Here is a 57,671-nt window from a genome sequence, read left to right as displayed (position 1 = left end):
TTGTGTTTCAGGATTGGTGAATGAGGTATTTTTATTTTGCTCTAAACTAATGTCTTGTTCAGTAACATCTTGTACTGCACTGTTTGCTGTTACTTCGTTACTTTTTATCTGCTGAGCATAAGGTTTTTGCAAAAGAGTATCACTTTGCTGTAACTTCGCAGGCTCTAAATCATTTGGAGCTAAGTTAAAATACCCCCAAGTTAAACCAACACCAGCAATAAACCCAATACCTAGAGTTAACAAACTATTTTTGCTCATCTTAATTCCTTTTAAATTTTATTTATCTATTACATATCACAGCATTGCACTGGTATGTGATTCATTCTCAGGCTCTGGGGTCGATAAAAAGTTTTGGTTCATACTTTGCGCCGGACAGGGACATTCCGGCTTGCCTACAATTTTAGCTGGTACGCCCACAGCAGTAGTATGTGGCGGTACAGCTGTTAAAACCACTGAACCGGCACCAATGCGAGCGCCCTCGCCCACTTCAATATTGCCAAGTACTTTTGCACCTGCGCCAATAAGCACTCCGGCTCTAATTTTAGGATGACGATCACCTTGCTCATTACCTGTACCGCCAAGCGTTACCGATTGAAGTATTGATACATTATCTTCAATGACTGCCGTTTCACCTATAACGATACCTGTTGCGTGGTCAAACATTATCCCTTTACCAACTTTACAAGCAGGGTGTATATCTACGCCAAACACCTCAGAAGTACGGCTTTGAATAAATCGCGCTAACTCTCTACGATTTTGTTGCCACAGGCAATTAGCCAAACGATGCGCTTGAATAGCATGAAAACCTTTTAGGTTTAACATAACGGTAAGATGCGTTTCCGCAGCGGGATCTCTATCTTTAACTGCTTTAATATCCTCAGCTACAAAAGACAGCATACGGTCACATTTTACAAATGCTTGGTCAAACAGCTCTCGGATAGTAAATGCAGAGACCACCGCATCAGCTAATTTATTAGCAACAATAAAACTTAATGCCGAACCTAAACAATCATGATTCAAAATGCATGAATACACATGACTTGCTAATAATGGTTCACGTTTTACTACATCGTTAGCTTCGTCGCGAAGCTGTTGCCAAATTGCATGACGCATAATACTGCACTGCCTTAAGTTGATATAAAATAGCCTTTTCCCAAGTCTAACGGATTTAGCCACAAAGGTGTTAATCCCTTAGTTATTTGTTCTGGTTATTAGGTATAACTGTTTATCAAGTTTCATTATTAAATAATAAAAATGCCCCAAAGCTTTAAGCACTGGGGCATTTTTTATACATTTAAAGAGAGTTTAGAAACCGCTTAAATTATTGAAATACTTTATCGACTTTCATCACTTCAATATTTTTTGCAGGAATTGCTAATTTATAATCAGCAATCACTTTATCTTCAGCCACTAATTCGGCAGGTTTATTAGTGTTATAAATCATTGGCGATGTTTGCTGCGATGCTAAACGTTTTTGCATATCAGCGCCGTCTGCGGTTATAAACACATAGTGAACATTGTCTGTTTGTAGGTTTTCTTTAATAACGCGATTTACATCAGCAAGCGTTAGCGTTTTAAGTTTGTTAGTGACGTAACTTACAAAGCTATCTGTATTGTAAAATTCGCTATCAAGCGCGTAACCTAATTGGCGGTTTTGACTTGCAACCATTTGCGGCACAAAGTTAATTAAAAAGTTACGCGTAGCTTCAAAGTCGTCTTCGCTCATACCATTTTTAATTAGCTTATCTAGTTCAAACAAGGCGGTACGTGTTGCAAAGTGCGCATCGTTATTAGAGCGAAGTGGGCGTAACCACACTTGAAATATTTGCTCTGAGCGCCCTAGGTTTGCATCTGGCTTGGTTTGAAACATACCACGTGGAAAGTATTCAATGTATGCGTAATCGCCATAGTTCATGCCGCGAGTTTCACGAATGCGCTCATATAAAAAACTGTTAGAACTACGGTGCTCACCAAAGTACGAACGCACAAGCCAAAGGGCTGTCCAGTCTTCGTTACTTCTTATTGTATCAATAGGGAAACCAAATGATACCGCAGTCGATTGCGCTGACTTTTCTACAATCGTTGCATGATGACCTTTAAGCGCTGGCGCATCAGGAATACTTAAACGGCTTTGCTCACCTTTTGGTAGCGTTGCAAAGTCGCTCATCATTTTAGCTTTAAGCTTTGCAGGCACAGCCCCAATTAAGCCAACCGTGAGTTTAGATTGCGTAAGCTCGCTGTTATAAAACGCTTTAACATCATCCAGCGTCAACGCTTCTAAATCCGAAATATCACCATAGTTGTAGCTTTCGTAAGGGTGATTTTTGTAAAGCGCACTGTAGAGTACTTCTTTGCCTAGCTCTTCATCGTTAGATGCTTTTAAGCCTGACTTAATACCGTCGATCATTTCTTTTTTAAGGCGCTTAAAGTCGTCATCTCTAAAACCTGGGTTTAGTAATTGATCGCTCACAAGTGTGTACCACTGCGCCGCATTATCTTTATGAATACGTCCTTGGAACGACAGCATTTCTTTATCTATTTGATAGCCAAAGCTACCCGCAAGCGGATAAAGTGCTTTTTGAATATCTTTATAGCTTGTCGCCTCTGAGCCACCTTGTGCAAGCATAGCCGCAGTGAGCGCAGCAACACCTTTTTTACCTTGTGGGTCGGCAGCCGCGCCGGTATTGAATAAAAAGTTAACATCAATTAATGGCGAGCTATTCGTTTTATCAAGTACTTTAAATGCAGGTGCCGCTGGTGCTTGTTCAAGCTTTGCAGTAAGCGCATTTAAATCAACTTCTTGCTCAAAACCTGGGGCTTTATCAAGTGCCGACATAGTTAATGTGGTACGTGCGTTATCGGTAAAGTATTTATTAGCAACGGCTTTAATATCTGCGCTGGTAATGTTATCTGCCGATTTATACAGCTGGTTTATAACCTCAGGATCGCGCTCAAAATGCATGTAGCTGGCAAGGGTTGATGCAATCGCTTGCGACGAATCAAGACCATTAATAAAGCTGTATTTAAGATTCGATTTCAAATCACTCAGCTTTTGTCCATCAACAAGTTCAGTGCGTGCTTGTGCATAAGTTCGGTTAATGGCATCGCGTGCAGTGGCTAAATCATCTGCGTTTTCTACTTTTACAAATACGTGTAATAAACCCGGATCTTTAGTCTCTGGGTTGTAGGTAAACATTTGGCTGGCAATTTGTTTGTCGACCACGAGCTCTTGGTATAAATCTGAATTATTTGAAAAATAAAGCTGTGATATTAAATCAAGTGCTGCTCTGTCTTTTTTAGCAGGCTCCCACGCAGCGCCTTTGTACGACACGAGTAACCAATGCCCTGGTAGCGCTTCATCTTGTTGATGCAAATATTTTGGTGCTTGTTGCACAGGCTCTGCTTTAATATCAGCAACGTAGTTACCTTTTTTCCAGCTGCCCCAATGTTTTTTAACCATTGCCATTGTTGCTTGTGGGTCTACATCGCCCACAATAACAAGTGACACATACTCAGGCTTATAAAACTTAGCAAAAAACTCTTTCCCGTACGCCATTTGATCAGGCATGGCTTCTATGTCTTTAAAAAAGCCCATAGTGGTGTGTTTATACGTGTGCTTATCAAACGCTTCTTCGCGTACAGCGCTTAATAATTTACGAATTGGGCTCGCGTTGTTTTTTAAGTACTCACCTTTTACCGTTTGGGCTTCGGTTCTAAATTGTTCTTCGGTGTAGGTTAAGTTTTGAAAAATATCAGCTTCAAGCTCAAGTACTTTATCAAGATGCTGCTTTGAAAAGTTTAAATGGTAATTTGTGTAATCGTTTGTTGTATAAGCGCGGTTATCAACACCTGAATTTTTTAATATATCTGAGTACACATCTTCAGGGTATTTTTGTGAGCCTTTAAACATCATGTGTTCAAAAAAGTGAGCAAAGCCTGTTTTGCCTTCTTCAACTTCGTTACGCGATCCAACCGATACCGGAATTTGCAGCGACACCACATCAGGGTAATCGGTTTTAACAACCATGACACGTAAGCCATTTTCTAGTTCTTCAATTAAATAATCTTGTGAAAAAACACGATCATCAGCTTTATTTACTTGTTCTTGCTGTGCTGTTGTTTGCGTGCTTTGGTTTTGCTGCATTACGCAACCGGTTAACGCCAGCGATACCGCTAAGCTGGTTGCTAATAATTTAAATTTCATTGTTATCCCTTTTTAAATTGAGCAAATTTGTTGTCAGATGTATTACTAACTCACCCTCGATTATGCCCCAAAGCCAATAAATATAAGAGCCCCAAGGGAATTTATTATGTAAACAACTGTGTCAATTATAAATTATGGGAACAAGCACTATGAATAAACATCATGTTAATTGAAAAACTTTCATTAAATAAATCTATCTAGACGTCTAAATGGCTGCTATATTAAATCCATTAACACGCATTTGGCTGGAATGAGGATTATGGCTTTATCATTAAAAGAGAAAATAGAGGACACCAACCAAGGTGTTTACCTTATTGGTACTACCCCGCCTAAAATTGGCACCGATAAAGCGCAATTAAAAACCATTGCAGAAAAGCTATTAGGTCGCTTACACGAAATTGAATACGACGGCGTGATAATTTACGACATTCAAGACGAAAGCAGCCGAACTAATCAAGCCCGTCCATTTGCATTTAAACAAACCGTTGATCCGCGTGAATACAGCCATTTACTTCGTAATTTATCTGCACAAGATGTAATTACTTATAAAAGTGTGGCGCAGCGTGGCGTAGGCGAATTTAAAGATTGGCTAAGTGAAACTAAAAACGACTACGATTTACAAAATGTAGTTTTAGTAGGTAGCCCGTCATCGATAGGCGATATAAAGCTAAGCCTGCCAGATGCGTATAAAGCATTGGCTGAGCAATCAGATGATTTCTTTTTAGGTGGGGTTACGATTGCTGAACGCCATTCAAGTAAACGAAATGAGCATGAACGATTAATAGAAAAAACAGCACAAGGTTGTCAGTTTTTTATATCGCAAGCTGTTTACGATGCACAAGCTACTATAGAGCTAATTACTAGCTACGCACGTACGTGTAAAGCACAGGGCATTACACCACAACGTATTATATTAACGTTTACCCCGTGCGGCGGCGAAAAAACCTTAGAATTTATGCAATGGTTGGGTATCTCAGTGCCAGAGGCAACTAAATGGCGCATGCTTGATGCAGACAATACATTAAGCGAATCGGTCCGTATTTGCCGCGAAAACCTCGACTTAATACTTAAAAGCTGTGCGCACCTAGACGTGCCACTGGGCTTAAATATTGAAAGCTTAACAAACCGTAAAGAAGAAATTGACGCGTCAATTAACTTATACCGTTTATTAAAAGCCATTATGGAATTAAACCTTGCTGAAAAGCTAATAGCTTAAAGGCTAGGTAAGAGCTAATTAACACCCTTCTTGGCAAGCCTCATGGCTTGCTTTTTTATGGGCAAAGATTAAGTAAAATGCTTTTATTATTCTGCTTTTTTAGCGAGCTTATACGCTTGTTTATTTTTATACATTGCGTGGTCTGCATCATTTAATAGCGCTTCAAAGGGCTGCTTTTGTTTGTTAGTAAAACTATAACCTATGCTGAGCGATAAATCGCAAACGTCTTCTTTGAGTAAAGATTTTGAATACTCAGAGGATATTTTATCCATGATGTAGCTAATTTTGCTTTTATCGCTTAATTGCATTACTGCAACAAACTCATCACCACCTAAACGCCCTACTATGTCGGCATCTCTTAAATGTGTTTTTAGCGTATCTGCCAATATAATTAAGGCTTTGTCGCCCACTTCATGTCCGCAGGTGTCGTTTAATTTTTTAAAGTCGTTTATATCAATAAACAAGCAACATACGTCGAAGCCCAAACGCAGTGCTAAATTAAGCTTTTGCTGAGCTAGTAAGTTAAGTGCTCGGCGATTATAAATATTCGTTAATGAGTCTAACATGGCTATTTCGCGCATTTGTTCATAGCTGTAAACAAGTGCTAGATCGTCTTCAATTAAATCGCGTAGTTGCTCTATGAGCTCAAAGTATTCATCGGTATAGCTAGTTATTTTAGTATCTTTTAAACACAACGTGCCAAATACTTCGCCTTCAGGCCAATGAATAGGTAAACCTAGGTAGGATTCAACACCGTCCTCAACTACTTCTGGTAGTGTGTTCCATGCATCGTTATTGCTTGCATCATTAACATATAAAATATTATTAGTTTCAGCGACGTGCCGACAAAAAAGAGGTGTTTGAGGAGGAAGTATCGGATTGGTTTCAAAGCTTGAGCCACCTTCGTTACTTCTAATAACAACGCGATAGCCTTTGCTTGTTGCCTGAACTATATAACCAGACGGGGCTGAAAAAAGCCCCGTGATAAGGTCGATTGTTTTTTGCCATTTATGCAAAGATATTTGGCCATCAACACCAGAGAATGCCCATTTATCAGTTTCAAACATTAACTTTACCTCGGCTATTTAGTAGCTCCAGTATAGGCAAAAAAGCAAAGTAAAAGCTATTATTTACGACGTCTACTTGGCTCTCTTTTGCCAGTGATGCGTTTTTTATCGCGATCTTTTCGCGACTTGTTAGTATTTTTACGATTATCTTTTGGCTTTTTATTAGGATCTGGCTCGTAACCTTCTAACCACTGCGGCGTTAAACGCGTATCGAGTAGTACTTCAATTTCTTCTAGCAGCCATTGCTCATCAAGACTTACCAGCGACATAGCAAGTCCTTGCTCACCAGCACGACCTGTACGGCCTATACGGTGCACGTAATCTTCGGCAATGTAAGGTAGTTCAAAGTTAATTACGTATCTAAGTGTAGAAATATCTAAACCACGCGCAGCGACATCGGTTGCAACAAGTACGCGTGTAATACCTTCTTTAAAGTTTTGCAATGCACGGTCACGTGCGCCTTGCGATTTATCGCCATGGATTGATTCGGTTTTTAACCCATCTTTACACATTTCTTTAGCGAGCTTATCAGCCATTTGTTTTGTGCGAGTAAAAATAAGCACTTGGCGCCAGTTTTTCATGCCAATCATGTGCGATACAAGTTCGCGCTTACGGTCTTCATCAACAGCGTAAATAACTTGCTCTACTTCAACCGCAGCTGAGTTACGTTTATCAACTTCAATTAGTTCTGGGTTTTTTAGTAGTTTCTTACTGAGTTCAAACACGCTGTCATCAAACGTAGCCGAAAAGAGTAAAGTTTGGCGATCGCCCGGGATATGTCGCAATATACGTTTAATTTCATCAATAAAGCCCATATCAAGCATGCGGTCAGCTTCGTCAAACACTAAAGAGTCTACGCTTGAAAGTACCACGCTGCCTTTAACTATATGATCAAGCAAACGCCCTGGTGTCGCCACTATAACTTGTGCTGTTTTAAGTGCTTTAATTTGAGGGCTAATACTTGCACCACCATAGGCTAAAGCACCATTGATGTTAGTGCCTTGTGCATACTTTTCAAAGCTGGCAAATACTTGCTGAGCAAGCTCTCGTGTTGGCGTTAAAATTACAACGCGGGCAAGGCCTTGCTCATCTTTTTTAGGGGTATTTAAAAGCTTATGTAATAGAGGTAAAACAAAGGCGGCGGTTTTACCCGTACCTGTTTGCGCGCTGCCCATTACATCACTTCCGGCTAAAATAGGCGGAATAGTTTTAATCTGAATTGCGGTAGGTTGAGTGTAATTATTTTGCTCAATCGCTGTTAATAATAACGGGTCGAGATTAAGTGAGGAGAACGTAGTGGCAGACATAGGCTTAGCTTTAAAATAACAAAGAGCGCTATTGTACGCATATTACTGTACTGCGTAAATTAACCAGTCCAGAAAAGTATTTAATCCCTCGGCTAATCTAGCTGTACTCTTAAAACCAATAAAAAAGGTGCTAAATAACAGTGTATTTAGCGCCTTTTAATAATTTAATTTAGCTTTAAGCGGGTTTTAACGTCGCTTTACGTTCGTTGTAAAACGCGATTAAATCGTCAACTGTTGCTTGGCAATATTCACGAATACCCGAAACCACCATGTGCTTTTCACCAAAACCGACTTTTTCGCCGTTTTCGAGTAAATTAAAACGCAAAGTAATTTTGCCGCGTTTGCCTGCATACTCAAAACTTGGTTCAGCAAATTCAAGCGTAGGTGCTTGAATATCAATGTTATCGAGATTAATAATCATCGATTCGTAAATAACCATAGGGCGCGCAGGGTTTATCATTACCTCTTGTTTACCCATTAATGGAATAATTACATGTGGAAACGCAGCACCTGAAAACTCAACATAATTTTTTATTAAGCTATTTGTAAGTGTTGGGCATTGGCTGGTTTTACCGTCGCGCTTTACCTTTAAGATAACTTTGTCGCCATTGGTTACATCAAACTCATCTGCTCCCTCAGGAAAATGAAGTTTGGTGTTTTCGTCAACCATTCCGGCAAAGGTAAACTCCATTCGCTCACTTATGCCATAGCGATCTAACACTAAAGAAAAAAGTAAGTCTCCTGGCGCGCAAAACTTTTTAGCATCTTTGTCATGAAGTGGATTGTAGTCATCGGCAACACATTTTGCGAAACGACAACCTTGCTCACGAGAGATAGAAACGTAATCAACATGTTGCTGAAAATAAGGACTTAACATAGTTTTTTCACTGCTTAAACTGCTTATAACCTATCTATACTACCAGAAAAAAAATATTGAGAGGTCGAATCTGTTAGATTAATGGCTAAATAAAACAGAGCAATAAAAAAACAATGACCTTTTATTTATTAGCACTATCAATTATATGTGTTTTCCCGTACTGCAAAATATCAATAATGCGGCAACCCCTTTGGCACTACTTAATGGCTTTAAGTGTTGTAAGTGCGTATTTTCAAGGTTATGTAAATTTATATGCTCTGCTCAGCATTGGGCTTTACGTTGTTTTATACTACTGTGTGCTAAATGCAAAGCGGGCAATAATACGCGCTAAGTACTGTTTTTATAACTTTCTCACTTGCATTAGCACTTCATTGGGTGCCTGGTTTTAATAACCTCCCTATTGTTATAGATGAGTGTATTACAAGCGATGCGATTGCTTTTACCCTTTATGCAAATTTTGATAAAGCTATGGCGGGGTTATTTCTTTGTGCTTACTTTTWTTCGAATAAAAAAGCCTTAAAAGCAGACTCTAATAAAGTAAGTCGATTAAACGTTAAACAGCCCATTTTTATAATTATTGCTACGGTTTTAGCTTCGCTCACTATAGCTTTAATGCTTGGACTTGTAAGCTTTAACCCAAAAGTGCCCAACTTTTGGTTAGCCTTTATTGCTATTAATCTTTTATTTACCTGTGTAGCTGAGGAGGCTTTATTTAGAGGTTTATTACAAACCAAACTTAGCCAAATAATCACATCTAATCGCCTAGCGCTACTTGCCCCAATAATGACAGCAGCAGTGTTTGCTTTGGCGCATTTTGCTGGAGGCATTAACTATGTATTGGTTTCATTTATTGCAGGCTTAGGATACGGCTATATTTTTTATAAAACGCAGCGCTTAGAGTGGGCCATTATATGCCATTGGATAGTTAATGTTTTTCACTTCTTTTTATTTACTTACCCTATACTCAGTAAAATCTAAATACATTTACAAATGCTAACAATTTACCCGTTAGCAAACATTGCCAGCGTTTGATTTTGTTAGTAATTTACTACTTTATACCAACCTGCATAAATCTTTGAACAATTTAACGAATTAAATTTCACTATAACGTCGTTAAAAATTTTTTATTTAGAGCAACTAGATACAAAAATTTTTGCCTAGTTTTAGCGTGATTTTCTTAACGTTAAATAGCCCGCATATATAAGCAGATTGGTATTAAATAAATTAAAGGACTAATAAATATGCTACGTTTTATAATGGCAATAACAGTGCTGGCCACAATAACTGGTTGTTCAGGAATGACTTATCATACAGATATAGACAACGGTGTTTTATCTCAAGAAATTGGCACCTACGTTAATAAAAGAGATTTACAGCAATTTTATAGCGACCAAGAAGCACACGAAAGTGGCGCAACACTTTTAGGCCGAATAAAAGGTGAAAGCTGTGATGGCGACGGTATGGGCAACAATAATGTAAGCTACAATCGATCTAAATCAAACGCGATTGATTTACTTAAAGCTGATGCTATGCGCAGAGGCGGGAATGCTTTTACTATCAATTCCTGTAGTGAAACCTCTGTATCGTACTGCGACTTATCTGTTTTATGCACCGGACAGGCCTACGACTATTAATAAATTATATATTAAGCGCAAAGCTCAGTAGCACACGCTTTCCAGACTCGATTTTAGATACGCTGTGTTCGTACTTATCGGGTCTGAACAAATACACGCGATTAAATAAATTTATAATGCATTTTGAGCATTTAAATACCCCACCCGCTTTAGGTTTCTCTAATACAAAATTGAGCTTGTAATAGCGCCCTTGCTGCACAGGGTCAATATGGTTCATTACGCTATGATTGGTTGGGTAAGTAACAAGGTTTATCGAAAATGTATTACTGCTAAAAATGGCTTTGTTTTTAACGGTTGCAATCATACTGCCTCCTATGAGTTTATATGTCCTATTGTATCATTGGGCTAAGTACTAATACTTTAGTTAAGCAATATCAAAATACGATGTCATATAGCTAAACAGCCTGAAACAAAAAAGCCGAACTTATTTTACTAAGCTCGGCTTTTAAAAGTACATTGTTTAGCAATTATGCACTTGGGTATTCGCGGTACGCACGCTCTATATTTTTAGCCTGTTTTTTAGAAATACCTAAATGAGCAAGCGCTACACGTAAACGAGCACGTGATAAGTCAGAGCCTAATATTTCCATTGCATCAAGCACTGACGTACTTGATGTTTTGCCTGTAATTGCGACAAAAATTGGCTCTAAAAAGTCTTTAATTTTAAGCTCGTGGAATGTAGCCACTTCTTTTGAAATTGCAAAAATAGCGGGCTTATCAAAGCTACGTAAGCCTTCTAGCTGCCATACAAAAAATTGTAGTGCTTGGCGTATTACGTTTTCGTCTGCTTTACCAGCTGTCAATAGCGCAGGATCGTAAGTTGGAATACCACCTACAAAATGTCCAGCAAGCTCAACCATATCCGACAGCGTATTAATACGCGTTTTAGCCTCAGGTAATACTTTAGCTAACATTTCACCGTTAAACTTCCAATCAACAAAGCGCTGAATTAACTGCTCGTCGGTTAGATTTTCGCGGATCCACATGCCGTTTAACCAGCTTAATTTATCCACGTCGAATACTGGGCCACCAAGCGATACGCGCTTCATGTCAAAGTTTTCAATCATTTCATTAAGTGTGAACTTTTCACGCTCATCTGGCATTGACCAACCCATACGACCTAAGTAGTTAAGCACGGCTTCTGGTAGGTAACCCATTTCTTTATAGTAGTTAATAGATGTTGGGTTTTTGCGCTTAGATAGCTTTGATTTATCTGGGTTACGTAGTAATGGTAAATGTCCAAGTACCGGCGCTTCCCAACCAAAGTCTTCATACAGTTTTAATAACTTAGGTGCTGAGTTAATCCACTCTTCACCACGGAAAATATGACTAATTTGCATATGGTGGTCATCAACTACGTTCGCTAAAAAGTACGTTGGGAAACCATCCGCTTTTAAAAGAACTTGCATGTCTACGTTTTCCCACGGGATCTCAATTTCATCTCGTAGGTAGTCGTTAAACTTAAATGTGCCTTCGCTTGGGATTTTCATACGTATAACGTAAGGTTTGCCTGCTGCTAAGTTTGCTTTAATTTCTTCATCTGTATGGTTTAAACCACGGCCGTCATATTTAGGGCGTAGGCCTTCTGCCATTTGCTCTTCACGCATTTGATCAAGCTCTTCGCTTGTTGCAAAGCAGTAAAACGCTTTGCCATCGTCAACTAACTGATGCGCGTATTTTTTATATAAATCGCTACGCTCAGATTGACGGTAAGGACCAAATTCGCCACCCACATCAGGACCATGATCCCACTCAAGCCCTAACCAGCGTAAGCTATCCATAATCGCAAGTTCAGACTCTGGCGTGCTACGTACTTGGTCTGTATCTTCTATACGAAGTACAAATTCACCGCCTTGTTGTTTAGCAAAACAGTAATTAAATAAGGCGATATAAGCGGTGCCAAGATGCGGGTCACCAGTTGGCGACGGGGCAACACGGGTGCGAATTGTCATGGTAAATTCTCTTTAAATAAGTGAGATAATAAAAGTGGTTTATGCAGCTACTTTGTTTAAGTAAGCAATAATATCGTTTGATTCATACAGCCATTGTACTTGGCCATTTTTCTCTATACGCAGGCAAGGCACTTTAACTTTGCCGCCTTGCTCTAGTAGCTCTTGGCGATATTGCTCATTGTCTTTTGCATCACGCGTTTCTATGTTTAAGCCTTCGCGCTTAATGGCGCGACGTACTTTTACACAAAACGGGCATGCTTTAAATTGATACAGTTTAAATTGTGAGGTTTGCTGATCAAGCTGCGCTTGCACATCGCTTGCACGCTTTTTACTGCGAGGAGTAAATACAAAATTAAAAAATAAAATTATAGAACCTAGTAACCAACGAACTAATTTCATGCTTAGCACTCTATTTACAACAATTTAAGGAGCCAGATTTTAGCACAAATTTATAATCAAAAAAGCGTAATACTATTATCAATAGTCAGTTCGTTAATTACAGTTCAATCAGACTTCAGAGTAAGCCTATATAAATGATAATTATCAAAGTAATACTAAGTCGTCGCGATGCAATACTTCTGCGCCACTATCGTAATCAAGTAACTTACCTATTTGGCTAGAATGCGCACCCTTTATTTTATTTACTTCGGTACTACTAAAGCGCGTTAAGCCCCGTGCAATCACTTGATTTTTATTATCTATTAAATCAATTAAATCACCGCGTTCAAAACGTCCAAATGCATTAGTAACGCCTTTAGCGAGTAAGCTAGCACCTTTATTTTGAAGGGCGCCAATAGCACCTGCATCAATGACAATTTGGCCAGTACTTTTAGGCCCAGCTAGTAACCATTTTTTACGGCCATCTTTTGGAGCGGTGAGTTTTAAAAAACGCGTGCCTGGTAACTCGTCACTCATGCATTTTAAAATAACGTTTTTACCTGCGCCTTTAGCAATAATAACTTCAACGCCTGCACGCCTTGCGATGTCGGCTGCTTGTAATTTGGTTGCCATACCGCCAGTACCTAAGTTTGTACCACTGCCACCAGCAAGTTGGCGCAGCTCATCGTTTATATGTGTTACTTCACCAATGAGGGTGGCATCGGCGTTTGTGCGCGGATCGCTGGTAAATAAGCCTTCTTGATCGGTAAGTAGCAGTAACTTATTAGCATTAGCCAAAATAGCAACAAGTGCCGATAAGTTATCGTTGTCGCCTACTTTTATTTCGCTGGTAGCGACTGCGTCATTTTCGTTAATGATGGGTACAACGTCGTAATTTAATAATGCATTGAGTGTATCGCGGGCATTAAGGTAGCGCCCTCTGTCGTCTACATCAGCGCGAGTAAGCAGCATTTGACCTACATTTACCCCATATAAAGCAAACAAGCTCTGCCAAATATGAATAAGTTGACCTTGTCCAATTGCAGCAAGCATTTGTTTATCAATTAAGCTTCTGCCACAGGGTTTTAATAGTTGTTCGCGCCCAGCAGCTACCGCGCCGCTCGATACTAAAACAACCTGGTGGCCTTGCTTTTTAAGCTCGCAGCATTGGCGTACTAATTCAACCATATGTGCTTTGTCTAGCTTATCGGTGCCGCCAGTTAGTACGCTTGTACCAAGCTTTACAACTATTACCTGTTCCCTTTGCATGTGCTTTTTACTATTGATTAATTAAAGATGAATTAATTTATACCAGCTCGGTATTTTTGAACAAGTTAAAAATTTTCATGCTAGGATCTGATTTTATTAAATTAAGTAAATTACTCTTTATGCCTGCCAGTTTATGTTTAATTATTGCCACCTTTTTATGGGGCAGCTCTTTTATAGCGCTCAAATACGCCATTGCTATTTACGACCCTGCATTAGTGATATTTTTACGCATGCTCACCACGTTAGTTTTGTCGCTTTGTTTATGGCGCTACGTTATTCGGTTTGAGTATTTAAAAGGTGACTGGAAGTATTTAGTGGGTATGTCGCTTGCTGAGCCTTGCTTGTACTTTTTATTTGAAGGCCATGCAATGGAATACACATCAGCCTCGCAGGCCGGTGTTATTGTCTCTTGCTTGCCTATTATTATTGCGTTGCTTGCCTTTGTATTACTTAAAGAGCATATAAGCAAAGCTATTGTTGTCGGTTTTACGCTGTGTATTGGCGGCAGTATTTTACTTACGCTTCTTTCACCCAGTACCGACCAAGCACCTAATCCGTTACTGGGTAACTTTTTAGAGCTTATGGCGATGGTGTGCGCTGCATTTTATACCGTAAGTATTAAACATTTAGCTAATCGCTACTCACCCCTGACTTTAATTGCGTTGCAAGGTATTAGCGGCAGCTTGTTTTTTGCGCCATTTTTATTTTTTATCGACCTACCAAGCGAAAACCAACACGACTTAACTGCGCTTATGAGCATTTTGTATTTAGGTTCGTGTGTAACCCTTGGCGGCTATGGCATGTACAACTATGCAATTAGCAAGGTATCGGTATTAACCGCTGCTGCGTACTCTAATTTAATTCCTATTTTTACACTTATTTTGTCAGCTATTATTTTGGGCGAAGTGCTCAACGTTTGGCAATGGTTGAGTATATTTGTGGTATTTATTGGCGTAATGATAAGCCAGCGTCATCAAGAACTTGTGGTGGATATACCGCTTAGCGAATCAGGCGAAGACATTTGCGCAGATACAAGCAATCTTAAATGAGTACCCGAGGCAAGCGAATCAAAAGGGTAGCAGGTAAGCAAGTACAGCCCAGGTGTTTGTAAAAATGAGTTTTGGGATTGATGAATAACCTCAATCCCCGTTACCTTATAATTTTGAATCACCCCACTTTGCAGTTGCAAAGTAAACGCCTCCCCCACTTTTGCGTTTTGTAAAAATGCAAAGTGGGTGTCGTTATGCCCAGCTATTAGCGCGCCTTTTTCGTTTCCAAATTTTTTCCCGCCAAGCTCCCCTGCGGGTAAGAATTGGCTAGGCGCAAACGCTAAATTACGACCACTCGCTCCAGCCAATACACTTAATGTTTTATTATGGCTTGGCCAATCAAGCTTTGCGGTCACGTAGCTGTCGGCGTAATACCACGGCTTTACTTTAGTGCTGGGTGATTTAAGCGCCTCTTGCCATGCTTGCTCAATTAATACTTGAGCAAGCCACGCTTTTGCCTGCATATAAGCGCCGTGCCCAAATAATCCAAGCCCAGCTATTAGTAAGCCCGCGCTTAGCCACTTTTTCATTTACGTGCCCTGCTTAATTTAAATGATCGGTTTATTTTAAGGGCGCCAAATCCCAATAATAAAATACAGCCTAGTAATATATGTAACCTACTTTGCCCATCGGTTTGCGGTAAGCGCATTGCCATACCTTGCGGTACTGCATTAGTAGCTTGCGCCGTTTGCTCTGCCACTTCTTTTATTTGAGTTTGTTCAATCGCTATAAAAGCAGTAAACGGACTAAGTAATTGATGAGTAAGCGCAAGCTCCTGTACTTCATCTTTAACTACACTTTGCTCGTTGTATAAAAGTAATGACTTGATTTTTTGGCGCGCCCACAGTTTTGCTATACCTTGAGCGCTTGAACTATTTTGTGTACTTAATTTAATACTTAAAGGCCCTTGTGCTGTTTGCCCAGAAAGTACCACATTTTTAGCATTATTAAGCTTTATAGCGACCATGATAGGCTCGCCAAAATATAAATCAGGTAGTGGTGATGGCCAAAAATCTAAGTTGTTACCGCTTTCATCGCTTAGTGCCAAATTAGTAATAGCCGGATGTGCTAGCTTATCAAACAACTGCTGCATTTTAGGTTGCACCTCGCTTGTGCTGCCTATAAACGTGAATGAGCCTTTACCTATATCTGCCGCTCGGCGCATAAAAAAGCTGTTAGGTGCGCTGCCAATACCCACTGTAAATAAGCGGCTATCGCCTAACTTACTTTGAATATTTTTAAATAATGCGTCCTCATTGCTTACGCTGCCATCAGTTAAAAATACAACTTGGCGTACAAAACCATCAAACTCGCTGCCATCAAGTACGGCATTAAGCGCACCTTGTATTTCAGTGCCGCCGTCAGCTTCTAGGCTATAAATAAATCGCTCTGCACGGCGTAAATTAAAGTCACTGGCTATAAGTGGTTTATCGCTCATTGGAGTTACTATGTTGTCAAAACCAATAATGTTAAAGCTGTCGTCGCTATCGAGTAATGAAAGTGCATAAAACAACGCTTTTTTAGCTTGCTCCATAGATTGCCCATGCATAGAGCCTGACGTATCAACGACAAATACCATTTCGCGAGGTAAGCGCTGCGTTTGTGTAAAGTGATCCCCTGGTGGCATTAGCATAGCAAGCCCGTATCGGTCACCATTTTCAAACTGCTGAGTAAAAAATGCGGCTTGAGCTTGCTCTTTTTGCAGCGGTTTAAACTCAAGTACAAAGTCGCGATTAACTGCATTTGTCTCATTTAACGCTATTTTATATTGCCCAAATGCTGTGTTTTGTACATCAACATTATGAAATTTAGAATTGATATCCACCAGTTCTAAGCCTACGTCTATATCAATGTTTAAGCTAAATTGGCTGCTTGGTACGCTATCATTTTGAGTACTGCTTTTAATACTGTAAACAGGACTTAACCATCCCGTTGGAAGCGGATTAACGTGCGCTTGATTTTGAGTATTAACCTCAACCTCACCACTAATCGCGTGATAACGCGGTGTAATGGTAGTAGGAAATCTAATAGCAAATGTACCACTGCTGTAGTCAATTATTTCTTGATACTCAAGCTCAATTACTACTTGCTCACCGGGGCCAATATTAGCCACATTCGTAATAAACATATTCGCACGTTGTTGGCGAACTAAAGCCGCTTGCTTACCTGCTTTTTTAGCCTCCTCGTATTTTTTTTCGGCCTCCACTTTTTTATCAATTTGGCCTTTAATGACTCGCTCACCAATGTGCATGGTCATGGCATGCACGGCGCTTTCATCAGGCAATGGAAAAACGTAGCGCGCATTAACTGCAAACGGGTTTTCGTTTTGATAGGTTTGCGTTACTACAACATGGTTGATCAGACCGGTTAAGGTCATATTGGCGTCGCTTTTTAATATTATAGCTGGGCCTGCTGGCGCACCACTGCTATCAAAAAGCTCTAACTTGGGTGATTGTGCCTGGCTTTTAAAACTTGCTAACAGCACAATCACTATGAATATAAAAATGCTTACTTTAGTAAGCATTTTGGTTGGTTTACTCAACATAAAATCACTCCATCGAACGCTTTGTTTTACTTAGATTCAGTTAGATTTAGTTACTCGCCGTTTGGCCATTTACTGGACTCATTGAGCGAGTGGTAAGCGTTACGCGTCTATCAAAAAAGTTATCTTCCACCGTGTTGCTGTTAGCCAATGTTTGCTGCTCGCCAAATGCCTGCGTGCTTAAACGTTTGTGGCTCACACCGTGTTTTATTAAATAGCTTTGCACGGCATTTACACGCGCTTTAGAAAGTAAAAGGTTGGCTTGCTCATCGCCGCGTTGATCGGCAAAGCCACTTAAATCAAGTGCGAGTTGTGGTTGGTTGTTTAACAAGGTAACCAGTTGGTCTAACTGCAGTGCAAAATGCGGGGCAATAACACTTGAACCTGTTTTAAATTGCACTGTCATGGCTAGTAAGTTATTAATTTGAACTTGAGTTAACTGCTCATTTTGATTGGCAAGCACTTCTAGCTGCTGCTCTAACATATTGTTGTGGTTAAGCACGTGTTGGTAATCGCTGGTTTTTTCTTTCATTACTGTAATGGCACGCTCTTGCTCTGCAATTTTGTTATCAGCTACTTTTGAATCGCCTATTAAACCACCGGCAAATGCCCCAATAAATGCACCTATTGGCCCGCCCACTACGCCGCCAATAATAGCGCCTGCACCTAAACCAATAGCCGTTTCTTTATGGGCTTCTTTTGATGGCGTGTTAGATGTTGAGGCAATTGCTGGAGTACAAAAACTAGCAACGAGTGTTAATGCGATTAATGTCTTCTTCATGATTTGATCCTTAAACTTACTTTTTAATTTGTGATGTTTTGTTTTGATGGGTGTATTAAAACAAGCTCAAGTGGCAGCAAAGGGGAGCAAAAATGGCAAACTGCTGAGCAATTGTGGCAAAAAAATGGCAATTGCCTTTTTAAGCGTACTTAGCTTAAAAACTTCGTTATAGTGCACAACAGAAGCAATAGGATAATGATTAAGATGAAAAAAATAGCCATCGTTGAAGATGAACCCGCAATCCGCGAAAACTACATAGAAATGCTGAGCGCACAGGGCTATCAAGTAAGGGGCTTTGCCGACCGTGCCAGCGCTGAAGCTGAATTTAAAAATGCCCTGCCCGATTTAGCCATTGTTGATATTGGCCTAGGCCATGAAATAGATGGTGGTTTTTTACTGTGCCAAACATTGCGATCGCTTTCTAAAACGCTGCCTATTATTTTTTTAACCGCCCGCGATAGCGAAATAGATACCGTATGCGGCCTACGCATGGGTGCCGACGACTACCTAACAAAAGACATAAGCTTGGCTCACTTGGCTGCGCGTATTGGGGCGCTGTTTCGTAGAATGGAAGCACTTGAACAACCCGCTGATGCAAACGCACTCATAACACGCGGGCAGTTAACGCTCGACACGCAACGTATGCAGGTATTTTGGCAGCAACAATTAGTTGATTTAACCGTAACCGAATTTTGGATGCTGCATTCACTCGCCCAGCGACCAGGCCATGTTAAAAGCCGTAACGAATTAATGAGCGATGCAAAAATTTATGTAGACGACAGCACTATTACTTCGCACGTAAAACGTATTCGTAAAAAATTTATAGCACTCGACAGCACCTTTGATTGCATAGATACCGTGTATGGCATGGGTTACAGGTGGGAACAACACTAATGCTACGATTTGGCCTGCGCAGTAAATTTATATTGCTTTCATGTTTTTTGTTTTTGCTACCGTGGCTTGGCTACGAGTACGTATGGGAAATGGAAAAGTTTTTACGCCAAGGCCAAGAAAAAACTCTCGTAGGCACCACTCGCGCACTTGCTACTGCATTACATGAGCGACCTGCGCTGTTTGACGAACAAACTAATTTTTTAGATCAAGTAGTAAAAGGCCGTGATTTATACGCTTATAACCTAAAAAACCCTATTCAGCTCGATGGTAAACTCACCGATTGGGACAGCTACCAACCGCTGTTTTGGCATTACGATAAGCGCTACTTACAAAAAATAGACAACAAACATCAAGCCAGTGACTTATCGTTTGATCATATGGTGGGAAAATTTGATAACTACTTATACGCCGTATTTAAAGTCACCGACAATACTCTTATTTATCGCGCTAAAAACAGCTTAAGCATTACCAATAACGATTACTTAAAAATTGGCTTAAAAACCCCAGGTGGCCAATTTCAAACGTATATTATTGCACCGCGCAAAAATGGCTGGGTCAATGCGTTTGACGCCAACACCAAAGCCCCTTTTACAAAAATTCAGGGCTATTTTGAAAGTACCGAATCAGGTTATAACGTAGAGCTGCGCTTTCCTATTAGCATGCTAGGCAACAAACTTGGCTTTGCTATTGTTGACATAGATAATAAAGAGGCACTGCTCGAGCCTAAAATAATGTCGACCTCAAACTTAAATAACCCAAATGATTTAGGATCAGTATTAGTCCCTTCTCCAGAAATTAGCCGTATTTTAAAAGGTATGGGGCACAGTGGTAGCCGCATTTGGGTGGTCGATAACCATCATCGTGTACTTGCGCAAACCGGCACTATTCAAAATGCCGATGGCGTATGGGCTGATGGACTTGCTAACCAGGCACCTAAAACTTGGTGGCAGCGCTTTGAGCAAAATTACTTACACCCTATTTACTATAAAATATTAACGCGCCCCGAAAATGAGTTTTTAGATACCCTGCACGATGTAGCCTCTATGCAGGGCACACATTTAGCGAAAGCATTAAAAGGACAACCAGCATCGTCTTGGCGCTTAACCCCTGACAGCAAAGCCGTTATTTTATCGGCCGCTTACCCTATTTGGATTCAAGACCAAGTAATTGGCGCAGTAATAGCAGAGGAAACCACAAACGGCGTACGTACGCTGCGTAATAAATCGCTCGAAAAACTCTTTAACGTTATTTTAGCTGTGATGCTAATTGGTACTGTCACCCTATTCTTTTTTGCCTCGCGTATATCGAGCCGTATTAGGCGACTGCGCGATACTGCTGAGCAAGCGATTGATGCACAAGGGCGTGTTACCGGCAGTATTAATTACAGCGACGCTAACGATGAAATTGGCGACCTGTCGCGTAGTTTTTCAAACATTGTGAGCCGACTTGGTGGTTATACCGATTACTTAGAGAATATGTCGTCGCGGTTGTCGCATGAGCTGCGCACGCCGGTTGCCGTAGTGCGCTCATCGCTTGAGAACTTACAAAGCTTGCCACAAAACGAGCTGAGTCAAAAATACCTCGATCGCGCCAGCGAAGGCGTTGAACGCTTGGGTAAAATAATAACTACTATGAGCGAAGCCACTCGTCTTGAACAAAGTATTCAAAGCAACGAGCCTGAGCCTTTTGATTTACAAAAAGTAATAAATGGCTGCATGCAAGGCTATCAGCTTACTTACCCAAACCAGTTATTTACGCTTGATGTATGCCAAAACAAATTACCGATGCAAGGTGCACCGGAGTTTATAGCTCAGCTGCTTGATAAACTTATTAATAACGCGCTGGAGTTCAGCAAAGCCAATACGGCTATTAATGTAGGCCTTAAGCAGAGCGAAAATAAAGCAACATTAACAGTGAGTAATACAGGCCCTGCTTTACCTGAAGGATTAACTGAGCATATTTTTGATTCAATGGTATCTGTGCGTAGCCAACAAATGCAGCAACAACCACATTTGGGGTTAGGGCTTTATATTGTAAGGCTGGTATGCGATTACCATAAAGGCAGTGTAACCGCGCAAAACAACGAGCAAGGTAATGGTGTAGTGTTTACTGTGAGCTTGCCTTTACACAACTAAAATAGCTAATAGAGCGGTTTAACGCGCCGCTTACCCCTTCAAAACTGCCGATTACAATTTAGTACGACTTCAAATGTAACTATTCACTTTTTATTCAGTCGAATAACCATACCCTACATCATATTAAAGTATTAAATTGAAGGAATACTCATGAAACCATCACTCGAGCGTGAAGAATTAGATTTTATTTTTGACTTATACAGGCCCTCAAAAAAGCCCAAGTCTGAAGAGGTAAAACCAAAAAACACCAATTACAAAGAGCTAAGAAAGCACGACGCGACTAAGAACCAAGGCGTATCGCACTACTTAGTCTAATTTTATTATGCTTGGGACTTCTCATGTTCTAAAAATGCTTTAATGCAGTTTATTTCTGCAAGTTTTACTTCTTCGCCTATTTCAGGGCCTTTTTTGCCATTTTTAAGTGCATTTTGCACTACCAGCTTCTTATCCACTTTTTGCAGTTCAGTATGAATTGCTCGCAGCTTAGTTGCTTGCGGGTATGGCTTATCTACCAATGTTTCACCACGCCCTTGTGCATCGCATTGGCACGCTTGAGTAAACGCGATAAAACGTTCTGGGTGCACCAACGCATTTAAGTTACTTACTATTAGCTTGTGAATGGTTTGCGGCCTTAACTGATCAATCGTGTGGCAAAGGGTGTGGTTATCACTGGTGAGTACACCAACATCGCGAAAGCGATTAGGTACTTTTAAGCGCTCACAAAACTTTTCAACTACCGCAACACCTTCGCGTTCGTGCCCACGTAAATTTCCATACTTTTTAAAACTAAGTGCTTTACCAAAGTCATGAGTCAGGGCTGCAAAACGAGTGTCTAAGTTAAAATTTAAATCAGCTGCACGTCTAAGTACCAGCATAGTATGTACAAATACATCACCTTCGGGGTGGTGATTTGCTGGTTGCGGTACATTAACCATGCGCTCAAGTTCAGGAAATATCCCCAAACCTTGCAGTGCTTCAAAATAAAGTTCGGGGTGCTTCTCGCCAAGTGCTTTTTCGGTTTCGAGCCATACGCGTTCGGGTACTAAATGATTGAGCTCACCTTTGTTTTTAAGCTCACACATTAATGCATACGTACTTGGGTGAATACGCCAGTCGCTGCCATAGCGTGCTAAAAAACGGGCAATACGCAGTACTCGAACAGGGTCTTCTACGAAAGCTTGTGTGGTGTGGCGCAATATTTTATTTTGTAAATCGCTTTGGCCATTAAACGGGTCAATAATATTACCGTATTCATCAAGCGCCATTGAGTTAATGGTCAAATCACGCCTTGCTAAATCTTCTTCTAGCGTAACGGTTGGGCTCGCATCAACCACAAAGCCGGTATAGCCTTTACCGCTTTTTCGCTCAGTACGGCCAAGTGCATATTCTTCTTTTGTTTTTGGGTGTAAATAAACTGGAAAGTCGCTACCTATTGGCACAAAACCAAGCGACTCCATAGTTTGTGGCGTCTCGCCTATAACTACATAATCGTTGTCTTTTGATTCTATGTTTAGCAGTTTGTCGCGCACTGCACCACCAACGAGGTAAACTTTTTTTAAGTTACTTTTCACTTTATTCCCATAAACATTAATAAAATTGTTTGATACTAATCATAACATTAATTAAAAAATTCTGCGGTGTTTGCCAAGCTTAAGTAAGCTCATTACAATGGCGCATTATTTTCAGCTATAGCCACGCATTTAATGAAAAACCATTCATCAAAAAAAGAACTTATGTTACTACCCATTTTATTAGTGGTTATTTTAATGTGTGTGGCGGGCCACTTTTTACTGCAAGCAAACTTTCAAGACAGTAATGTGGTTGAATACATGTTAGCAGCACTGCCGTTTGCTATGTTTGGATTGGTTATTGTGGCATTTAAAATGGCGGCTAAAAGCGAAAAGGATGAACAAAACGAGCAGGACTCTTAGTCCTGCGTTGCTGATTTAAAGTACGTGGTAGCCAAACCAGTCTGGCTTTATTGTTTGAGCTTGCCTGCTTGGAGTCAGCTTAATATTTAATTGACTGTCGAGTAAATCAATCGCAAAGCAATCGTCTACGTCGTGCAAATCGTCTTTATGGATATGGCTAAGGCCTGCGAGTAAATCATTTTTAGCGCGCTCTTTAGCTTCATGGCTACTGCTTGCAACATACAATGCAAAGTCATGTTGCTCAGCCATGGAGTCACTTCTGTAAGCGCCTAAATTTACAAAATAAAGTTGTTTATTTTGCTCCACATAGCTATCAACCACTTCTACTTTAAATCCATCAATATGATTAATTGCCATGTAGCTATCCATGTGAACATTACTTCTGTCGCCTACCCACTGGCTTTTTAACTTTGAGTAGGTTTGCTCTATATTCTCCCCTACTACAAAGCGAATATCGTGCATTTCAATATGGCAACCCTGAATTCGACCGCCTAAATACACCATAAATAACTGCATGCTTTTCCTTAACCTAAATTATCAACATCAATATTATGCTTTTTAATCAACTTATAAAAATCTGAGCGATTGCGCTTAGCAAGCTTAGCGCCTTCAGCTACGTTACCACCTGCCATTTTTAAAGTGTTAATTACATAGTCGCGCTCAAACTCTTTTTTAGCGTCGTTTAGTGATAATGGTTCTACGTTTGTTTCGTTACTATTTAGCGCAGCTAACACTAAGTGCTCTGAAATAACATCACTCGGTGTTAATGCTACAACCTGCTCTACAACATTTTGCAATTGGCGGATATTGCCTGGCCAGTCGTAGCGTACAAGCGCATGCATAGCATCGCTTGCAAAGTGTTTTTCAGTTTGGTTCATGCGCTTAGCAATGCTTGCACTAAAGTGCTGTGCTAATAAGCTTATATCTTCGCGGCGCTCACACAGTGGCGGTAATTTTAAATTAACTACGTTTAAGCGATAGTATAAATCTTCTCTAAATTGCTGGTTTAAAATAGCTTCAGGAAGATTTTTATGTGTTGCCGATACAATACGTACATCAATTGCTATCTCTTCTTGAAAGCCTACTGGGCGAATTGTTTTTTCTTGTAATACGCGCAGTAACTTAACCTGTAAGTTAAGTGGCATGTCGCCTATTTCATCTAAAAATAACGTGCCACCTTCTGCTTGTTGAAACAACCCTTGGTGATCTTTAATTGCGCCCGTAAAAGAGCCTTTTTTATGGCCAAATAATTCGGATTCTAAAAGCTCGCCCGGTACAGCCCCACAGTTAATTGCAACAAAAGGTCCGTCGCTTACATGGCTATGTTGATGAATAGCCTGTGCAAGTAACTCTTTACCTGTACCACTAGCCCCCGAAATGAGTACATTAACTTGCGTTGGCCCAAGTAGTTTTACTTGCTCGAGCAAGTGAAGCATTGTGCCACTACGCGTAACTATATTGCTTTTTGGCGCAGCTTCATCAGCGTTCACACCGTGAATTTCTATCGCTTTAGCAAGGCTGTCGAATAACTCATCTTTATCTACGGGTTTAGTTATAAATGCAAAAATGCCTTGCTTGGTCGCTTCTACCGCATCAGGAATAGAGCCGTGCGCTGTCATCATAATGACAGGTAATGCAGGATAGCGGCTTTGCAGCTGACGATGCAGTGCCATACCATCCATTTCATCCATACGTAAGTCGGTTATTACCGCGTCAAACACTTGGCTTTTAAGTATTTGTAGTGCAATTAAGCCACTTTCACAGGTCGTTACTTCGTACCCTTTTGATTCAATGCGAATAGCGAGCAGTTTTAATAAGCTAGCGTCGTCGTCAACGAGTAATACTTTTGCACCTTGCGCTTTAGTTGCTGCCATAGTTACTGCTCCTTAGTTTCTTCTCGTAGTAAAAGCTGTTGCTCAATAGTTGCTAACGATGAGAGGGTTTCTTGCATTTTATTGTTAAGTGCTTGCTGCTCTTTTTTAGCATTTATTTGCATAGTTACTTGCTGCTTTTGAAGCCATAAATATTGCTTTATGTCATCAGGCCAAAAGTAAGCAAGATCGAGTTTTAGCAACTTAGTCATTACTGTATTTGGATCATCATTTATGTTTAAGCACATAAATTTAAAAAAGCGTTTAAGCTCGTTTTCGCCTGTAAAAACATCTTTGCTAGGCACTAATTTGAATCCACCACACTGATTAGCGTGCCATGCAATAACTTGCTCTGCAGGAGGATAGCTAGGTTCAATTTTTGGTCTGGGTTTTGGACTAGGTTTACTGTTTTTGTCGTTTTTTATTTTAGTATCGACCACAGGTGCTGGTGTAATTAACACACGCTCTTCTTGCCCATTATTAATTTCACAACCTGATATAACCATGCTGCTACTGAGCACACTTAAAATAGCGATTAAACGCAAGCGCATGTTAATTAACTCCTAGATTTTTTTTTATGGGAATTTTAATTGAAAACCGGCAACCATGTGGCTCGTTATGCTCAACAGTCAGTGTTCCTCTTAACTGTTCAACAGATTCTTTTACAATAGTTAAGCCCAGCCCACTGCCTTGCAGCGTAACATTTTTACTGTGTTTACCTTGATAAAACGCGCTGAAAATTTGGGTTTTTTCTTGCTCTTTAATACCGCACCCTTTATCAAGTACAGCAATGCAAAGTTGATTTTGCTCAAGTGCTAAATTAATAGTCACGATCTGCTTATCTTCTGAAAATTTTAAACCATTTGAAATAAGCTGAATTAAAATCATCTCAATAAGCTCACTTGGTAAAGCAAGCGGTTTATTAGGTAAAGTATTTTGCCATTTTAGAGCCTGCTCACGTGCACTTAAACGATGCTCAAAATGGCTATTAATTTTATTAATAAGGAGGCTAAATTCAACTTCGCTTAGGCTGTCTTTACTGGTGCGAATCGCATTATAACTCAGCAGGCTGTCAATCATTGTTCGAAGGCGCACCATAGATTGGCTAATAAGCTCAAGCACTGCTTTTTGCTCAGCGGTAATTGGGCCTACTATTTCATCAGTTAATAAGTCAGTGCCTTCAACCATTGAAGCAAGCGGCGTTTTTAGCTCATGAGTTACATGGCGTAAAAAAGTATCTTTTTGCTGCTCAAGCATATGAAGTTGCTCTTGTACCCATTGGAGCTTTTCTCCTAGCTCAACAAGTTCAGCTGAGCCCTTAACTGATATTTTTTGCTGCCAATGCCCCTGCCCTAGCTTATCAATAACCGTAGTTAACCCTTTTAATCGCCCACTTATGCGCCATAAAAAACCACCACCTACAATTAAAGTCAGTGGAATAAGTGCCACCAGCCAGTTTATAAATGAGGCTTGTAAGCTTGTCAGCTCATTTTGGTTATTGGTAATTTGCGCTTCGTTTTTATCACGTAGCCATAAAGTAAGTTCAGCAACTAAATCGCTCACTGGCACAAACAACTCAGCTTGTTGTTGTTTTTGCTCAACAAGTTCTACATGCGCAGTTTGTAAGGTGGTATATAAGCGCTGCCATTGGTGGGTATAATCTTTATTCGTGTTTACAAATTTAAGCTCATCGATACTTTGCAGGGATGATTGCCATTTATCAATAATTAGCTTGTCGAGTGATTCACTTTTTAACACCCAATTTTGCCTAGTGGCACGCTCAAGGCTGTTGAGTTCTTGCTTTAAAGTATTAAACGATTTAGTAACTTGGTAGTTGTTACTTACAATACTTTGAGTAACCGCTAACTGCTTATTGAGGGCATTTAAAAACACAATTACCACTATAGAAAGGGGTAGTAACGAAAGCAGCATACTCATTGCAAATTGCCCAATTAAATTAGGCCGCCAGTTAAGCATTGCTTGGTATTTTTTAGCTATGGTTGCTGGCATTGCGTTTCGTCCTTTTAAGTTAAGTGTTCTATTATTAAGTGCTTACCTTATACACTAGCTGAACCAGCAATTATATTTAATACGATTAACAACTAACACTCCTCAAATAGCGTGTCGCCAAATAGAGACAACGTAACTTGTTGATTTTACTAAACACCCTTTTAACCTCACTAAATAGTGTTGCAAAAGGCGCACAAAAATTACAACAAACCCAGTAAAAATTTCTCATTCCCTCCAAATTAAAAATATAAACACTTGAAAAATAATAACAATTATTATTGGCACCATTTTTGTAATAAGAATAATAACTTTAATCGATAAGGAAATAATTATGAACAAACGCATTTTAGTAATTTCATCATTACTGGCTTTAGGCTTTTTAGGCGCTAATGCACACGCAATGGACGTTCACGCGACTTTTAACGAGCTTGATAAAGACAGTAACGGCACATTAAGTGAAGCCGAAGCAGGTGAAGATGCCGTGTTACACGAGAATTTCTATCAAATTGATACTAATCAAGATGGGCAATTGTCGCTAGATGAATTCAAAAAATTTATTCAATAAACTCATTTAATAAGGAACGTGATTATGAAACAACTTATAGCCGCTTTTTCATTAATGTTTTTAGCAATTAGTGCAACTGTATTAGCGTCGCCAACAAACGTGCGTTTTACCCATTTAGATAAAGATATGGATGGGAAAATATCAATTGTAGAAGCCAAGGAAGATAAAGAAGTAATGAGACAATTTACTGACTTAGATGAAGACGGTGATGAAAAAGTCTCAAAAAAAGAATTTGAAAGCTTTAAACCTTAATCAGTAATTACTGATTAAGGTTTACTTAAGCTTGTTATAGGTAGACTGGAATTAAAAGCATTTGCCATAATCCCTGAGGGAGTGTGTAAAAGGATTTAATGTTGGGAGTTAAATTACGGCAAGTGCTTTTTCCTCTTATTTCAGCCACAAAGTTTTAATACATCTTTTGGAAGGAATGCCATGAAGATACTTTCTCTAGTTATAAGCATTTTAATGCTATTAAGTTTTGATGCCGCTGCACTTGATGTAAAGCAACGCTTTGATCACCTTGATAATGACAAAAGTGGCTATCTGACACATGACGAACTTGATCCTCAACCACAACTTTTAAACACATTTGTAAAATGGGATAAAAATCAAGATAACCAAATTTCGTTAATCGAATTTAAAAATTACCTTACTAATAACCTCTACTGAGTATTTTTCATGAAAAAAACAAGCTATATAACGCTTTTTGCGTTTAGTATTTTTAGCACATTAGGCTTTGCTGCAAGCAACAATGTTGCAGAGCAATTTGAAAAACTTGATAGAAACCAGAATGGTTTTTTAACACGCGCAGAAACAGCTATAGACCCCGCTCTTTGGTCTCGGTTTTCAAGCTACGATCAAGACAAAGACGGTAAGCTAACGCTTAGTGAATACAGTTTATACGCTAGTAAATAAACCCTTTTCAAAAGCTAGATATTTTTATGTTCTAGCTTTACTACTTATTTCTTCATCATAACTTGTCTCACACATTGGTATTATAAAATTGGGTTTGCTAATGTTAACGTACTAAAAATAAAAAAATAATGCCTTATGTTACTCAAAAAAATAATCAAGCCTCTCATCCTAGCAAGCCTTTGTGCTAGTTCTAGTTACACTCTCGCACAAACTAAAGTAATTTATAACGCGAATGGTTATACCCCTTTATACCAAAGTGAGGTACAGCAATTTACTACCCTCGTTATTAAAAATGGCAAGGTAGTAAAGCTAGGTAGCGATACACTTAAAGATAGTTACCCAGACGCCAAACTAATTGATGCACAAGGTAATACCTTATTACCAGGCTTAATTGATGCCCATGGGCACGTTATTGGCCTAGGAGATAACTTATCGCAACTTGATGTACGCGGTGCAAAATCAGTTGATGAAGTAACAAATAAACTAAAAGTATTTGCCGATAACAAACAAGGTTGGATTATAGGGCGAGGCTGGAACCAAGAGCTTTGGGCTGATACACGCTTTCCTACGGCTAAAGATTTAGACAAAGTAGTTAACGATCGACCTGTGGTACTTTCTCGAGTTGATAGCCACGCCATTTGGGTTAATTCAAAAGCGCTCGAACTTGCTGGTATTACCGCCCAAACAAAAGCACCTGAAGGCGGTGAGATCATTAAGGACGAATTTGGCAATCCTACGGGGATTTTTGTAGACAAAGCAGAATCGCTAATTACCCAGCATATGCCAGCCCCTTCAAAACAAGATATAAGTGACTCACTAGATGCAGCAGGTAAACATTTATTAAGTTTAGGCATTACCTCTACTCACGATGCAGGTATTGATAAAACAACGTGGGAGGTTTACAAAGAGCGCGGCGACCTTGGTAATTTACCGCTACGTATTGTGGCAATGTTGAGTGGGGCAAGCCCTGATTTAGATAAAATGTTAAAGGCAGGCCGATACCACGACAAAAATGACTTTATGGAAATTCGCAGTGTTAAAGTTTACGCCGATGGCGCACTGGGTTCTCGTGGTGCAGCACTTATTGAAGAATATGCAGACAGACCTGATCACCATGGTTTAATGCTTGAAACACAAGAAAAACTCGAAGCACTCTTTACACAAAGCTTTAAAAGCGGCTTTAGCGCAAATACTCACGCCATTGGCGACAAAGCAAATAAAGTAGTACTTGATGCCTATCAAAATGTGTTTAAAAAAACGGGCGGTATATTACTGCGAAACCGAATAGAGCACGCCCAAATTGTAACGCCTGAGGATATCCCTCGTTTTAAAGCGTTAAAAATAATCCCTTCAATGCAGCCGGTGCATGCCACTTCTGATATGCATATGGCAGAGCAGCGTTTAACTGAAAAACAACTAAGCGGCGCCTACGCGTGGCAAACATTTTTACAGCAAGGTTCGGTGGTTGCGGCAGGCTCTGATTACCCTGTAGAGCTTGCAAATCCATTTGATGGTTTGTATTCAGCTATCACACGTATGGATCATAACAAACTACCGGAAAACGGCTGGCGCGCAAGTGAAGTACTAAGCCGCGAAGATGCATTACGTGCATTTACTCTCGGTGGCGCCTATGCAGCTCATCAAGAATTTAAGGTGGGTAGTTTAGAAAAAGGTAAATGGGCCGACTTTATTTTAATTGATAAAGACTACTTTAAAGTGCCTGTTGAGGAGATATACAAAACAAACGTACTGCAAACATGGGTAGCAGGTAAGCTTCGCTACAAAAAAGAAGAGGTTACAAAAGCACCATAATCAAAAATAAACAAATTAATTATTAAATTTAATTAAAGTAATCAAAAAGTGTGTCGATAAGGAGGGGTATTTATAAAATCCCCTTATGTTTCAGGAAGAAAACATGTTATCAAAAAAAATAACTCTTACTTTATCGGCACTTTTTACACTCTCAGCTTGCTCTACTCATCCTGTTTACAATGGGCATGCACCACATAACAATATTGGCTATAATAATGCCCATAATCGCTATACTGAAAATAATCAGCCGCGCGTGAGTAACTGGCAGTTTCCTGAAAATAACTACCGCCCAATTAACAGCAGTAAGTTACTAAGTAATTACACAGAGCAATTAGCAATGAAGCTGATTGAAAATATGAATTACATAAATAGTAGTACGCCTATCGCTATCACTTCGTTTGTAAATTTAGACGATAATCTGCAAACCACTAATATTTTTGGTAATCATTTAGCTGAAAGCTTTATTACTGAATTACAAGAGTTTGGTTTGTCTGTTGTTGATTACAAACATACAGGTACAGTGCACGTGACGCCTTTGGGTGATTTTTCGTTTAGCCGAAATGGTAAAGACATTAAAGGCTATCCACATATTGAATACACTTTAACTGGCACACTTACGTACACTAATCGTGGCGTTATTGTTAATGCACGTATTATTGGTGCTAAATCTAAAGTAGTTGTGTCATCAGCTAAAGGGTTTATACCAAGCTTTGTAGTTGAATCGCTATACCCCACTCGTAGAACCGATGGGATAGTATTAGACGCCATTCAATAAAAAAAAAAAAGGATTAACGTAAGTTAACCCTTTTTGTTTGTGTAATAAAACATGTTTAGCTAAACATGTTTTTCACATCAATTAGCATATCGTTGTATTCATCACTTGTGAATAATTGCATAGATGGTATTACACCTTTATCTATGTATGTTTGCAGCGCTGCCGATTTATCAGAAACTTGTAACGTCCCCTCTAAAATAGCACCTACTCTTATAAAATCTACGTAACTAACCTTATCAGGTTTGTAACTTGGATCTGCCCAGCTTAGAGCCACATCTACAAACTCTTTAGGAAACTCCCAAGCTTGCATGATGGATGAGCCAATTTTTCCACTAAGCTTTTGAATTGCGTGTGCTAAAAAGCTTGGATTTGCAAATACTTCTGGGTGGCGCTCAGCTTCAGTTAAAATTGGTAATACACCAATATTATAAACAAGTGCGGCGAGTGTAATTGAATCACGGTTTAATGAAGTGTGTTTATTGTTTTTTAAGTAAAACTCCATGAGTGTTATTGAATGACTAGCAACGGTTAATGTTTTTTGCCATGCCTTACCCATGTAGCCTTTAATTAGCTCATTGTTTGATACAAATAATTGCTCCATAGCCATAGCCGTTGCAATATTTTTAATTTGGCGCAGTCCAATACGCGTCACTGCTTGATGCAAATTAGATACTTTTACAGAGCGTCCCATAATTGCACTATTAGCTACTTTTATCATACGTGCTGAAAGCGCTGGATCTTGTGAGATTACGTCTGACATTTGCATTAAATTCACATCAGGGTTATCTGCAGCTTGGCGAACCTTAATCGCTACTTCAGGTAACGTTGGTAAAACCAACGTATCGTTATTTATTCTATCGACTAGAATCGTTAATAAAGCGTTTTCTGTAGACATAAAGCTACCGTCCTTTTGTGTTCAGCCTGTAAAGTAACTGCAAACTCAGGCAGTTAATTTTTGTATTAGTAATATAATTAGTATTATCTAACTTACCGATAAAGTTAAGAAAATTATAGAAGTTTATTTTTATTTATAATGTTTTACCGCTCATGCTTGCCTTACAACGCCAAATACTTGCTATTTACTATTTAGTTTTGCTTTAATGCACTCACAATAAGGAAGCGTTTGTACGTATTTAGCCTTTTAACTAAAACAGTACAATTATTAAACTTACTTTTTAACAGGCAATATAATGATCTTAAATAAAATTAGCCAAGCAATTATGCTCTCTGGTGTTGTTTTTCTTAGTGCATGTTCTGAACAAGCACCGTCTTCTACCGACAACACAGCCGTAGAGCTTGCTCAAAAAAGCAGTGCACAATCAGGTCCTAAGCTTATTAATGCAGATAAACAACGTTTAGATATTTACACCGACTTTAGCTTGAAAAGTGATTTATCGCACTTGAGCGACAACCAAAGAGCGATGGTTGGAAAGCTTATTGATGCTTCAAAAATAATGGACGAATTATTTTGGAAGCAATCTTTTGGTGAGAATAAAGATGCTTTTTTAGCAAAGTTAGGTAACGAAAAAGTACGTAAATTCGCCGATATTAACTACGGTCCATGGGATCGTTTAAATGGCGATGAAGCGTTTTTATCTAGCTATAAAGAAAAGCCTCTTGGCGCACAATTTTACCCTGCCGACATAACTAAAGAAGAGTTAAACAATGCAGACGTAAAAGACAAAACAGGGCTTTACTCTGTAATTAAGCGTGATGAGCAAGGTAAACTTTATAGTGTGCCATATTCAAAAGAGTATGCCGTTGAGCTTGCAAAAACAGCCGATCTTTTACGTGAAGCAAGTAAACTTGCCGATGATAAAGAGTTTGCTAATTACCTAAACCTGCGTGCTGACGCTCTACAAAAAGATGACTTCCAAGTTTCTGACTTTGCTTGGATGGACATGAAAAACAACCCAGTAGATGTGGTTATTGGCCCAATTGAAACTTATGAAGATCAATTATTTGGTTACCGTGCTGCTTATGAATCTTACGTACTTATTAAAGATTTAAAATGGAGCGAACGTTTAGCTAAATTTGCAGCATTTTTACCTGAACTTCAAAAAGACTTACCAGTTGATGCCAAGTACAAACAAGAAGTACCAGGCTCTGACGCCGATCTAAATGCCTATGATGTTGTTTACTACGCAGGGCATTCAAACGCTGGCAGCAAAACAATTGCAATTAACTTACCAAACGATGAGCAAGTACAGTTAGAAAAAGGAACTCGTCGCCTGCAACTTAAAAATGCGATGCGCGCTAAGTTTGATAAAATCTTAGTGCCAATTTCAGAGCAGTTAATTGTACCTGAGCAGCGTAAACACATTACTTTTGATGCCTTTTTTGCCAACACTATGTTTCACGAAGTAGCGCATGGTTTAGGTATTAAAAATACAATTACTGGTAAAGGAACTGTTCGTCAATCATTACAAGAGCACGCGAGTGCACTAGAGGAAGGCAAAGCCGATATTTTAGGTTTGTACATGGTTGAGCAATTGCTTAAAAAAGGCGAGATCACTGAAGGTACACTTGAAGATTACTACACAACGTTTATGGCTGGCATATTCCGCTCAGTACGTTTTGGTGCATCAAGTGCGCATGGTCAAGCGAATATGATCCGCTTTAACTTTTTTGCACAAGAAGGCGCGTTTTCTAAAAATGAAGCGGGCTTATATAGTATAAACATGGAAAAAATGAGCACTGCTATTGCTGACCTATCTCGCTTAATTTTAACCTTACAAGGTGATGGCGATTACGAAAAAGTAGATCAACTAATTGCAACCCATGGTGATATTAAAGAGGAACTTGCTAAAGACTTAGAAAAACTAAGCAAAGCAAATATTCCTGTAGATGTTACGTTTAAACAAGGTAAGGAAGTTCTAGGTTTAAAATAACCTAGCACGGTGATAATTTAAGAGCGCTGTAGTTTATAACTGCAGCGCTTTTTTATTATTTATCGTTTACCACTTCACGCACTACAAGCTCTAGACTTTTCATACCCCAGCGTTTTCCTTTATCAAGCGCGGCCTCTACATCAAGACCCTGCTCATGTGCTGAAATTGCAATCAACGCTCCAACTCGATTGCTACTTGCGCAATGCACTAAAATCGATTTTCCCTCAAACTCATTAAGTAAGTTTGTTAAATTACGCGCATTCTCAACAGTAACATCCTTCGCACCTGCAATAGGTAATGCGTGATAGCTCATCCCTAAAGATCGCACAAGCTCACCTTCATCCCACGTTTGTTCACTAGAGGAGCGTAGGTTTATTACATGCTTTACACCTGCAAGTGACAACAGCTTAATTTGCTCTGCACTAGGTTGGGCGGCAGAGTAAACATGATTACTATGTTCAACTAAATTTTGTATGTCTGTTTTTTTAACAGTTTCAGTGTTAACTGGCTGCTCAGTTGCAACAGCAAAGTACCCACCTGATAATGCGACAATAAATAAACCCGTACAAAGTTGATTGATTAGTTTCATTTTATTCCTTATTGATTAGAATCTGTTGACCTTCAGTATTAAAATTTTTCGACGTAGGGCAGCGCATATTTGGCATTTATACTACGTTATCGCCTATTTATGCGAAGCAGACGCACAACATAAACATAAACTCGGCCTTATCTAAAAACTAAACAGACTACTAAAAATTTAACCCCGAAAGATAAATAAATCCGAACAGCTATTAAAAATGGGTTTTTAATTTTACTATTTGCTCATCAGTATAAGGGACTGCAGGAAATTTACCCCAAATTGGCGCAGGCCAAGCAGCATCACTCGTAAAGCGCGCAATATGATGAATATGTAATTGCGGTACCATATTACCTAAAGCCGCTACGTTTAACTTATCCGGACTAAACACATCCATTAATAACTTACTTAACTTGGCTGACTCTTTTAAATAAACTATTTGATCATCCTCAGATAAATCAATTATTTCTCTTAAGTTAGCCTGCCTTGGCACTAATACAAACCACGGATACTGACTATCGTTTAATAAAAGTACTTTACACAGCGGCCAATCGGCAAGTTCTATACAGTCGCGTTTAAGCTCTGGTGCAAGTTCAAATTTAAGGTTCGTCATTGTTATGTCCTACTTTGTCTTTAATAATCGCCACTTTATAGCATTTAGTTGCAGTTGCACACGCTTGGCTTTAACATCAAAGCAATATTTATAATAAGCTAAGGCAACCTTGTGCTAAAAAAAATAAAACACCTCTCACTAGCCCTACCGTTAATGGTTGGCGCTATTAGTGTTCAAGCAAAACCTTTATCGTTGGAACGTATTTTTGACGATCCAAGCCTGTCAGGTAAATCGCCTGTACAACTTAAATTTTCGCCTGATGGCAGCCGTGTAACTTACCTGCAAGGTAAAAGCGATGACTACAACCGCTACGATTTATGGGAATACAATCTAAAAGATAACACCAACCGTGTGCTAGTTGATTCGGCAAAGTTATTTTCAGGCCCAGAAAATCTATCTGATGAAGAAAAAGCCCGCCGCGAACGCCAACGTATTTTTGGTAAAGGCATACTTGAGTACAAATGGTCTAAAGACGGTAAAGCACTTTTATTCCCACTTAATGGCGACCTTTACTATTACGATTTAGCCTCTGCTAAAAGTAAAAAACTAACCGACACTGAAACATTTGAAACCGATGCACGCTTTTCACCTAAAGGTAATTATGTATCGTTTATTCGTGGACAAAATCTTTATGCTTTAGAGCTTGATTCAGGAAAAGAAATTCAGCTTAGTAAAGATGGCGGTGGCGTAATTAAAAACGGTATGGCCGAGTTTGTTGCTCAAGAAGAAATGAGCCGCATGACAGGTTACTGGTGGTCAGGGGATGAAACTAAAATTGCCTATACCCGTGTTGACGAAACGCCAGTAAAAGAAGCTATCCGTAACGAAATTTACGCTGATGAAGTTAAGTTATTTAACCAACGCTACCCGTTCACTGGTACCGATAACGTAAAAATCCAACTGGGTGTTGTTAAACTTAACGATCAAAAAGTAGATTGGATTGATTTAGGTAAAGACGAAGACATTTACATTTCACGCGCTAAATGGCTGAAAGACGGCAATACATTGTCGTACCAATGGCAAAATCGCTCGCAACATAAATTAGAGCTGCGTTTTTATAACAGCGAAACTAAAGCACAAAAAGTAGCATTAACCGAAAACAGCGAAACGTGGATTAACCTACATTTTGATCTTGAGTTTTTAAAAGACAAAAAGCACTTTGTATGGGCATCTGAGCGCGATGGTTTTAAACACTTATATCTGTATCGCACAAACGGTCAACTTGTTCGCCAAATTACTTCTGGCGATTGGGCTGTTGATAGCTTAAAAGGTATTGATGAGAAAAAAGGCATTGTTTACTTTGCCGGTCGAAAAGACACTCCTCTTGAGAGCCATTTATACAGCGCGTCTTTATTTAAAAAAGGCGATGCTAAACGTATCACCGAAAAAGGTCAGTACCATAATGTTGTGCTAGCAAAAGACAGCAAAACCTTTATCGACAATAGCTCATCTGATAGCACACCAAACTCAGCAGCGCTTCGTAAAGTAAATGGCGAATTTATTACATGGCTTGAAGAAAATAAGCTAGATAGTAGCCACCCCCTTACGCCTTATTTAAGCGACTTAACAAAACCAGAATACGGCACAATTAAAGCCGAAGATGGCCAAGTTATGTATTACCGCTTATTTAAGCCAAGTAACGTAACCGATGGCAAAAAGCATCCTGTTATTGTTAATGTGTACGGCGGCCCGCATGCTCAGCGAGTAACAAATAGCTGGCGCAGCAAAAACTTGTATTTTCAATACATGGCGCAACAAGGTTACGTAATTTTTCAACTAGATAACCGTGGTTCGTACAACCGTGGTAAAAAGTTTGAAGATGCTATTTATAAACACTTAGGTGTAGTGGAAGTTGCCGATCAAATTAAAGGCGTAGAGTTTTTACGTACACTTGATTACGTAGACCCACAACGCATTGGTGTTTATGGCCACAGTTACGGTGGCTACATGGCACTTATGACTATGTTTAAAGCGGGCGACTACTTTCAAGCAGGCGTATCGGGTGCTCCAGTAACTGATTGGGCTCTATACGATACGCATTACACTGAGCGCTATTTAGGTCACCCCGATACGAATGCCAAAGGCTACGAAGACAGTGCAGTATTCCCATACGCCGATGGCTTAAAAGGTCCATTAATGATTTATCATGGAATGGCCGACGATAACGTGTTGTTTACGCATTCAACTAAATTATTTAAACAACTACAAGATAACGAAAAACAGTTTGAAATGATGACCTACCCAGGCTCTAAGCACAGCTTACGTGGTAAACAAGTGCAAACGCACTTACATCAAACCATCACAAACTTCTTTAATCGTCATTTTGATGTTAAATAATTAAACCATTTAAAAATAGACCAAAGGCTGATTGAAATATCAGCCTTTTTTTTGTCTTAATAGGTTATTAAGCCTAGATTAAACGCCCTTTTTAGCTACGCTTATTCTATGCGCTAATGCGCACACTTATTGAGGATAAAAGTATGCCTAATTTACGTAGTTTTAGTATATTCCAGCGCTTTTCACTGTTAATAGCCATTGTTGTATTGGGCCTAATAGTACTGAGTATATCTAGCCTAACTCATCAATATAGTTCGCTAAAAGACGAGCAATACATAAAAACCCAAAATGTAGTAGAAACCGCATACAGTGTTATTGAACATTACTATGCACTTGAGAAAAACAACACCCTCACGCAAGAGCAAGCTCAAATCCAAGCTCTTGAGACTGTAAGGACCCTACGCTACGACAAAACTAATTATTTTTGGATAAACAACTACCAACCAATAATGGTAATGCACCCTATAAAACCTGCGCTTGAGGGAAAAGACTTAACCAATAATAAAGACCCCGACGGCAAAGCGCTATTTGTAGATATGGTTAATATTGTTAAACAAAACCGCGAAGGTTTTATTCCTTATAAATGGCCAAAACCAGGTAAAGAGCAACCTGTAGATAAAATAGCGTTTGTAAAAGGCTTTAATCAGTGGCAATGGATTATTGGTTCAGGGGTTTACCTTGATTCAATTGACGAAGCATTTAGTAAGCAGCGTAACCTTATACTTTTTAGCGCATTAATAATGATTATTGCAGTTATAATCCTCAGCTACTTTATAGGTAAGAGCATATTAACCCCTACCCGTCTAGCTGCCGATATGATGAAAGATATTTCCCAAGGCGAAGGTGATTTAACCCGTACGCTAAACGAATCGGGTAATGATGAAATTTCAGAGCTGTCGCGTTCATTTAATTTATTTGTGTTAAAAATGCGAGAGTCGTTGGTTCATGTGTCTCAAAGTGCCGATGATGTAAATAAGCATGCCTATACCGTTGACGACTCTAGCAAAACTAGCCATTCGTTTATCGAGCTACAAAACGACAGCTCCACACAAGTTGCTGCTGCAATGGAGCAAATGACTCACCAAATCCACGATGTGAGCCGTAACGCCGAAGCCGCAGAGCAAGCAGCTAAAGATGCAGCGCAAAACGCATCTACGGGTAAAAATGTGGTGGCGCAAACAATAACAGCCATAGAAACACTTTCAAGCAACATAGAAACAGTCAGCCGTGTAACAGAAGATTTAGCCAACGAGAGTCATAATATAGGTTCTGTACTTGATGTAATCAGAAGTATATCGGAGCAAACAAATTTACTGGCATTAAACGCCGCCATTGAGGCTGCTCGCGCAGGAGAGCACGGCCGAGGATTTGCAGTTGTTGCAGATGAAGTAAGAACATTGGCAAGCCGTACAGGGCAAAGTACTGACGAAATTCAAACCATGATCACTAAACTACAAGAAGGTGCAAAAGCAGCAGTAGAAGCAGTTAAATCAAGCCAAGCACTTTCAGTTTCTACCGTAGAGCAGGCGTCATCAGCCAATACTTCACTTAATGAAATAGAACGACTTGTTTCAATTATTACCGAAATGAACAGCCAAATAGCACGTGCCACAGAGCAACAAACGCAGGCTGCCGACGAGGTTAATTTGCGTATTAATGAACTATCTCAATCAACCGAGCAATCATTAAATAATACTAAGCAGCTTACTGATGCCAGTGATAATCTCAAACAAAGTAGCGAAGGTCTTTCGAGCGTAGTTAATCATTTTAAATTAGATTAACCGATAGCGTCCTCATTAAATGCAAAAGCCCTGAATTAACAGGGCTTTTTTATTACATATGCGTTTTTAGCTTACAAACAATAACGTGCAAACAAGCTCGTTACTGATGCAGCTGTTGGCTTACCATGCTGCCAATCACCGCCTTCAACACCGCTACCCGCAATATCCATATGCACATAAGGCAAAGGCTGTGCAGAGTCGTTACCGTGCTTATCAAGCCCACCAACAATAGCCATAAATGCCATTGGGAACTGATGACCACGAGCGGTAACAGCCGATGCTGCGTTATTGCTCGAGAGTACATCGTCAGCTAGCGTGCGTGGTTTGATAAAGTCGTAGTCTTCACGGCGTGAACGCGATACTTCTGCGCCATCAGCCCACAAATCTCCAAGGTCAGCAATCTGACGAGATACACCAGCGCTTCGAGCTGGGCCATTTTCAACATACGCACCGTAAGGGCCCATTGCACGAGCCGCGTGACCCGTTAATGTAGCAACAGTAAATAATGTTGGATTAACCTCAGTTTTAGCTAAATCTTTCATTTCGCTAAGCAGGTCGCCCATTGCTAAACGCCCTTCTGCATCTGTATTACCAATGCGTACACGTACACCTTCGCGGCTAGTAATAATTTCATCTGGCACAAAACAATCTGAACCAATAGAATTACGAACAACAGCTAAATACGATACGACTTTAACGCCCTTAGGTTGGTAATCTGCAACGGCTTTCATAAAGCCCGCAACTGATGCTGCGCCGCCTTTATCCCGGCTCATGCCTGCCATATGGCCGCCTACTTTTAGATCTGCACCGCCGGTATCGTATACAAGACCCTTACCTACAAACATAAGTGTGCGAGTAATTTCACCCTCTGGTACATATTCAAGCTTAACAACACGTGGGTGGTGACGCTCAACTGCGTATGATGCACGAGCAACCGTACTTAGCATTGGGTAGTTTTTATCAATAGCAGTAATATCGTCAATTACGTCAACCGCAATGTTTGAGCCTTTAAATAAATCAACACAGTAATCTGCAAAGCGCGGTGGAGCCATACGCTCAGGTTCAGTACCACAAAGGTCACGCGCTGCATATTGGCCAGCTGCAATTGCATTAACAGCTTTAATCGTTTGCTCACTTGCGCCAACTAAGCCAATTTGTGTAATAGGTTCAATGCTTTCACCGTGATATTCACGCGCTTCTAATGGCTGCCATAAGGCTTGGCAAGCGCCTAAATAAGAAACTTCTAAAGCATGCTGATAACGGCTATCGCCATTTAAATCTGGTAAAAATAATGCAGGGTTAACACTACCCGATGCTTTTGCTTCGTTAATTGCTAGTTTAGCTGCATCAAAATAACGACGAACGTCGTCGTAATCTCTATTTAACGGACCGGTTGGCGCAAGTACAACGCGCTTGTTTTCAATTACTAATAAAGTAACTTGCTTACCGATGCGAGAATCTACGTTTGCTTGAGCTAAAATAGCATCACGTAATGAGTTATTTGGTAACTGAGAAAAGTCATTACTAATAATAATAAGCGCATCATGAGATGTGCATTCAAGGCTTGCACTAACCGCTTGAGGATATGCCATAAATAAGGTCCTGTTAGAAAACATAAGCCCCTATTATCGTCGATTTAAATATTGAAGACCAGCAAGGTGCGATGAGCTAATCACATAACCTATCAATAAATGGCAACTTGGAGTTACAGGCTTTACAGCTTAATCGAGAATACTAAGTTGAAAGTTTTGTTCTGGCTCGTTTTTAATACCAACGCCTATGCCAAGTAATCTTACAGGTTGTTGTAGCCCTCGTTGGTAAGCCTTAGTAAGGAGTTGAATAAATATTTCTGTGTTTAGCTCGTGATATACCTGATCTGCTGAGGTCACTACAAAATTTGCAAACTTCACTTTAACACTCAATTTATTAATACGGTTTTGTAATTGCTGTTTATTGAGCCTTAAAACTAATTCGTCTAACAATTTTGGAAGCTCATCTAAGCACTCTTGCAAACTTGTTTTATTGTACTCGTAGGTATGTTCAACACTCAGCGATTTTCTTATGCGATCTGTCGATACTTTACCAACATACTCACCTGCACATTTTTGATAAAGCGACACGCCAAAATTACCTACATGTTGCTGCATCCAATTTACGCCTTTTTCGCGTACATCTTTACCGGTATATAGCCCTTTTAAATTGAGTTTTTCGAGCGTTACTTTGCCCACTCCCGGAATTTTACCCAGCGGTAATTGTGCCAAAAAGTCATCGACCTCATGAGGCAAAACGACAAATTGACCATTCGGTTTATTTTCGTCACTGGCAATTTTGGCAATAAATTTAATCGGTGCAATACCTGCCGATGCAGTGAGCCCTGTAGCATTGTAAATATCGGCTCTTATTTGCTGTGCAATAAGTGTGGCACTGCCTTTACATGCGGCGCTGTCTGTTACATCTAGGTAGGCTTCGTCTAAAGAAAGGGGTTCAATTAAGTCTGTGTAGCGGCTAAATACTTCACGTATTTGGTTTGAAGCTTCTTTGTATACAGCCATCCGCCCAGGAACAATAACTAAATCGGGGCATAATTGTTTAGCATGATAGTTCGACATAGCCGATCGCACGCCATATTCTCTCGCTATATAGTTAGCAGTTGAGAGCACGCCTCGTCGGCTATTGCCTCCAATAGCAAGCGGTACATGTGCAAGTTTTGGGTTATCTCGCATTTCTACTGCTGCGTAAAAGCAATCCATGTCTATGTGAATAAACTTTTTCATCACCACTATAACGACTGGTTATTTATACAGTCATTATTATAGAATCAATTGTGATAAGCAAGCTTAGTTAACGATTAAAAAAGTGTTTATTGTCTTCAGGCTCTTTATAACCGCGTAGCCAATATATAACCTCGAATAAAAACCCCGCTAGCATTAAAATAATAGCGCCAGATACGTTACCCATTGCATAACAGGTGAAAGAGGCTATAAAAACCAAACAAGCTAAAAACCAATTAATTATATTTTGCGTACATACCTCTGTGTGTTTTTGTCTTGTGTGTTTTTAACGTGCCACTTAACTGTAGGCCTAAAATTAAATAGGTACAATCATCTTACAAAAAAACATACTCTAATTACCTTGAGCTCATAACACCATATTGATAATCTAAGTGCTTTAAAATTAAGGGCCAGTACATAATGCAAACGTTTAAAGATCAGCACCCTATTCATACCGACATCACCGTAGCATGGGCTGATATGGATGCACTGCAACACGTAAATAATGTAGTGTATTTACGTTACTTTGAAATAGCCCGAATCGACTTTTTAAATAAAATAAATCTGTTCGACACAATAAGCCCAAATGGTGTGGGCCCAGTAATTAGCGAAAATAATATTCGCTATAAACGCCCTGTCACCTTTCCCGATACGCTTACAGTGGGTGTTACTATTACTGATATAAAAACAGACCGCTTCACTATGAATTACACCGTTTATAGCCATGCTCAAAAGGCTATAACAACAACGGGTACTTCTAAAGTTGTCATGTTTGATTTTACAACAGGGCAAAAAGCTACGATTTCTGAGCCTCTTTTATCGGCTTTAACTAGCCACGCTCAACACTAATTTAGCTAAGGAATTTTTATGAAATACAGCCCACTAGGTAGCAGTGGTGTAGACGTATCTAGAGTGTGCCTAGGCAGTATGACTTGGGGCAAACAAAACACTCAAAACGATGCGGATGAGCAAATAGCCTACGCGCTAGAGCAAGGCGTAAACTTTATTGATACAGCTGAAATGTATGCTGTGCCGCCTTCGCCAGAGACCTATGGTAAAACCGAGGAGATTATTGGCAATTGGCTATCGCGGAATCAGCAAAAGCGCAGCGGTGTGGTACTAGCTACAAAAATTGCAGGCAATGGATTATCGTGGGTACGTGATGGCGGCAATATTACTCGCCAAACAGTAATAGAAGCCGTGGATAATTCACTTAAGCGACTTCAAACAGACTACATTGATTTATATCAACTGCATTGGCCAAACCGTTCTACCCCGCACTTTGGCAGACAGTGGCCGGACACTCTTAAATTTACCGACGTAAATACACAAGAGCAGCAAGCGAGTATGCTCGATATTCTAGAAGGACTTAATGAATGTGTAAAAGCAGGAAAAATTAAGCACTGCGGTTTATCTGATGATACGCCATGGGGTATAAGCCAGTTTTTAAGCTTAGCCAAAGAGCATAACTTACCGCGTATGGTATCTATTCAAAACGAGTTTAGCTTAGCGCACGCTAAAGATTGGCCGTATTTAATAGAGCAATGTGTTCACGAAGATATTGCTTACTTACCGTGGTCTCCTTTAGCAGCCGGTTTATTAACGGGTAAATACCTAAACGGTGCTCGCCCTGAAGGTTCTCGTTGGACCTTCATGCAGCGTAACGGTATCTTTAGAGATACACCCAATGCAGAACAAGCCACTAAGCAGTATGTTGAGCTGGCTCATGCAAACAATATTACTCCAGCACAACTAGCCTTAGCATGGTGTAACCAAGTAGATGGCGTAACCTCTTCAATTATTGGGGCAACATCTATAGCCCAATTAAAAGAAGATATTGATGCATTTAACATCACGCTAAACGACGAAATTCTTAGTGAGATTAACACCATATTTAGAAACCATCCTATGCCTTATTAATCATGTATGAGTTAAAAGCAGCCTTGAACAAGGCTGCTTTTAACTAAAATATTTGACCATACAACAACCAACACTATACTTTTATCAGGTTTTCTTAATCCAACGAACACTTATTAATGCTGAAAAATAGATACTATGCATTTTGCTTATTAATTGTATTTAACGCCCTCGCCGTTGAGCAAAAAGTACAACCTCTAGAAGAGATCATTTGGCTGCAAAGTTACACGCCCCCTTTTCATATAGCTAAAAGCGAAAGTGCGCCACAAGGCGGAATTTGCGACAACCTAACCGAGCAACTCATTAGAACCATAACTGATGTAAAACATACCCGCTTAATTGTTCCTCAGCAGCGTATAAATAAATATTTAAATGAAGGAAAAAATGTATGTTTTCCGTGTGTTATTTATAAAAAAAATAATAACCAATTACTTAACTATTCAAATCCAACAACGGTATATCCCCCATTTTCGATTATCACGACTAAAGAGCTAAAACCGGAATTAGAGAAAAAACACGGTTCACCGATTCATTTGATTAACTTATTAACCGACCCACAATACTTATATGGGCAAGCCGCTGCACGTAAATTTACAACTAAAATAAATAAGATTATTGAAAATACAAAACTAGATAAAGAGTCGTCATTAACCTGGGGCAGTGAAAACGAAAGTCAGGCCGTTATAGCCCGCTTGAGTCACGGCTTTTTAGACTACTCAATTGATTACCCGTTTATGGCTGAATACTTTAATAAACAAGGGGAGTATACGAATATTAAAAGTGTACCAATTGCAGAAAATGACATTCAGTTTATTAGAGGAGCAATAGGCTGTGCGGCTAAAGCACCTAATAATTTTGCACAGCAAGCACTTAAAAAAATCAACCGCGCATTAAAAAATAATGTACTTCAATCGCCTGAGTATCAGCAAAGTCAGCATAATTGGCTTAAAACTACCTTTACTGACTTTGATAAACACTACCAACAGCAAGTCATTAATTTTTACTTACTTGCCACTGATGCTCAAGCAAACACTGATCATTAGCATAAAGCGCCACTGCAAAAATACTTTTAGCTGTTACCTCACCTACGCCCGACGGTGTACCTGTCATTATTACATCACCGTCTTCTAAGCTCATAAATTCACTAATTTCTTGTAAAATTGAGTCAGGGTTGTGCAGCATAAAATGAGTATCGCCTCGCTGAATTACTTCATTATTAATTTTAAGTTCAAAAGTAAAGTGCTTCATTGCATCAGTTAGCGCTACAAAATCAGTTAAAATAACAGAGCCGTCGAACGCTTTTGAGCGCTCCCATGGAAGCCCTTTATTTTTTAATTTACTTTGCACAGTACGCTTAGTTAAATCAAGGCCGAGTCCAACACCTACAAATTTTTTATTTTTAACTACAAAACACAACTCGGTTTCATAATGTAGCGTATCGCCGTTGTGAGCTGCAAATAACGTATTAGTAATTGCGCTATTTGGCTTATTAAATAAAACCATTTGCTCTGGCATTTCGTTATTTAGCTCTGCAATATGTGCGGTATAGTTACGGCCAACACACACTACTTTTGATGGTGTTAATTTCTCAGATACTAACTTTATTGAATGCATATGAGTAATGTCTCAGTTATTGGGCCTGTTGACCTTTCAGAATTAAAATTTGTTCAATCTAGGAGCTATCGGGCAACGCATGTTCGGCATTTTTGCTTCGCTATCGCCTATTTATGGGAAATAACCACACTACACAGGCTCAGCCTTGCCTAAACACCAAACATACTGATGAATTTAACCTAAAAAGATAAACAGGCCTTAGCTAATAAGCGTTTCAAGTAAGCTCAAATTAATAGGTTTAAGTAAAACTCGGTCAATATTTAAATCTTTTATTTCTCTTGGATCTGGCTCTGCTCCACTTACAATCACTAAACGTAATTCAGGGTATCGCTCATTAATTTGCTGGCCTAAATCAACGCCACGACCATCAGGTAAATGCATATCTAATAATACCTTATTAAATTGCTGGTCGTGATTAAGTATTTGCAAACATTGTGCGCAGCTAGACGCAATGACGGTTTCAACACCTAAGCTTTCTAAAAGTAGCTGCGTAATTTGTGCTGCATCGTGATCGTCTTCAACCAGTAAAAAACGTTGTTTCTTCTCAGTTAAGCTCTTGCCACAGTTTATATCTTTAGCTTGCGGTGCATACTCTGGCGCTACCAAGTAATCTTGCAAACATTGATATAAAGCCGCGCTATCAACAGGCTTTGGTATTACATCGTTAAAACCAAGTGCAGCAAGCTCCTCATGTATGCCTTTCATCGTAGCGGCAGTGAGCGCAATTATTGGGCCTTTATAGCCCATTTTTCTAAGCTCTATGGTAGCTTCCTTGCCGCCCATTACAGGCATATGAATATCAATAAAAATAATGTCGTAAGGCGCTTTATACGCATCTGCTATGCGTACTTTTTCAAGCGCTTGCTGGCCATGTTCGGCATAATCTACGCGCGCACCACAGGTACTGATCATATGACCAACTAGCATGCGTAAATCACGTAAATCATCAACCACTAATACTCGTCCGTGTACCTTACAAGGGGCTGATTTACTTTGTAATTGTGGGGCACTACTAAAATTAAGTACTTGGCGCTCTACTTCGCTAATATCACCTGGATACACCGAAATCGTAAATGTAGAACCTTTGCCTATTTCAGAGTGCAAACTAATATCACCGTGCATACGTGCTAACAATTCGGCACATATTGCCAAGCCTAAACCTGCGCCACCTACAGAGCGTGATTCTACATCCGCTATTTGTTCAAATGGCTTAAATATGAGTTCTTGTTTTTCAGGGGCAATGCCCATACCTGAATCTTTAATGCTAAAAAATAGCATTTCTCGATCATCAACCCATTGCGTCCACGCATTAACAACAATTTCGCCTTTATCGGTAAATTTAACCGCATTATTTATTAGATTTATTAAAATTTGACGAACTCTTGTTGCATCCAGTCGTGCAACTAGAGGTAATGGCTGATGAGATTCAAAGCGCAACGTAAGGCCCTTATCAAGCACCGATACGCGCATTAGCGTGTATACATCGGCAAGCATACTATCAAGGTTAACTTCGCTTAGGGTAAGTTCCAGTTTATCGGCTGCTATTTTTGACAAATCGAGCACATCGTTTAACAAGCTCAATAAGTGTTTACCGTTTCGATAAATAACACCCAATTCATTTTCTGCTTGCTGACTAAAGTCGCTCTGCATTAACAGTTCGGTGTAACCTAAAATAGACGATAGAGGGGTACGTAACTCATGGCTCAAATGAGCTAAAAATCGATCTTTTGAACGATTTTCGGCTTCAGCTTTTAAGCGCTCAACTCGCTCACCTTCAACATCTTTACGAGCAAGTGCATAACGAATAGCACGCGCAAATCGGCTCGAGCTCATTTCTGTTTTTATTAAGTAATCAACGGCGCCCGCATCAAGCGCAGCTGAGTCTAACTCATCATTAGATTGCCCCGTTAACATAATGATAGGACCGCTAAAGCCGTTGGTTATCGCTTTTTTTAAAACGCTTAGGCCGTTAGATGCACCTAAGCGATAGTCGAGCAAACAAATATCGTGCTCATTTTTACTGAGCTTTTCAATTGCTTGCTCTGGAGAGCTTATCCATTCTACATTAAACGTATGTGAATCTAATTGTTGTAAATAGTCGCAGGTGAGTATGTAATCATCTTCATCGTCTTCAACTAGCAGCAGCTTAGTCACTTTATCTAACATAGAATCTCCCTTTAATCGTTAAATGTTGATGGTAGCTCTACAAATTCTACCCAGTATTTTCCTAATGCTTTCATCAAATCAACTAAGCCATCAAACGTTACTGGTTTAGTGATGTAAGATGCGGCACCTAAGTTATACCCTTTTACCATGTCTTCTTCTTGTTTAGACGTAGTTAATATAACAACCGGAATTCCCTTTAAGTTAGGGTTTCCTTTTATGGCTTCAAGCGCTTCACGGCCATCCATTCTAGGCATATTTAAATCAAGTAGTATAAGTCCAGGACGCGGCGAAACTGCTTTGTCTTCAAACTTACCTTTACGTTCTAAATATTCAAGTAACTCAACGCCATCTTCAACAAAGTGAAGCTCGTTAAGTACACGACTTTCAGCAAGGGCATCTTGTGTTAACAAACGATCATCTTCATCGTCGTCTGCCATTAAAATAGTAATCGGTTTTACTTTTGAATAGGGCATTTAAGCCTCTCCTTGCAATGTGAAAAGCTCAGCTTCCACAGGTAGTTTTATGATAAAGGTTGCACCTTCACCGTCTTTACTTTGGGCTGTAATTGTTCCGCCATGGCGCTCTACAATACGCCTACATACAGAAAGGCCAATACCCGTGCCTTTATATTGTGAGCGTCCATGTAATCGCTGAAACGGTACAAATATTTTATCGGCATAGTCTTGTGAAAAACCAATACCGTTATCTTCTATGGTAATAACTTGAAAACTTAAATGAGTATTATGATCAGAGCTGAAAATATCTTCATCTTGATAACTAATTTTTATGTGCGGGTTTATATTTGGACGCCTAAATTTAACAGCGTTCGACAACAAGTTTAAAAACAGCTGCTGCATTTGGCTTTTATCAGCCTGAATAACTGGCAAATCCTCCACATCAATTTGTGCTTCAGACTCTTTTATTGCTATCTCTAAATCACTTAATATATCAGCTACAACTTCATTTAAATTCGTATCATCAAAGTCTTTGCCACGCGTTGTAATACGCGAAAACTCTAATAAGTCGTTTATTAGGTTAGACATACGCTGCGCTGCATTTTTCATGCGCCCAATGTAATCCATCCCCTTTTCACCTAGTTCATCTTTAAACATAGTTTCTAGGCGATCACTAAACGCCTGGATTTTCCTAAGCGGTTCTTGTAAGTCATGACTTGCTACAAAAGCAAACTCTTCAAGCTCTCGGTTACTTCGGCTCAATTCATCTGAATATAATGTTAGCTCTTGTGTCCGCTCAGAAACCTTAATTGCTAAAGTTTCGTTCTGTTTTTCAAGCTCAAAACGATATTGTGCTGCATTTCTTAAATTAAGGCGCGTCATAATAAACATACCAATAATCAGTAACCCACTCGTTATTGCTGTTATAGCGAATGTAATTTTAGCCTCATTTTTAATCTGTGCTAATTTAGAAAAATGGCTTACTTTAAAGAGTAATTCACGGTCTTGAATTTCATTAACATACTCTCTAATTTGCTTATAAAGCTTTCTTCCTTTATGTGTATTTAATACATACATCGCACGCCTTTCTTTGTCATCTAGCGCAAGGTTTACAGTTTGTTTTAATTCTTTAATTTTACTATCTACAAGAACTAACAACTGGGCTATACGCTCAGCTTGACCGTCAATCTCAGAGTGAAGCGATTTGACATGTTCTGTTTGCGCCTCAATTTGCCCAATAGCGTCATAATAAGGCGCTAAATAGTCAGCCTCTTCTGTCAATAAATAACCACGCTGCCCAGACTCAGCCTGCACTATGGATAGATGCAGCTTTTCAATTGCTGTGGTTAGCATGCTAGTGTTGTCTAAACTTTTTTGGGTTTGTGTTAAGCCTTGAATCGTATTCAATGCTAAAAATGCGTTGCCCACAATAATACCTAGCACAACCACCATAAATGTTGCCCACGTAATATTAGCCTTACCTTGCTGTTTTTTCTTGCTCATTTAGCTTCCCGAATTAAAGTTTATACAACACTTAATACTTATTGAGAGTCTGATATTTTTTGCAAACTTTCGCTGCACTGTTGGCAATTATTGATAATTTTATCAAGTGCATCTAACGCTTTTTCTTTTGGCATATCGTTTTCAAGTACCAATTTAATCAGCTCAGCATTCATCGAAATACGATTTAGCGGCCCTCTTGCATCGTGTACTAATTTATTGAGTTGCTCTGTTTGGTTATCGGATGTCATGCCCTTCCTCAAATTTATTTATATTCTCCAATACCACCATACGCATTCAGGCGGTTATAAAGTGTTTTAGTACTAATACCTAGCATTTGCGCAGCAAGCGTTTTATTACCTTGCACCTTATCAAGCGTTGCATGAATAAGTTCTTTTTCAACTTCTTCAATTGTTTGTCCTGCTGATACAGGCTTTTCGGCAGCTTGATTATTAACGCGCGAAAAAGGTGACTCTAAGTTATCAGGTAAAATAATGTCGCTGGTTTGTGGGTCGCTCATAATAAATGCACGGTGTATAGCATGGCGGAGCTCTCGCACATTACCCGGCCATTCATAGCTTTGCAGCTCTTTGAGCTGCGCAGCAGTCCAACTAAATGCAGTGCCGTTTTCGTCATTAAGTTGATCTAAAAAGGCTTTTGCTAATAAAGGTATATCTTCTTTTCTATCGCGAAGTGGCGGTATATCAATAGGAAAAACAGCCAACCTAAAGTAAATATCTTCACGAATAACATTATTTTGTGCTAAATCGGTAAGCGAGCGGTTAGTGGCTGAAATAACACGGCAATTAGTTGGTATTTCTCTGTTACCACCTACGCGAGTGACCTTTTTAGTTTCAAGCACTCGCAGTAAATTTGGCTGCATATCAATTGGCATTTCGGTTACTTCATCTAAAAACAAAGTACCGTTATTTGATTGCTCAAATACACCTTCTTTACGTGCAATTGCACCTGTAAATGCGCCTTTTTCGTGGCCAAATAACTCACTGCCAATTAGCTCTTTTGAAAGTGCGCCACAGTTGCTAGCAACTAATGGCCCTTCACACTGGCTTGCGTTATGAATAGCTTGGGCCACTACTTCTTTACCTGCACCACTTTCACCCATAAGCATCACGTTAGCATTTGTTTTAGCTACGCGCTCAATCATGTTGTAAAGCTTTTGCATTGGTTCAGATTCACCAATCAAACCGCCAAAATGGCGTACAATACCGCTCGACTTTGCTTTTTTAACTGCTTTTTTAGGGCCATTTAAAACGAGCTCTAAATCTTCACGTTGTAATGGTTTTAATAAATGCCCTACATTTGGCTCACACATATCAGCTAAAATACCTTTAACTGAAGGATGGCCCGAAATAAGTGTAATTTTAGGAGATTGCCCAATCGTTTTTAAGTGATCAAGTAAGTGCAAACCGCTACCATCAGGCAGCATAAAATCAAGTAGCACATGATCAAAGGCATTATTTTCAAACCATTGATGTGCTTCTTTTAAACTGGTAGCTGTACTTATATTGTGGCCGAGGAATTCGACTATGTGGCAAACAACGTCACTAAATTCAACGTCGTCATCTACTAAGAGTATGTCTAACATGATAAATCCCTATGCTTTTTTCTTATTCTACGCACCATAAATGCTAATTTAAAGGAGTGTATAGAATCTATTTTTTTAAGTTAATTTAAGTGATTCAATGCCATTTATGTTACCAACTTTATATTTACGTATGCTGAAAAAAAATCGATCATTAATTATGATTAATAATTAAAATCGTTTCCATTTATAGAATGGTAGCAACTATTTTCATTAAAAACCTAAAAAAGAAGACAAAATGCAGCAATTAAAAACCTTAATACATTCAGGTATTAATATTGACCAAGGTACTCAATTTACACGCTTAACAGCTCGCGCCATTGTAATTAAAAATAATAAAATACTTTTAATGTATACAAACCGCTATGAAGACTACAGCCTACCCGGCGGTGGAGTAGATGACGGCGAAAGTATTGAGCAAGGCTTAATTCGCGAACTAAGCGAAGAAACTGGTGCACAACAAATAAGTGTAGTTAAAGCTTTTGGACTCTATGAAGAGTATCGCCCTTGGTATAAGGACGATTTTGATATTATTCATATTAAATCGTATTGCTTTGTATGCAGTATTGCCGACGAGTTTGGCAAAGCGCAGTTAGAGCATTACGAGCAGCAAAATGGCATGACAGCTAAATGGGTTGATATTAACGACGCAATTGCACATAACGAGCGAACCATTGCTAACAGTGAAAAACAAGGGCTTTCTATTTTACGAGAAACTTACTTATTAAAGCGCATTGCAAAGGAGCTAATATAAAGCTCTGTGTTTGCCCCAGAGGGTGTTGTAAATTTTGCAACGCCCAGAATATTTTACTACCTCGAGCACCTCAATTTTTATATTTTTAAAATCCCCCTTCAGCAAAAATACAAATTTAACCAATAAAATCAATAATATAAAAACAAAGGACGACTTTTTTAAAAACTGGCTCTAGCCTTGCAACTTTTTAAATAACTAAATTTGTAAGGAGATAGAAATGAGTAACACAGTTAAAACGATTAATCCCGCAACTGAGCAAACCATTGAAACCTACACGCTACTTTCTCAAAAGGAAGCGGAACAGGTAATCGAAAAATCTCACGAAACATATTTAAAATGGCGATTAACGTCATTCACTGAACGTGCAAAATACCTTAATAAGTTAGCCTCACTCTTTGAAGATCAAAAAGAAGCTATTGCAAAACTCATGACCGAAGAAATGGGTAAAGTTTACGAGCAAGGCTTTCAAGAAGTTGAACTATGTGCAGGAATTTGTCGTTACACAGCCGAGCAAGGCCCACAAGTACTTGCTGACGAAGAACGTGATATGGACGGCGGCCGCGCAATTATCAGCTACCAACCAACAGGTGTACTATTAGGTATTCAACCATGGAACTTTCCGCTTTATCAGGTAATTCGCTACAGCGCTGCTAACATCATGGCGGGTAACACAACCGTATTAAAACATGCTGGTAATGTATTTGGCATGGCTGAAAAAATAGAAGAGCTATTTAAACAAGCTGGTTTCCCAGAGTATTGTTTTAACAATCTACTTATCGACGGCAAAACAGCCAGCTCTCTAATTTCGCATAAAGCAATTAGTGGCGTAACCTTTACCGGTAGTGATGCGACGGGTAAAAAAGTAGCAGAAGAAGCAGGTAAACACGTTAAGAAAACAGTGTTAGAGCTTGGTAGTAACGACGCTTACTTAGTACTTGATGACGCAGACCTAGAGCTTGCAGTTAAAACCTGTGTAACTGGTCGCATGGTCAATAACGGTGAAACGTGTGTTTCAGCTAAACGTTTTGTTGTTGTAGAGTCACTATATGATGACTTTAAAGCGCAAATTAAAGAGCAATTTGAAGCCATGAAAATGGGCGACCCAATGTCAGACGACACAGATTTAGGTCCAATGGCACGTGAAGATTTACGCGACGGCATTCACGACCAAGTCATGGAATCAGTTAAAGCAGGTGCAAACATAGTAACGGGCGGCGAAATACCTTCGCAAACGGGCTACTACTACCCACCTACTCTACTTGATAACCTAGCCCCTGGTATGCCAGCCTATGACGACGAATTATTTGGCCCAGTAGCTTCGCTTATTAAAGCCAAAGACAACGACGATGCAATGCGAATCGCCAACGACTCTCGCTACGGTTTAGGCGGCGGTATTTTCTCTAAAGATGAGAAAAAAGCCATTGAACTTGCTAAAAAGTACTTCGACACCGGCATGATCAACATTAACGGCTACGGTTTAGCACAACCTAACCTACCGTTTGGTGGTGTTAAAGGCAGTGGCTACGGCCGAGAGCACGGCGGCTTTGGTATGCGCGAATTTGTTAATGTTAAAAGCATTATGATTGCCAGCTAATTTAGCTTTAAATATCAATACATAAAAAACCTAAAAGTGGGTAACCGCTTTTAGGTTTTTTTTAACTTTAAAATTAGATTACAGAAGAGCTTAGTCTCTACTAAGTTTAAACCGCAAAGTAACTACACAGTAATAACTGTAAATGAGCAGTTTGCTTTTTAATCATTATCAGCATAAAAGAATAATATAATAAATTCAGAGGCACTAATTGCAGCTAGCTGCACTATCAGCAAAAACATAATACCTATTCCAGCTTGAGGGTCAGGTTCAATGCCAAAAATGAGAACTGGCGCTAAAATAATAGTAAATAATGCAGCTATGATTCTAATAAGAAAAAGCCGTTTATTTCGGTAGTTATTAGCATTCGCTAAAAAATATAGAAGCAAATAAGGCAACAGCATAAACGCAAAGCCAATTTCAGTTGGCATCCAGTACTTAATAGCAACAGCAACTAAAGATAAAACAGCAAGCGCCTTAACTGGGTAGTACGTTTTTTTATAATTCACATGCTTTCCTTTGCACGCAGTGCTCTATTAGCACCAAATAAAATATTGCCGAACAATATAAAAACTTTAATTATGCAATGCAATCTATTTCACTAGACTTAACCTGACAGGCAACAATGAGCGAATACCGGACATTGAAAAGTTAAATTTAATTCTGTTTCTATGAGTAGGTGCTTAATTTTATTCGAAACGCCGTTTTAGTATGTTCCAGACCACCACAATGCTGTTTAATAAGCTGCTATGCGTACAGGAGTGTCCATGACTAAATATCTATACTTAATTTTTCTTCATTTATAATTGCTTAATGGTTAAACATTAGGTTTAATAATACACAATAAAGGCTGAGTAACGCAGGGATAGCTTAGATACGATAGACACGCCAGTAAAGTTGGCTTGGTATCGCTCAGGCCATAAAAACAAATTCCCATAGCATAAACAACACCAAATCTCACATACCGAGCAGATAGCGCCTCAGCCTAACAAGCGACTATGTAACACAAACAGTGTGTCGCATAAATACTAAAATGTTATGTACTGACACTCATCCAAAATATATATCAAGACAAACTAAGGAAGTAAAATGAACAGTCAATTTGAGCACCTTTTATTAGGCAATAAAGAATGGAACTGGTCTTATGATAAAATATTTACTAAACCAAATATTCCACCAAAAAAGCTCAAAAACGCGCTTGGATACGCTTCTGGAGTTAATCCTAATGATGTATTAATACTTATTGATGATACTGTTTTTGGAGGTGCCAAGGATGGCATGTTAGTGACTAGGGATGCTTTATACTGTCATGAAATAATGACTCCCATGAGAAAGATTTGTTTAGGTGATATCAAAGAAATTGGAATGGCCGGAAAATCACAAATTCTAGTCAATAAACAAAACTTTTTTAAAGGCAATATAGTAGAACACTTTGCTCTTTTAACTATTACGGCTCGTATCAATTCAGTTTTAAAAGAAGTGTATGGAACTGGTGAAGATGAGACTCAAATAAAGAAGCATTCACGAGAGAATAATATTAATGAGCAGCCTCTTAAACATGATTCCCTCGCATCAAACAATTCAAGTTTAAAGCTGAAGAATGAAAATTATACAATTCACGAACAGCCAGTTGCTGTTAAAGATTTTGGATATCCGCAACAAGATATCAATTCACTATTTTTTATAAAGTATGAGCAGGATATTTTAATAGAACTAAAGAGTCTTGGGTTACCAGAAAAACATTTTATTTTTTCGCGTAAAATACTGGAACTATCAAAATCTATATCTCTTGATTTTAATAATTCTAAACACTTTGATGGTAATTTAGTTAGAGTAATTAATCATGATGTCGTTATTTTGACAGCATTTAATTGGTGTTATTATGCAATTAAAAATATTTTAATATCAAATGAGTTTAACGATATACAGATACAAAATATCACAGAACCGCTGCTGATTATTCCAGTTCATTATATAATGTATAAAAATTCAGCATCTTTTAATACGCTTGCAGCAAAAGCTAACCCTCAAAAGGTTTTAAAAGAAACAAAAGAGTATCAAGATTTTCAGTCTATTGGTTTTGGTTATTCAAAAGCATACGAGTTAAGAGGACTAGTAGATGGATCGTTAAAACATTTTCCCCAAGAAATCATCGGTAGTTTAAATGATGAGCACACTATGTTCTTCGACTACTTATGTGAAGAAGGGTGTAACGGGATAGCTCAGCTAGAACAATATTGTATAGAATATGCTACAAATTCTCATACTCGTTGTGAAGCATTGTTACTTGAGTTGTTGAGTTAAATAGTATCTTCAGTCGGCAAGTACAAAGAAATTTACGCCCCAAGGGGACGGGATTTGAGCAGCTAAGATTAAAGCTTGGTATATGATTTGAAACACATGCTTAAACGAAACTAAAACAGTGGGTTATGTTTCTCTATGCTACACATTTTAACCCACTATTTCTGTCCACTTAATGCGGCGTTGAGACTGTAGAATTACTAAAAAGTGGAAAGTAACGGATAATTTTTGTATTCATACAGCCCGTAATATTCACTTTCTAGTGGATTGTTCCCTCAGTCTTCACGTAGCAACGCAATTTGAGGCTATATTTTTAATGGATTCTGAGGCTGTTTTCTCTAAAATAGAAATTCTACAGGCTCGTTACCAATGTCCGCTGCTGGCACTTTCTAGCCACTCAACAACATAAACGTGGTAGCCGTGTTGTTGCTAGCCAATTCATTATTTTTGTCGGATGGCGTGGCTTCGCCACTTATCCGACCTACACTGCCTAATAGCTATAACTTTTCCTCAAACCTCGGCACTTTTCGCTTGTCGGCCTTATTCATAGCAAGCTCTTGGATTTCTTCATGCTTTAGATCTTCGGGTTTATCTTCTAGTGACTCTTGATTAGCGTTCTCAAAAGAAAGCTCAGTGAGTAACGCAAAGTGATCTGAGCCATATTTAGCTAAACGCTTAATGCGTTTTACTTTAAAGCCTTCACTATGAAATAAGTGATCGAGCGGCCAACGCATAAAAAAGTAACTTGCATGAAAGGTGTTATAAAAACCACGGCCTTTTCGAGGGTCTAAAAATCCACTTATTTGCATAAACAAACGGGTGCTGCGCGACCATGCTACGTCATTTAAATCACCGGCAACTATGGTAGGCCGTGTAGGGTTTTTAAGTGCTTTAGCCACCATTATTAGCTCTGAATCGCGCGGACGTGATGAGTCTTCCTCTGTCGGGCTTGGTGGTGCTGGGTGAATAAAGTGCCCTTGCATTTGTAGGCCTTCATTGTTTTCAAACAGAATATGAATTGAAGGAATATCTTCTTCTATTAGCTCACATATTTGTGCATCGAGTATTTTAAACTTGCTGTATAAGTGCATGCCATAACGGTTGTCTTTAGGGCATTCTATGTAATACGGGTAATTTTTTTTAATGACTGATAATTTATTTTCCCACCAGCTATCACTCTCAAGCGTAATAAGTAGGTCGGGTTGATGCTCATCAACAAGGCTAATTAACTGCTCACTTTTATGGTTCGACATCAGTACATTTGCCGACATAATTCGTACGCTATGATCTATATGCTTAGGTGCGCTTTGCACTTCTTTTTTAGCAAGCCATGTATACGGGTAAATCCATTTACCTTGTAAAATCATTATAAGTAATGAGGTTAAGGCTATAAACACGTAACCTATTGCGCTACTTTGCCATAATAAAAACAACGAAGTAACAGCTACAAAACTGGCAATATAAAAAACCTGTAAGCGCACAAAGTCGCAGCTACGCACTAAGTAATGCTGGCTGTACGACATAGGTAATAAGGTAACCAGTAAAAAAAAGCCAATAATTATAGCCAGCGCAATGAGCATTTTAATATCCTTATAAAGTTAATTTAGCGACTTAAA

At 39.3% G+C, this 57,671-nt stretch carries 55 protein-coding genes (2 of these 55 running past the window's edge); 23 read left to right on the top strand and 32 right to left on the bottom strand.

Features of this window, described 5'->3' with window-relative positions:
- The 3 genes from EU510_RS11635 to EU510_RS11625 form a co-directional block, all read right to left on the bottom strand.
- Nucleotides 1-258 carry the 5' end (the start) of a hypothetical protein gene (locus tag EU510_RS11635; RefSeq protein ID WP_149593633.1) on the bottom strand. It extends 429 nt beyond the left edge of the window, so the window shows 258 of its 687 coding nt (coding positions 1-258); its start codon is at nucleotides 256-258; its stop codon lies off the left edge, out of view.
- A gap of 36 nt (nucleotides 259-294) precedes the next feature.
- A complete protein-coding gene (cysE, locus tag EU510_RS11630; protein ID WP_149593632.1) occupies nucleotides 295-1,113 on the bottom strand; it encodes a serine O-acetyltransferase in 819 nt (272 codons plus the stop codon).
- A 208-nt stretch (nucleotides 1,114-1,321) separates the two neighbouring features.
- Nucleotides 1,322-4,204 carry a M16 family metallopeptidase gene (locus tag EU510_RS11625; RefSeq protein ID WP_149593631.1) on the bottom strand — a complete coding sequence of 961 codons (2,883 nt, stop codon included), beginning with the start codon at nucleotides 4,202-4,204 and terminating at the stop codon, nucleotides 1,322-1,324.
- Nucleotides 4,205-4,463: 259 nt separating this feature from the next.
- On the opposite strand from EU510_RS11625, the gene EU510_RS11620 reads away from it, so the two are divergent.
- On the top strand, nucleotides 4,464-5,420 hold the full coding sequence (locus tag EU510_RS11620; RefSeq protein ID WP_149593630.1) for a methylenetetrahydrofolate reductase: 957 nt from the start codon (nucleotides 4,464-4,466) through the stop codon (nucleotides 5,418-5,420).
- Between the two features lie 86 nt (nucleotides 5,421-5,506).
- Here EU510_RS11620 and EU510_RS11615 read toward each other — a convergent pair whose 3' ends face one another.
- From EU510_RS11615 to EU510_RS11605, 3 genes are all read right to left on the bottom strand, one after another.
- Nucleotides 5,507-6,487, bottom strand: coding sequence for a sensor domain-containing diguanylate cyclase (locus EU510_RS11615; RefSeq protein ID WP_149593629.1), 981 nt, complete (start codon nucleotides 6,485-6,487; stop codon nucleotides 5,507-5,509).
- A gap of 59 nt (nucleotides 6,488-6,546) precedes the next feature.
- Nucleotides 6,547-7,794: a DEAD/DEAH box helicase gene (locus EU510_RS11610; protein WP_149593628.1), complete on the bottom strand. Its 1,248-nt coding sequence runs from the start codon at nucleotides 7,792-7,794 to the stop codon at nucleotides 6,547-6,549.
- 175 nt (nucleotides 7,795-7,969) lie between these two features.
- A complete protein-coding gene (locus EU510_RS11605) occupies nucleotides 7,970-8,671 on the bottom strand; it encodes a DUF3581 domain-containing protein (protein WP_149593627.1) in 702 nt (233 codons plus the stop codon).
- Between the two features lie 375 nt (nucleotides 8,672-9,046).
- Here EU510_RS11605 and EU510_RS11600 point away from each other — a divergent pair, with 375 nt between their 5' ends.
- Both EU510_RS11600 and EU510_RS11595 read left to right on the top strand, forming a co-directional pair.
- A complete protein-coding gene (locus EU510_RS11600; protein ID WP_262501220.1) occupies nucleotides 9,047-9,649 on the top strand; it encodes a CPBP family intramembrane glutamic endopeptidase in 603 nt (200 codons plus the stop codon).
- 263 nt (nucleotides 9,650-9,912) lie between these two features.
- On the top strand, nucleotides 9,913-10,305 hold the full coding sequence (locus EU510_RS11595; RefSeq protein ID WP_149593626.1) for a hypothetical protein: 393 nt from the start codon (nucleotides 9,913-9,915) through the stop codon (nucleotides 10,303-10,305).
- Nucleotides 10,306-10,309: 4 nt separating this feature from the next.
- On the opposite strand, the gene EU510_RS11590 is transcribed toward EU510_RS11595, so the two are convergent.
- The 4 genes from EU510_RS11590 to proB form a co-directional block, all read right to left on the bottom strand.
- Nucleotides 10,310-10,609 (bottom strand): hypothetical protein, encoded by a 300-nt coding sequence (locus EU510_RS11590; RefSeq protein ID WP_021032137.1) that lies wholly within the window; start codon nucleotides 10,607-10,609, stop codon nucleotides 10,310-10,312.
- Nucleotides 10,610-10,772: 163 nt separating this feature from the next.
- Nucleotides 10,773-12,257, bottom strand: coding sequence for a glutamate--tRNA ligase (gene gltX, locus EU510_RS11585; protein WP_149593625.1), 1,485 nt, complete (start codon nucleotides 12,255-12,257; stop codon nucleotides 10,773-10,775).
- Between the two features lie 39 nt (nucleotides 12,258-12,296).
- Complete coding sequence (locus EU510_RS11580) at nucleotides 12,297-12,656, bottom strand: glutaredoxin family protein (RefSeq protein WP_149593624.1); 360 nt, start codon at nucleotides 12,654-12,656, stop codon at nucleotides 12,297-12,299.
- 144 nt (nucleotides 12,657-12,800) lie between these two features.
- On the bottom strand, nucleotides 12,801-13,904 hold the full coding sequence (gene proB, locus EU510_RS11575; RefSeq protein WP_149593623.1) for a glutamate 5-kinase: 1,104 nt from the start codon (nucleotides 13,902-13,904) through the stop codon (nucleotides 12,801-12,803).
- A 119-nt stretch (nucleotides 13,905-14,023) separates the two neighbouring features.
- Between proB and EU510_RS11570 the strand changes: the two genes are divergently transcribed.
- On the top strand, nucleotides 14,024-14,953 hold the full coding sequence (locus EU510_RS11570) for a DMT family transporter (protein WP_149593729.1): 930 nt from the start codon (nucleotides 14,024-14,026) through the stop codon (nucleotides 14,951-14,953).
- Here the strand turns inward: EU510_RS11570 and EU510_RS11565 are convergent.
- Genes EU510_RS11565 through pdsO form a run of 3 tightly spaced genes read right to left on the bottom strand, consistent with a single transcriptional unit; the run spans nucleotide 14,878 to nucleotide 18,276 of the window.
- Nucleotides 14,878-15,483, bottom strand: coding sequence for a class GN sortase (locus EU510_RS11565; RefSeq protein WP_149593622.1), 606 nt, complete (start codon nucleotides 15,481-15,483; stop codon nucleotides 14,878-14,880). The genes EU510_RS11570 and EU510_RS11565 overlap by 76 nt on opposite strands.
- A complete protein-coding gene (locus EU510_RS11560) occupies nucleotides 15,480-17,498 on the bottom strand; it encodes a marine proteobacterial sortase target protein (protein WP_149593621.1) in 2,019 nt (672 codons plus the stop codon). Before EU510_RS11560 ends, EU510_RS11565 begins: the two co-directional genes overlap by 4 nt.
- A 46-nt stretch (nucleotides 17,499-17,544) precedes the next feature.
- On the bottom strand, nucleotides 17,545-18,276 hold the full coding sequence (gene pdsO / locus EU510_RS11555) for a sortase-associated OmpA-like protein PdsO (RefSeq protein ID WP_149593620.1): 732 nt from the start codon (nucleotides 18,274-18,276) through the stop codon (nucleotides 17,545-17,547).
- 204 nt (nucleotides 18,277-18,480) lie between these two features.
- On the opposite strand from pdsO, the gene pdsR reads away from it, so the two are divergent.
- From pdsR to EU510_RS19910, 3 genes are all read left to right on the top strand, one after another.
- Nucleotides 18,481-19,170 (top strand): proteobacterial dedicated sortase system response regulator, encoded by a 690-nt coding sequence (pdsR, locus tag EU510_RS11550; RefSeq protein WP_149593619.1) that lies wholly within the window; start codon nucleotides 18,481-18,483, stop codon nucleotides 19,168-19,170.
- On the top strand, nucleotides 19,170-21,305 hold the full coding sequence (gene pdsS, locus EU510_RS11545) for a proteobacterial dedicated sortase system histidine kinase (RefSeq protein WP_149593618.1): 2,136 nt from the start codon (nucleotides 19,170-19,172) through the stop codon (nucleotides 21,303-21,305). Before pdsR ends, pdsS begins: the two co-directional genes overlap by 1 nt.
- Before the next feature lie 150 nt (nucleotides 21,306-21,455).
- Nucleotides 21,456-21,620 (top strand): hypothetical protein, encoded by a 165-nt coding sequence (locus EU510_RS19910; protein WP_182196201.1) that lies wholly within the window; start codon nucleotides 21,456-21,458, stop codon nucleotides 21,618-21,620.
- Nucleotides 21,621-21,625: 5 nt separating this feature from the next.
- Here the strand turns inward: EU510_RS19910 and EU510_RS11540 are convergent, their stop codons facing one another.
- Nucleotides 21,626-22,876: a multifunctional CCA addition/repair protein gene (locus EU510_RS11540; protein ID WP_149593617.1), complete on the bottom strand. Its 1,251-nt coding sequence runs from the start codon at nucleotides 22,874-22,876 to the stop codon at nucleotides 21,626-21,628.
- A 132-nt stretch (nucleotides 22,877-23,008) separates the two neighbouring features.
- On the opposite strand from EU510_RS11540, the gene EU510_RS11535 reads away from it, so the two are divergent.
- Entirely contained in the window at nucleotides 23,009-23,236 is a 228-nt protein-coding gene (locus tag EU510_RS11535) for a hypothetical protein (RefSeq protein ID WP_007581571.1), read from the top strand.
- A 15-nt stretch (nucleotides 23,237-23,251) separates the two neighbouring features.
- Here the strand turns inward: EU510_RS11535 and EU510_RS11530 are convergent, their stop codons facing one another.
- From EU510_RS11530 to EU510_RS11515, 4 genes are read right to left on the bottom strand one after another with little or no spacing between them, the layout of a single operon-like run.
- Nucleotides 23,252-23,752: a DUF1543 domain-containing protein gene (locus tag EU510_RS11530; protein ID WP_149593616.1), complete on the bottom strand. Its 501-nt coding sequence runs from the start codon at nucleotides 23,750-23,752 to the stop codon at nucleotides 23,252-23,254.
- An 8-nt stretch (nucleotides 23,753-23,760) separates the two neighbouring features.
- Nucleotides 23,761-25,110, bottom strand: a complete 1,350-nt coding sequence (locus tag EU510_RS11525; RefSeq protein ID WP_149593615.1) for a sigma 54-interacting transcriptional regulator — start codon at nucleotides 25,108-25,110, stop codon at nucleotides 23,761-23,763.
- Between the two features lie 2 nt (nucleotides 25,111-25,112).
- A complete protein-coding gene (locus tag EU510_RS11520; RefSeq protein WP_149593614.1) occupies nucleotides 25,113-25,658 on the bottom strand; it encodes a hypothetical protein in 546 nt (181 codons plus the stop codon).
- Between the two features lies 1 nt (nucleotide 25,659).
- Complete coding sequence (locus EU510_RS11515) at nucleotides 25,660-27,117, bottom strand: sensor histidine kinase (protein WP_149593613.1); 1,458 nt, start codon at nucleotides 27,115-27,117, stop codon at nucleotides 25,660-25,662.
- Nucleotides 27,118-27,448: 331 nt separating this feature from the next.
- On the opposite strand from EU510_RS11515, the gene EU510_RS11510 reads away from it, so the two are divergent.
- The 6 genes from EU510_RS11510 to EU510_RS11485 all read left to right on the top strand — a co-directional run bounded on the left by EU510_RS11510 (nucleotide 27,449) and on the right by EU510_RS11485 (nucleotide 31,184).
- Nucleotides 27,449-27,682: an EF-hand domain-containing protein gene (locus EU510_RS11510; RefSeq protein WP_149593612.1), complete on the top strand. Its 234-nt coding sequence runs from the start codon at nucleotides 27,449-27,451 to the stop codon at nucleotides 27,680-27,682.
- 24 nt (nucleotides 27,683-27,706) lie between these two features.
- Nucleotides 27,707-27,934, top strand: coding sequence for a hypothetical protein (locus EU510_RS11505; RefSeq protein ID WP_149593611.1), 228 nt, complete (start codon nucleotides 27,707-27,709; stop codon nucleotides 27,932-27,934).
- A 180-nt stretch (nucleotides 27,935-28,114) separates the two neighbouring features.
- Nucleotides 28,115-28,351 (top strand): EF-hand domain-containing protein, encoded by a 237-nt coding sequence (locus tag EU510_RS11500; protein WP_149593610.1) that lies wholly within the window; start codon nucleotides 28,115-28,117, stop codon nucleotides 28,349-28,351.
- Between the two features lie 9 nt (nucleotides 28,352-28,360).
- A complete protein-coding gene (locus EU510_RS11495; RefSeq protein ID WP_149593609.1) occupies nucleotides 28,361-28,597 on the top strand; it encodes an EF-hand domain-containing protein in 237 nt (78 codons plus the stop codon).
- 135 nt (nucleotides 28,598-28,732) lie between these two features.
- Complete coding sequence (locus EU510_RS11490; RefSeq protein ID WP_149593608.1) at nucleotides 28,733-30,409, top strand: amidohydrolase; 1,677 nt, start codon at nucleotides 28,733-28,735, stop codon at nucleotides 30,407-30,409.
- A 103-nt stretch (nucleotides 30,410-30,512) separates the two neighbouring features.
- Complete coding sequence (locus EU510_RS11485) at nucleotides 30,513-31,184, top strand: FlgO family outer membrane protein (protein ID WP_149593607.1); 672 nt, start codon at nucleotides 30,513-30,515, stop codon at nucleotides 31,182-31,184.
- A gap of 55 nt (nucleotides 31,185-31,239) precedes the next feature.
- Here the strand turns inward: EU510_RS11485 and EU510_RS11480 are convergent, their stop codons facing one another.
- The gene (locus tag EU510_RS11480) at nucleotides 31,240-32,079 is read right to left on the bottom strand and encodes an HDOD domain-containing protein (protein ID WP_149593606.1); all 840 of its coding nucleotides are present in this window, start codon (nucleotides 32,077-32,079) and stop codon (nucleotides 31,240-31,242) included.
- Between the two features lie 295 nt (nucleotides 32,080-32,374).
- On the opposite strand from EU510_RS11480, the gene EU510_RS11475 reads away from it, so the two are divergent.
- A complete protein-coding gene (locus EU510_RS11475) occupies nucleotides 32,375-34,075 on the top strand; it encodes a dipeptidyl-peptidase 3 family protein (RefSeq protein ID WP_149593605.1) in 1,701 nt (566 codons plus the stop codon).
- A gap of 55 nt (nucleotides 34,076-34,130) precedes the next feature.
- Here EU510_RS11475 and EU510_RS11470 read toward each other — a convergent pair whose 3' ends face one another.
- Nucleotides 34,131-34,664 (bottom strand): fused DSP-PTPase phosphatase/NAD kinase-like protein, encoded by a 534-nt coding sequence (locus tag EU510_RS11470; protein ID WP_149593604.1) that lies wholly within the window; start codon nucleotides 34,662-34,664, stop codon nucleotides 34,131-34,133.
- A 202-nt stretch (nucleotides 34,665-34,866) separates the two neighbouring features.
- On the bottom strand, nucleotides 34,867-35,265 hold the full coding sequence (locus tag EU510_RS11465; protein WP_149593603.1) for an HIT domain-containing protein: 399 nt from the start codon (nucleotides 35,263-35,265) through the stop codon (nucleotides 34,867-34,869).
- A gap of 111 nt (nucleotides 35,266-35,376) precedes the next feature.
- Between EU510_RS11465 and EU510_RS11460 the strand changes: the two genes are divergently transcribed.
- On the top strand, nucleotides 35,377-37,602 hold the full coding sequence (locus EU510_RS11460; protein ID WP_149593602.1) for a S9 family peptidase: 2,226 nt from the start codon (nucleotides 35,377-35,379) through the stop codon (nucleotides 37,600-37,602).
- 143 nt (nucleotides 37,603-37,745) lie between these two features.
- A complete protein-coding gene (locus EU510_RS11455) occupies nucleotides 37,746-39,383 on the top strand; it encodes a methyl-accepting chemotaxis protein (protein WP_149593601.1) in 1,638 nt (545 codons plus the stop codon).
- A 71-nt stretch (nucleotides 39,384-39,454) separates the two neighbouring features.
- On the opposite strand, the gene EU510_RS11450 is transcribed toward EU510_RS11455, so the two are convergent.
- Both EU510_RS11450 and dinB read right to left on the bottom strand, forming a co-directional pair.
- Complete coding sequence (locus EU510_RS11450) at nucleotides 39,455-40,975, bottom strand: M17 family metallopeptidase (protein WP_149593600.1); 1,521 nt, start codon at nucleotides 40,973-40,975, stop codon at nucleotides 39,455-39,457.
- Nucleotides 40,976-41,104: 129 nt separating this feature from the next.
- Nucleotides 41,105-42,157 carry a DNA polymerase IV gene (gene dinB, locus EU510_RS11445; protein WP_149593599.1) on the bottom strand — a complete coding sequence of 351 codons (1,053 nt, stop codon included), beginning with the start codon at nucleotides 42,155-42,157 and terminating at the stop codon, nucleotides 41,105-41,107.
- 417 nt (nucleotides 42,158-42,574) lie between these two features.
- On the opposite strand from dinB, the gene EU510_RS11440 reads away from it, so the two are divergent.
- The 3 genes from EU510_RS11440 (at nucleotide 42,575) to EU510_RS11430 (ending at nucleotide 45,114) form a co-directional block, all read left to right on the top strand.
- Nucleotides 42,575-43,003 carry an acyl-CoA thioesterase gene (locus EU510_RS11440; protein WP_149593598.1) on the top strand — a complete coding sequence of 143 codons (429 nt, stop codon included), beginning with the start codon at nucleotides 42,575-42,577 and terminating at the stop codon, nucleotides 43,001-43,003.
- Between the two features lie 18 nt (nucleotides 43,004-43,021).
- Complete coding sequence (locus EU510_RS11435) at nucleotides 43,022-44,074, top strand: aldo/keto reductase (RefSeq protein ID WP_149593597.1); 1,053 nt, start codon at nucleotides 43,022-43,024, stop codon at nucleotides 44,072-44,074.
- Between the two features lie 116 nt (nucleotides 44,075-44,190).
- Nucleotides 44,191-45,114 (top strand): ABC transporter substrate-binding protein, encoded by a 924-nt coding sequence (locus EU510_RS11430; RefSeq protein WP_149593596.1) that lies wholly within the window; start codon nucleotides 44,191-44,193, stop codon nucleotides 45,112-45,114.
- On the opposite strand, the gene EU510_RS11425 is transcribed toward EU510_RS11430, so the two are convergent.
- The 6 genes from EU510_RS11425 to EU510_RS11400 all read right to left on the bottom strand — a co-directional run bounded on the left by EU510_RS11425 (nucleotide 45,065) and on the right by EU510_RS11400 (nucleotide 51,412).
- Nucleotides 45,065-45,685: a fumarylacetoacetate hydrolase family protein gene (locus EU510_RS11425; RefSeq protein WP_149593595.1), complete on the bottom strand. Its 621-nt coding sequence runs from the start codon at nucleotides 45,683-45,685 to the stop codon at nucleotides 45,065-45,067. The genes EU510_RS11430 and EU510_RS11425 overlap by 50 nt on opposite strands.
- A gap of 198 nt (nucleotides 45,686-45,883) precedes the next feature.
- Entirely contained in the window at nucleotides 45,884-47,851 is a 1,968-nt protein-coding gene (locus tag EU510_RS11420; RefSeq protein WP_149593594.1) for a response regulator, read from the bottom strand.
- Between the two features lie 11 nt (nucleotides 47,852-47,862).
- Nucleotides 47,863-48,324, bottom strand: a complete 462-nt coding sequence (locus tag EU510_RS11415; protein WP_149593593.1) for a response regulator — start codon at nucleotides 48,322-48,324, stop codon at nucleotides 47,863-47,865.
- Entirely contained in the window at nucleotides 48,325-49,809 is a 1,485-nt protein-coding gene (locus tag EU510_RS11410) for a sensor histidine kinase (protein WP_149593592.1), read from the bottom strand.
- Between the two features lie 38 nt (nucleotides 49,810-49,847).
- Nucleotides 49,848-50,057: a histidine kinase gene (locus EU510_RS11405; protein WP_039485081.1), complete on the bottom strand. Its 210-nt coding sequence runs from the start codon at nucleotides 50,055-50,057 to the stop codon at nucleotides 49,848-49,850.
- Between the two features lie 14 nt (nucleotides 50,058-50,071).
- The gene (locus EU510_RS11400) at nucleotides 50,072-51,412 is read right to left on the bottom strand and encodes a sigma-54-dependent transcriptional regulator (protein WP_149593591.1); all 1,341 of its coding nucleotides are present in this window, start codon (nucleotides 51,410-51,412) and stop codon (nucleotides 50,072-50,074) included.
- A gap of 235 nt (nucleotides 51,413-51,647) precedes the next feature.
- On the opposite strand from EU510_RS11400, the gene EU510_RS11395 reads away from it, so the two are divergent.
- Entirely contained in the window at nucleotides 51,648-52,163 is a 516-nt protein-coding gene (locus tag EU510_RS11395; RefSeq protein ID WP_039485087.1) for an NUDIX hydrolase, read from the top strand.
- Between the two features lie 217 nt (nucleotides 52,164-52,380).
- Entirely contained in the window at nucleotides 52,381-53,757 is a 1,377-nt protein-coding gene (locus tag EU510_RS11390; protein WP_149593590.1) for an NAD-dependent succinate-semialdehyde dehydrogenase, read from the top strand.
- Nucleotides 53,758-53,915: 158 nt separating this feature from the next.
- Here the strand turns inward: EU510_RS11390 and EU510_RS11385 are convergent, their stop codons facing one another.
- Complete coding sequence (locus tag EU510_RS11385; protein ID WP_149593589.1) at nucleotides 53,916-54,263, bottom strand: hypothetical protein; 348 nt, start codon at nucleotides 54,261-54,263, stop codon at nucleotides 53,916-53,918.
- Nucleotides 54,264-54,843: 580 nt separating this feature from the next.
- On the opposite strand from EU510_RS11385, the gene EU510_RS11380 reads away from it, so the two are divergent.
- A complete protein-coding gene (locus tag EU510_RS11380) occupies nucleotides 54,844-56,058 on the top strand; it encodes a hypothetical protein (protein WP_149593588.1) in 1,215 nt (404 codons plus the stop codon).
- Nucleotides 56,059-56,552: 494 nt separating this feature from the next.
- Here EU510_RS11380 and EU510_RS11375 read toward each other — a convergent pair whose 3' ends face one another.
- Together EU510_RS11375 and EU510_RS11370 are read right to left on the bottom strand one after the other, a co-directional pair.
- Complete coding sequence (locus EU510_RS11375) at nucleotides 56,553-57,635, bottom strand: endonuclease/exonuclease/phosphatase family protein (protein ID WP_149593587.1); 1,083 nt, start codon at nucleotides 57,633-57,635, stop codon at nucleotides 56,553-56,555.
- A gap of 23 nt (nucleotides 57,636-57,658) precedes the next feature.
- Nucleotides 57,659-57,671 carry the final stretch of a hypothetical protein gene (locus EU510_RS11370; RefSeq protein WP_149593586.1) on the bottom strand. It continues 350 nt past the right edge of the window, so only the last 13 of its 363 coding nucleotides appear in the window; the start codon falls outside the window, past its right edge; it ends in the stop codon at nucleotides 57,659-57,661.

This window comes from Pseudoalteromonas sp. FUC4, from assembly GCF_008370255.1.
Taxonomy (GTDB): domain Bacteria; phylum Pseudomonadota; class Gammaproteobacteria; order Enterobacterales; family Alteromonadaceae; genus Pseudoalteromonas.
This window is presented reverse-complemented; position numbering and strand designations above follow the sequence as displayed.

What these genes read in the sequence shown, in the direction of transcription:
- cysE (WP_149593632.1), bottom strand. Translation starts at nt 1,113, where the DNA reads ATGCGTCATGCAATTTGGCAACAGCTTCGCGACGAAGCTAACGATGTA.
- EU510_RS11625 (WP_149593631.1), bottom strand. Translation starts at nt 4,204, where the DNA reads ATGAAATTTAAATTATTAGCAACCAGCTTAGCGGTATCGCTGGCGTTA.
- EU510_RS11620 (WP_149593630.1), top strand. Translation starts at nt 4,464, where the DNA reads ATGGCTTTATCATTAAAAGAGAAAATAGAGGACACCAACCAAGGTGTT.
- EU510_RS11615 (WP_149593629.1), bottom strand. Translation starts at nt 6,487, where the DNA reads ATGTTTGAAACTGATAAATGGGCATTCTCTGGTGTTGATGGCCAAATA.
- EU510_RS11610 (WP_149593628.1), bottom strand. Translation starts at nt 7,794, where the DNA reads ATGTCTGCCACTACGTTCTCCTCACTTAATCTCGACCCGTTATTATTA.
- EU510_RS11605 (WP_149593627.1), bottom strand. Translation starts at nt 8,671, where the DNA reads ATGTTAAGTCCTTATTTTCAGCAACATGTTGATTACGTTTCTATCTCT.
- EU510_RS11595 (WP_149593626.1), top strand. Translation starts at nt 9,913, where the DNA reads ATGCTACGTTTTATAATGGCAATAACAGTGCTGGCCACAATAACTGGT.
- EU510_RS11590 (WP_021032137.1), bottom strand. Translation starts at nt 10,609, where the DNA reads ATGATTGCAACCGTTAAAAACAAAGCCATTTTTAGCAGTAATACATTT.
- gltX (WP_149593625.1), bottom strand. Translation starts at nt 12,257, where the DNA reads ATGACAATTCGCACCCGTGTTGCCCCGTCGCCAACTGGTGACCCGCAT.
- EU510_RS11580 (WP_149593624.1), bottom strand. Translation starts at nt 12,656, where the DNA reads ATGAAATTAGTTCGTTGGTTACTAGGTTCTATAATTTTATTTTTTAAT.
- proB (WP_149593623.1), bottom strand. Translation starts at nt 13,904, where the DNA reads ATGCAAAGGGAACAGGTAATAGTTGTAAAGCTTGGTACAAGCGTACTA.
- EU510_RS11570 (WP_149593729.1), top strand. Translation starts at nt 14,024, where the DNA reads ATGCCTGCCAGTTTATGTTTAATTATTGCCACCTTTTTATGGGGCAGC.
- EU510_RS11565 (WP_149593622.1), bottom strand. Translation starts at nt 15,483, where the DNA reads ATGAAAAAGTGGCTAAGCGCGGGCTTACTAATAGCTGGGCTTGGATTA.
- EU510_RS11560 (WP_149593621.1), bottom strand. Translation starts at nt 17,498, where the DNA reads ATGTTGAGTAAACCAACCAAAATGCTTACTAAAGTAAGCATTTTTATA.
- pdsO (WP_149593620.1), bottom strand. Translation starts at nt 18,276, where the DNA reads ATGAAGAAGACATTAATCGCATTAACACTCGTTGCTAGTTTTTGTACT.
- pdsR (WP_149593619.1), top strand. Translation starts at nt 18,481, where the DNA reads ATGAAAAAAATAGCCATCGTTGAAGATGAACCCGCAATCCGCGAAAAC.
- pdsS (WP_149593618.1), top strand. Translation starts at nt 19,170, where the DNA reads ATGCTACGATTTGGCCTGCGCAGTAAATTTATATTGCTTTCATGTTTT.
- EU510_RS19910 (WP_182196201.1), top strand. Translation starts at nt 21,456, where the DNA reads ATGAAACCATCACTCGAGCGTGAAGAATTAGATTTTATTTTTGACTTA.
- EU510_RS11535 (WP_007581571.1), top strand. Translation starts at nt 23,009, where the DNA reads ATGAAAAACCATTCATCAAAAAAAGAACTTATGTTACTACCCATTTTA.
- EU510_RS11530 (WP_149593616.1), bottom strand. Translation starts at nt 23,752, where the DNA reads ATGCAGTTATTTATGGTGTATTTAGGCGGTCGAATTCAGGGTTGCCAT.
- EU510_RS11525 (WP_149593615.1), bottom strand. Translation starts at nt 25,110, where the DNA reads ATGGCAGCAACTAAAGCGCAAGGTGCAAAAGTATTACTCGTTGACGAC.
- EU510_RS11520 (WP_149593614.1), bottom strand. Translation starts at nt 25,658, where the DNA reads ATGCGCTTGCGTTTAATCGCTATTTTAAGTGTGCTCAGTAGCAGCATG.
- EU510_RS11515 (WP_149593613.1), bottom strand. Translation starts at nt 27,117, where the DNA reads ATGCCAGCAACCATAGCTAAAAAATACCAAGCAATGCTTAACTGGCGG.
- EU510_RS11510 (WP_149593612.1), top strand. Translation starts at nt 27,449, where the DNA reads ATGAACAAACGCATTTTAGTAATTTCATCATTACTGGCTTTAGGCTTT.
- EU510_RS11505 (WP_149593611.1), top strand. Translation starts at nt 27,707, where the DNA reads ATGAAACAACTTATAGCCGCTTTTTCATTAATGTTTTTAGCAATTAGT.
- EU510_RS11500 (WP_149593610.1), top strand. Translation starts at nt 28,115, where the DNA reads ATGAAGATACTTTCTCTAGTTATAAGCATTTTAATGCTATTAAGTTTT.
- EU510_RS11495 (WP_149593609.1), top strand. Translation starts at nt 28,361, where the DNA reads ATGAAAAAAACAAGCTATATAACGCTTTTTGCGTTTAGTATTTTTAGC.
- EU510_RS11490 (WP_149593608.1), top strand. Translation starts at nt 28,733, where the DNA reads ATGTTACTCAAAAAAATAATCAAGCCTCTCATCCTAGCAAGCCTTTGT.
- EU510_RS11485 (WP_149593607.1), top strand. Translation starts at nt 30,513, where the DNA reads ATGTTATCAAAAAAAATAACTCTTACTTTATCGGCACTTTTTACACTC.
- EU510_RS11480 (WP_149593606.1), bottom strand. Translation starts at nt 32,079, where the DNA reads ATGTCTACAGAAAACGCTTTATTAACGATTCTAGTCGATAGAATAAAT.
- EU510_RS11475 (WP_149593605.1), top strand. Translation starts at nt 32,375, where the DNA reads ATGATCTTAAATAAAATTAGCCAAGCAATTATGCTCTCTGGTGTTGTT.
- EU510_RS11470 (WP_149593604.1), bottom strand. Translation starts at nt 34,664, where the DNA reads ATGAAACTAATCAATCAACTTTGTACGGGTTTATTTATTGTCGCATTA.
- EU510_RS11465 (WP_149593603.1), bottom strand. Translation starts at nt 35,265, where the DNA reads ATGACGAACCTTAAATTTGAACTTGCACCAGAGCTTAAACGCGACTGT.
- EU510_RS11455 (WP_149593601.1), top strand. Translation starts at nt 37,746, where the DNA reads ATGCCTAATTTACGTAGTTTTAGTATATTCCAGCGCTTTTCACTGTTA.
- EU510_RS11450 (WP_149593600.1), bottom strand. Translation starts at nt 40,975, where the DNA reads ATGGCATATCCTCAAGCGGTTAGTGCAAGCCTTGAATGCACATCTCAT.
- dinB (WP_149593599.1), bottom strand. Translation starts at nt 42,157, where the DNA reads ATGAAAAAGTTTATTCACATAGACATGGATTGCTTTTACGCAGCAGTA.
- EU510_RS11440 (WP_149593598.1), top strand. Translation starts at nt 42,575, where the DNA reads ATGCAAACGTTTAAAGATCAGCACCCTATTCATACCGACATCACCGTA.
- EU510_RS11435 (WP_149593597.1), top strand. Translation starts at nt 43,022, where the DNA reads ATGAAATACAGCCCACTAGGTAGCAGTGGTGTAGACGTATCTAGAGTG.
- EU510_RS11430 (WP_149593596.1), top strand. Translation starts at nt 44,191, where the DNA reads ATGCTGAAAAATAGATACTATGCATTTTGCTTATTAATTGTATTTAAC.
- EU510_RS11425 (WP_149593595.1), bottom strand. Translation starts at nt 45,685, where the DNA reads ATGCATTCAATAAAGTTAGTATCTGAGAAATTAACACCATCAAAAGTA.
- EU510_RS11420 (WP_149593594.1), bottom strand. Translation starts at nt 47,851, where the DNA reads ATGTTAGATAAAGTGACTAAGCTGCTGCTAGTTGAAGACGATGAAGAT.
- EU510_RS11415 (WP_149593593.1), bottom strand. Translation starts at nt 48,324, where the DNA reads ATGCCCTATTCAAAAGTAAAACCGATTACTATTTTAATGGCAGACGAC.
- EU510_RS11410 (WP_149593592.1), bottom strand. Translation starts at nt 49,809, where the DNA reads ATGAGCAAGAAAAAACAGCAAGGTAAGGCTAATATTACGTGGGCAACA.
- EU510_RS11405 (WP_039485081.1), bottom strand. Translation starts at nt 50,057, where the DNA reads ATGACATCCGATAACCAAACAGAGCAACTCAATAAATTAGTACACGAT.
- EU510_RS11400 (WP_149593591.1), bottom strand. Translation starts at nt 51,412, where the DNA reads ATGTTAGACATACTCTTAGTAGATGACGACGTTGAATTTAGTGACGTT.
- EU510_RS11395 (WP_039485087.1), top strand. Translation starts at nt 51,648, where the DNA reads ATGCAGCAATTAAAAACCTTAATACATTCAGGTATTAATATTGACCAA.
- EU510_RS11390 (WP_149593590.1), top strand. Translation starts at nt 52,381, where the DNA reads ATGAGTAACACAGTTAAAACGATTAATCCCGCAACTGAGCAAACCATT.
- EU510_RS11380 (WP_149593588.1), top strand. Translation starts at nt 54,844, where the DNA reads ATGAACAGTCAATTTGAGCACCTTTTATTAGGCAATAAAGAATGGAAC.
- EU510_RS11375 (WP_149593587.1), bottom strand. Translation starts at nt 57,635, where the DNA reads ATGCTCATTGCGCTGGCTATAATTATTGGCTTTTTTTTACTGGTTACC.